This window comes from Ensifer sp. GW101-20A05, from assembly GCF_059424735.1.
On the sequence record NZ_JBWKZT010000006.1, the window covers coordinates 224,904 to 282,574 of the forward strand.

General features: G+C 63.1%; 48 protein-coding genes (1 of these 48 only partly in view). 27 read left to right on the top strand and 21 right to left on the bottom strand.

From position 1 onward, the window contains the following. Positions 1–126 precede the first annotated feature (126 nt). The 4 genes from AC070A_RS17550 to AC070A_RS17565 form a co-directional block, all read right to left on the bottom strand. Positions 127–387 (bottom strand): hypothetical protein, encoded by a 261-nt coding sequence (locus AC070A_RS17550; RefSeq protein ID WP_112996746.1) that lies wholly within the window; start codon positions 385–387, stop codon positions 127–129. Between the two features lie 32 nt (positions 388–419). Beyond that, positions 420–611 carry a hypothetical protein gene (locus AC070A_RS17555; protein ID WP_058325233.1) on the bottom strand — a complete coding sequence of 64 codons (192 nt, stop codon included), beginning with the start codon at positions 609–611 and terminating at the stop codon, positions 420–422. Between the two features lie 86 nt (positions 612–697). Beyond that, positions 698–1,636, bottom strand: coding sequence for a 4-hydroxy-tetrahydrodipicolinate synthase (dapA, locus tag AC070A_RS17560; RefSeq protein WP_113132257.1), 939 nt, complete (start codon positions 1,634–1,636; stop codon positions 698–700). Between the two features lie 11 nt (positions 1,637–1,647). Continuing rightward, complete coding sequence (locus tag AC070A_RS17565; protein WP_058325235.1) at positions 1,648–2,142, bottom strand: hypothetical protein; 495 nt, start codon at positions 2,140–2,142, stop codon at positions 1,648–1,650. 301 nt (positions 2,143–2,443) lie between these two features. On the opposite strand from AC070A_RS17565, the gene ilvD reads away from it, so the two are divergent. After that, positions 2,444–4,282, top strand: a complete 1,839-nt coding sequence (gene ilvD, locus AC070A_RS17570) for a dihydroxy-acid dehydratase (protein ID WP_057254615.1) — start codon at positions 2,444–2,446, stop codon at positions 4,280–4,282. Between the two features lie 160 nt (positions 4,283–4,442). After that, a complete protein-coding gene (locus AC070A_RS17575) occupies positions 4,443–4,871 on the top strand; it encodes a lipocalin-like domain-containing protein (RefSeq protein WP_057254614.1) in 429 nt (142 codons plus the stop codon). A gap of 20 nt (positions 4,872–4,891) precedes the next feature. Here AC070A_RS17575 and AC070A_RS17580 read toward each other — a convergent pair whose 3' ends face one another. Further along, the gene (locus AC070A_RS17580) at positions 4,892–5,296 is read right to left on the bottom strand and encodes a GFA family protein (RefSeq protein WP_057254613.1); all 405 of its coding nucleotides are present in this window, start codon (positions 5,294–5,296) and stop codon (positions 4,892–4,894) included. A 438-nt stretch (positions 5,297–5,734) separates the two neighbouring features. Here AC070A_RS17580 and AC070A_RS17585 point away from each other — a divergent pair, with 438 nt between their 5' ends. Further along, positions 5,735–6,208: a MarR family winged helix-turn-helix transcriptional regulator gene (locus tag AC070A_RS17585; protein WP_112996748.1), complete on the top strand. Its 474-nt coding sequence runs from the start codon at positions 5,735–5,737 to the stop codon at positions 6,206–6,208. Positions 6,209–6,321: 113 nt separating this feature from the next. Here AC070A_RS17585 and AC070A_RS17590 read toward each other — a convergent pair whose 3' ends face one another. Beyond that, positions 6,322–6,768 carry a MarR family winged helix-turn-helix transcriptional regulator gene (locus AC070A_RS17590; RefSeq protein ID WP_093233523.1) on the bottom strand — a complete coding sequence of 149 codons (447 nt, stop codon included), beginning with the start codon at positions 6,766–6,768 and terminating at the stop codon, positions 6,322–6,324. A 61-nt stretch (positions 6,769–6,829) separates the two neighbouring features. Here AC070A_RS17590 and AC070A_RS17595 point away from each other — a divergent pair, with 61 nt between their 5' ends. The 4 genes from AC070A_RS17595 to AC070A_RS17610 all read left to right on the top strand — a co-directional run bounded on the left by AC070A_RS17595 (position 6,830) and on the right by AC070A_RS17610 (position 11,155). Then, complete coding sequence (locus AC070A_RS17595) at positions 6,830–7,558, top strand: DUF899 domain-containing protein (protein WP_113737102.1); 729 nt, start codon at positions 6,830–6,832, stop codon at positions 7,556–7,558. A 102-nt stretch (positions 7,559–7,660) separates the two neighbouring features. Then, positions 7,661–8,137 carry a DUF1579 domain-containing protein gene (locus AC070A_RS17600; RefSeq protein WP_057254608.1) on the top strand — a complete coding sequence of 159 codons (477 nt, stop codon included), beginning with the start codon at positions 7,661–7,663 and terminating at the stop codon, positions 8,135–8,137. A 127-nt stretch (positions 8,138–8,264) separates the two neighbouring features. Beyond that, positions 8,265–9,032 carry a VOC family protein gene (locus AC070A_RS17605; RefSeq protein ID WP_110880153.1) on the top strand — a complete coding sequence of 256 codons (768 nt, stop codon included), beginning with the start codon at positions 8,265–8,267 and terminating at the stop codon, positions 9,030–9,032. A 305-nt stretch (positions 9,033–9,337) separates the two neighbouring features. Further along, positions 9,338–11,155, top strand: a complete 1,818-nt coding sequence (locus tag AC070A_RS17610) for a GGDEF domain-containing protein (protein ID WP_113737101.1) — start codon at positions 9,338–9,340, stop codon at positions 11,153–11,155. Here the strand turns inward: AC070A_RS17610 and AC070A_RS17615 are convergent. Next, positions 11,127–12,038, bottom strand: a complete 912-nt coding sequence (locus AC070A_RS17615) for a LysR family transcriptional regulator (protein WP_113737100.1) — start codon at positions 12,036–12,038, stop codon at positions 11,127–11,129. The genes AC070A_RS17610 and AC070A_RS17615 overlap by 29 nt on opposite strands. 132 nt (positions 12,039–12,170) lie before the next feature. Here AC070A_RS17615 and AC070A_RS17620 point away from each other — a divergent pair, with 132 nt between their 5' ends. From AC070A_RS17620 to AC070A_RS17675, 12 genes are all read left to right on the top strand, one after another. Further along, positions 12,171–13,205, top strand: coding sequence for an aldo/keto reductase (locus tag AC070A_RS17620; RefSeq protein ID WP_113737099.1), 1,035 nt, complete (start codon positions 12,171–12,173; stop codon positions 13,203–13,205). A 162-nt stretch (positions 13,206–13,367) separates the two neighbouring features. Beyond that, positions 13,368–16,694: a transglutaminase family protein gene (locus AC070A_RS17625; RefSeq protein ID WP_112996752.1), complete on the top strand. Its 3,327-nt coding sequence runs from the start codon at positions 13,368–13,370 to the stop codon at positions 16,692–16,694. Further along, positions 16,695–19,103: a circularly permuted type 2 ATP-grasp protein gene (locus AC070A_RS17630; protein WP_112996753.1), complete on the top strand. Its 2,409-nt coding sequence runs from the start codon at positions 16,695–16,697 to the stop codon at positions 19,101–19,103. Positions 19,104–19,120: 17 nt separating this feature from the next. Further along, entirely contained in the window at positions 19,121–19,999 is an 879-nt protein-coding gene (locus AC070A_RS17635) for a transglutaminase family protein (protein WP_093233532.1), read from the top strand. A gap of 178 nt (positions 20,000–20,177) precedes the next feature. Next, positions 20,178–21,419 carry a vWA domain-containing protein gene (locus AC070A_RS17640; RefSeq protein WP_058326677.1) on the top strand — a complete coding sequence of 414 codons (1,242 nt, stop codon included), beginning with the start codon at positions 20,178–20,180 and terminating at the stop codon, positions 21,417–21,419. 219 nt (positions 21,420–21,638) lie between these two features. Next, positions 21,639–24,104: a glycogen/starch/alpha-glucan phosphorylase gene (locus AC070A_RS17645; protein ID WP_112996754.1), complete on the top strand. Its 2,466-nt coding sequence runs from the start codon at positions 21,639–21,641 to the stop codon at positions 24,102–24,104. Beyond that, positions 24,101–26,311: a 1,4-alpha-glucan branching protein GlgB gene (gene glgB / locus AC070A_RS17650; protein WP_058325246.1), complete on the top strand. Its 2,211-nt coding sequence runs from the start codon at positions 24,101–24,103 to the stop codon at positions 26,309–26,311. The genes AC070A_RS17645 and glgB overlap by 4 nt, the downstream gene beginning before the upstream one ends. 120 nt (positions 26,312–26,431) lie before the next feature. Then, positions 26,432–27,694: a glucose-1-phosphate adenylyltransferase gene (gene glgC, locus AC070A_RS17655; RefSeq protein WP_057254598.1), complete on the top strand. Its 1,263-nt coding sequence runs from the start codon at positions 26,432–26,434 to the stop codon at positions 27,692–27,694. Positions 27,695–27,701: 7 nt separating this feature from the next. Further along, entirely contained in the window at positions 27,702–29,144 is a 1,443-nt protein-coding gene (gene glgA / locus AC070A_RS17660) for a glycogen synthase GlgA (protein ID WP_112996755.1), read from the top strand. Between the two features lie 6 nt (positions 29,145–29,150). Beyond that, positions 29,151–30,779, top strand: coding sequence for an alpha-D-glucose phosphate-specific phosphoglucomutase (locus AC070A_RS17665; protein WP_057254596.1), 1,629 nt, complete (start codon positions 29,151–29,153; stop codon positions 30,777–30,779). Between the two features lie 107 nt (positions 30,780–30,886). Then, positions 30,887–32,851, top strand: coding sequence for a glycogen debranching protein GlgX (gene glgX / locus AC070A_RS17670; protein WP_112996778.1), 1,965 nt, complete (start codon positions 30,887–30,889; stop codon positions 32,849–32,851). A gap of 74 nt (positions 32,852–32,925) precedes the next feature. Beyond that, on the top strand, positions 32,926–33,414 hold the full coding sequence (locus tag AC070A_RS17675) for a MaoC family dehydratase (RefSeq protein ID WP_057254595.1): 489 nt from the start codon (positions 32,926–32,928) through the stop codon (positions 33,412–33,414). A gap of 103 nt (positions 33,415–33,517) precedes the next feature. Here AC070A_RS17675 and soxG read toward each other — a convergent pair whose 3' ends face one another. Genes soxG through AC070A_RS17695 form a run of 4 tightly spaced genes read right to left on the bottom strand, consistent with a single transcriptional unit; the run spans position 33,518 to position 38,636 of the window. Further along, entirely contained in the window at positions 33,518–34,069 is a 552-nt protein-coding gene (gene soxG / locus AC070A_RS17680) for a sarcosine oxidase subunit gamma family protein (protein ID WP_112996756.1), read from the bottom strand. Then, positions 34,062–37,055 (bottom strand): sarcosine oxidase subunit alpha, encoded by a 2,994-nt coding sequence (locus AC070A_RS17685; RefSeq protein ID WP_112996757.1) that lies wholly within the window; start codon positions 37,053–37,055, stop codon positions 34,062–34,064. Before AC070A_RS17685 ends, soxG begins: the two co-directional genes overlap by 8 nt. Next, a complete protein-coding gene (locus tag AC070A_RS17690) occupies positions 37,052–37,372 on the bottom strand; it encodes a sarcosine oxidase subunit delta (protein ID WP_057254592.1) in 321 nt (106 codons plus the stop codon). Before AC070A_RS17690 ends, AC070A_RS17685 begins: the two co-directional genes overlap by 4 nt. Before the next feature lie 10 nt (positions 37,373–37,382). Further along, positions 37,383–38,636, bottom strand: coding sequence for a sarcosine oxidase subunit beta family protein (locus AC070A_RS17695; RefSeq protein WP_058326848.1), 1,254 nt, complete (start codon positions 38,634–38,636; stop codon positions 37,383–37,385). 324 nt (positions 38,637–38,960) lie between these two features. Here AC070A_RS17695 and rpsU point away from each other — a divergent pair, with 324 nt between their 5' ends. The 3 genes from rpsU to AC070A_RS17710 all read left to right on the top strand — a co-directional run bounded on the left by rpsU (position 38,961) and on the right by AC070A_RS17710 (position 41,149). Next, positions 38,961–39,173: a 30S ribosomal protein S21 gene (gene rpsU, locus AC070A_RS17700; RefSeq protein WP_012709405.1), complete on the top strand. Its 213-nt coding sequence runs from the start codon at positions 38,961–38,963 to the stop codon at positions 39,171–39,173. Between the two features lie 364 nt (positions 39,174–39,537). Continuing rightward, positions 39,538–40,425 carry a tetratricopeptide repeat protein gene (locus AC070A_RS17705; protein WP_057254590.1) on the top strand — a complete coding sequence of 296 codons (888 nt, stop codon included), beginning with the start codon at positions 39,538–39,540 and terminating at the stop codon, positions 40,423–40,425. A gap of 247 nt (positions 40,426–40,672) precedes the next feature. Next, positions 40,673–41,149, top strand: coding sequence for a DUF992 domain-containing protein (locus tag AC070A_RS17710; protein ID WP_112996758.1), 477 nt, complete (start codon positions 40,673–40,675; stop codon positions 41,147–41,149). Positions 41,150–41,268: 119 nt separating this feature from the next. Here the strand turns inward: AC070A_RS17710 and AC070A_RS17715 are convergent, their stop codons facing one another. The 6 genes from AC070A_RS17715 to AC070A_RS17740 all read right to left on the bottom strand — a co-directional run bounded on the left by AC070A_RS17715 (position 41,269) and on the right by AC070A_RS17740 (position 48,459). Then, positions 41,269–42,669 (bottom strand): NAD(P)(+) transhydrogenase (Re/Si-specific) subunit beta, encoded by a 1,401-nt coding sequence (locus AC070A_RS17715; protein ID WP_058326850.1) that lies wholly within the window; start codon positions 42,667–42,669, stop codon positions 41,269–41,271. A gap of 10 nt (positions 42,670–42,679) precedes the next feature. After that, complete coding sequence (locus tag AC070A_RS17720) at positions 42,680–43,090, bottom strand: NAD(P) transhydrogenase subunit alpha part 2 (protein ID WP_057254587.1); 411 nt, start codon at positions 43,088–43,090, stop codon at positions 42,680–42,682. Next, positions 43,090–44,235: a Re/Si-specific NAD(P)(+) transhydrogenase subunit alpha gene (locus AC070A_RS17725; protein ID WP_058325253.1), complete on the bottom strand. Its 1,146-nt coding sequence runs from the start codon at positions 44,233–44,235 to the stop codon at positions 43,090–43,092. Before AC070A_RS17725 ends, AC070A_RS17720 begins: the two co-directional genes overlap by 1 nt. Positions 44,236–44,685: 450 nt before the next feature. After that, positions 44,686–44,910: an aa3-type cytochrome c oxidase subunit IV gene (locus AC070A_RS17730; RefSeq protein ID WP_057254585.1), complete on the bottom strand. Its 225-nt coding sequence runs from the start codon at positions 44,908–44,910 to the stop codon at positions 44,686–44,688. 236 nt (positions 44,911–45,146) lie between these two features. After that, on the bottom strand, positions 45,147–45,920 hold the full coding sequence (locus AC070A_RS17735; protein WP_058325254.1) for an N-acyl amino acid synthase FeeM domain-containing protein: 774 nt from the start codon (positions 45,918–45,920) through the stop codon (positions 45,147–45,149). Positions 45,921–46,149: 229 nt separating this feature from the next. Beyond that, a complete protein-coding gene (locus AC070A_RS17740; RefSeq protein WP_112996759.1) occupies positions 46,150–48,459 on the bottom strand; it encodes a putative bifunctional diguanylate cyclase/phosphodiesterase in 2,310 nt (769 codons plus the stop codon). 429 nt (positions 48,460–48,888) lie between these two features. Here AC070A_RS17740 and AC070A_RS17745 point away from each other — a divergent pair, with 429 nt between their 5' ends. Then, positions 48,889–49,647: a gamma-glutamyl-gamma-aminobutyrate hydrolase family protein gene (locus tag AC070A_RS17745; protein WP_057254824.1), complete on the top strand. Its 759-nt coding sequence runs from the start codon at positions 48,889–48,891 to the stop codon at positions 49,645–49,647. Positions 49,648–49,691: 44 nt separating this feature from the next. Here AC070A_RS17745 and AC070A_RS17750 read toward each other — a convergent pair whose 3' ends face one another. From AC070A_RS17750 to AC070A_RS17760, 3 genes are all read right to left on the bottom strand, one after another. Continuing rightward, positions 49,692–50,654: a 2-hydroxyacid dehydrogenase gene (locus AC070A_RS17750; protein WP_112996779.1), complete on the bottom strand. Its 963-nt coding sequence runs from the start codon at positions 50,652–50,654 to the stop codon at positions 49,692–49,694. A 32-nt stretch (positions 50,655–50,686) separates the two neighbouring features. Beyond that, entirely contained in the window at positions 50,687–51,709 is a 1,023-nt protein-coding gene (locus AC070A_RS17755; protein WP_057254582.1) for a LacI family DNA-binding transcriptional regulator, read from the bottom strand. Between the two features lie 177 nt (positions 51,710–51,886). Further along, positions 51,887–52,384, bottom strand: coding sequence for a MarR family winged helix-turn-helix transcriptional regulator (locus AC070A_RS17760; protein WP_057254581.1), 498 nt, complete (start codon positions 52,382–52,384; stop codon positions 51,887–51,889). A 114-nt stretch (positions 52,385–52,498) separates the two neighbouring features. Here AC070A_RS17760 and AC070A_RS17765 point away from each other — a divergent pair, with 114 nt between their 5' ends. From AC070A_RS17765 to AC070A_RS17775, 3 genes are all read left to right on the top strand, one after another. Beyond that, positions 52,499–53,290 (top strand): creatininase family protein, encoded by a 792-nt coding sequence (locus AC070A_RS17765; RefSeq protein ID WP_112996760.1) that lies wholly within the window; start codon positions 52,499–52,501, stop codon positions 53,288–53,290. 78 nt (positions 53,291–53,368) lie between these two features. Next, positions 53,369–54,772 carry a polysaccharide biosynthesis protein gene (locus AC070A_RS17770; protein ID WP_113737097.1) on the top strand — a complete coding sequence of 468 codons (1,404 nt, stop codon included), beginning with the start codon at positions 53,369–53,371 and terminating at the stop codon, positions 54,770–54,772. 61 nt (positions 54,773–54,833) lie between these two features. Further along, positions 54,834–55,712, top strand: a complete 879-nt coding sequence (locus AC070A_RS17775; protein ID WP_112996761.1) for a glycosyltransferase family 2 protein — start codon at positions 54,834–54,836, stop codon at positions 55,710–55,712. Between the two features lie 24 nt (positions 55,713–55,736). Here the strand turns inward: AC070A_RS17775 and AC070A_RS17780 are convergent, their stop codons facing one another. Beyond that, positions 55,737–56,828: a glycosyltransferase family 4 protein gene (locus tag AC070A_RS17780; protein ID WP_112996780.1), complete on the bottom strand. Its 1,092-nt coding sequence runs from the start codon at positions 56,826–56,828 to the stop codon at positions 55,737–55,739. A gap of 189 nt (positions 56,829–57,017) precedes the next feature. Between AC070A_RS17780 and AC070A_RS17785 the strand changes: the two genes are divergently transcribed. Further along, positions 57,018–57,671, top strand: partial view of a CobW family GTP-binding protein gene (locus AC070A_RS17785; protein WP_112996762.1) — the 5' portion only. Its footprint extends 456 nt past the window's final position; 654 of the gene's 1,110 nt are visible here — the first part of the coding sequence; the start codon lies at positions 57,018–57,020; its stop codon lies off the right edge, out of view.

The window sequence follows — 57,671 nt, forward strand, 5'->3', positions numbered from 1 at the left end:
GCTTTGCAAGCAACAGCAACAATCTCGATGGGAGACCGCGAATGCGGCCTTCTCCAGGGCCTCCCGACGGTTTCCCGATCGAACAGTCCGGCAATGGTTCGTCGGCAATGTCGGCCTCAAGCGCTGTCAGGAGTGGGCACGGCGCGGCTTCGGTGGACGGGAAAACGTATCGAGATCGATGGCTGCACCTTCCGGCGCGCGGCACACCTCCTCCGGATGCCGATCGCTGGCCTCGACGGCGAAGTGGATCGCCGCCGTCTCGTTGGTGAAGAGGCCGCCAACGACGCCCTTGCGGTCGGAAACGACCCACCAGCCGTGCCTATCGCGGCCAACGACGAAACGTGCGCGCGCGCGAAAACCACGCCGAATCTGCTGCGTACTGTCCATGATGGAATGATCCTCGTTGATCGGAAAAAGGCTTAACCGGCAATCCACGGAATGGCGGCCTGGATGCCATAGGCAAGGCCGAGAACGATACCGAGGCGGACGCCGATGCCGAGAAAGGCGTCGCGAACCGCGCTGTCGTTATCCTGGCGGTTCTCGATGTTTTCGTTGCCCTGGGCGCGTCGGCGCTGTTCGGCCTGAGCGGCAAGATGCGGCAAGCGTGACATGATCTGTCTCCTTTTTGACATAAGGTCCCGCGCACCGAGCTCAACGAATGAGGGGATGCTGGCAGGACGGGAATTGTTGAGGGAACTCAGCTCGCGAGCGCGATGCGGACGCCGCGGCCGATATGGGTGGAGGACGGAAGTTCGGTGAGCGGCTCGAGTGCCGCACGAATCTCGGCCGCCGTTTCCGCCGCAACCGGCGTCAATGGCAAGCGCAGTTCGGGGCTGAGGGCCCGCGCCAGGTGCAGCGCATATTTGATCGGTCCCGGATTGGTCTCGCGCTCGAGCGCCACCAGCAACGGCCTTATCCGTTCATGGATGGCAAGCGCCGCCCCTGTATTGCCGGTCGTGATTGCCTGATGCATCGCCACCACCAGCCGCGGAACGACATTGGACGCCACCGATATGGTGCCGTGTCCGCCGCAAAGATTGAACGGCAGCGCCGTCTGGTCATGGCCGGAAAGCGGACGAAGGCAGTTTTTCAGCTCAGCCGACATCGAAAGAAGCCAGCCGATGTCGCCGGTCGCATCCTTGATGCCGACGATGCCGGGAAGCTCCGCCAGCCGCTCGAGCGTTCGCGGTGTCAGATCGACGCCGGTGCGGGCGGGCACGTTGTAGAGGATGACCGGCAAATCGACCGCCCTGGTGACCGCCTCGAAGTGCCGATAGAGCCCCTCCTGCGACGGCTTGCTGTAATAGGGCGCGACAATGAGCACCGCATCGGCGCCGAGCGCCTTGGCTTCCGCCGTCAGGTCGATCGTCGTCTCGGTACTGTTGGTGCCGGTTCCGGCGATAACGGGGATCTTCCGCTCGGCGACCTCGACGCAGCGCTCGATCACCATTGTCCGCTCGGTACGCGACAGCGTCGGCGCCTCGCCGGTGGTACCGCAAGCGACGATGCCGGAGATGCCGTGGCGTATCTGCCATTCGACCAGCGACATCAGACCGGCGACATCGACCTTGCCGTCGCGAAACGGTGTGACGAGCGCCGTGATCGCCCCGTCGAGGCGCAACGAGTGCATGTTCATGGAAATATCCTTCAGGTGGGAAACTGGCCGCGGTCGGTAGCCGCGATGGCAAGCTGATAGCCGCGGCAGGAACGCAGGAAGGCGCCGAGGATCGCGGCGGCCAGATCGGCATGCCGCGCCTTGAACGTGAGCCGGCCCGCGCCTGGCGGCTGATAACGCAGCGCACAGGTCCAAAGCCCGAGTTCGTTGCTGAGTGTTCTGAGACAGAGCTTTGCCTCAGTCGTAGACGACAGGTGGATGACCGCATCGACCAGGGCATCGGCCGCCATCAGATCGCGGAACCGACGCGACGGCCACTCGTCCACGGCGAGACCGGGCAGTTCCCGGATGACGCGGACAGCCTCCCAGACATGGTGCTCACGCAGGCGGCGAACCGCGCTCAGCCGCAGCAGCAGCACATCCAGGGGATCTGCATTCGCCTCGACAGTAACGGGCCGCTGGCGCAACCCCGTATCGGGCAGAAGGCTCCGGACATGATGACGCAAGCTGAAATCGTGAAGAGACATGGAACTCATCCGTATTCGATGAGGGGAACCTAGCTCCATCAGGCGCCCGGATTCGATTCCGACTTCGGGCACCCGGCATAAGATTTCCGTAAAGCCTTCCGATTGGTGCTGTCCAAGGCATTCACGCGCGGCTAGATTGACGTTCGAAGGGACTGAAAACACCGCGAAATGCAGGCGCGCGGCGTCGAAATAATCTGACGTAAAAGATGACGAGCACGCAATTTTGCGCTAGGTAGCCCCTTCTGTGGCGATAAGGATCGCCATATTTCGCGCAATGCCCTGTCCGTGAAGGAACATGCCCATGCCTGCCTATCGCTCACGTACCACCACCCATGGCCGTAACATGGCCGGTGCCCGCGGCCTCTGGCGCGCGACGGGCATGAAGGACAGCGATTTTGGCAAGCCGATTATTGCAGTGGTGAATTCGTTCACCCAGTTCGTGCCGGGCCACGTGCATCTCAAGGATCTCGGCCAGCTCGTCGCCCGCGAGATCGAGGCGGCCGGCGGCGTCGCCAAGGAATTCAACACCATCGCCGTCGACGACGGCATCGCCATGGGCCATGACGGCATGCTCTATTCGCTGCCGTCGCGCGAGATCATCGCCGACTCGGTCGAGTACATGGTCAATGCCCACTGCGCCGACGCCATGGTCTGCATCTCGAACTGCGACAAGATCACGCCCGGCATGCTGATGGCGGCGCTCCGCCTCAATATCCCCGCCGTCTTCGTCTCCGGCGGCCCGATGGAAGCCGGCAAGGTCGTGCTGCACGGCAAGACGCATGCGCTCGATCTGGTCGACGCCATGGTCGCCGCCGCCGACGACAATGTTTCCGACGAGGACGTCAAGGTCATCGAGCGCTCCGCCTGCCCGACCTGCGGTTCCTGCTCCGGCATGTTCACCGCCAATTCGATGAACTGTCTGACCGAGGCCCTCGGCCTGTCGCTGCCCGGCAACGGCTCGACGCTCGCGACCCACGCCGACCGCAAGCGCCTGTTCGTCGAGGCCGGCCATCTGGTCGTCGATATTGCCCGCCGCTACTACGAGCAGGAGGACGAAAGCGTCCTGCCGCGCAACGTCGCCTCCAAGCAGGCTTTCGAAAACGCCATGGCGCTCGACATCGCCATGGGCGGTTCGACCAACACCGTGCTGCACATTCTCGCCGCCGCCCATGAGGGTGAAGTCGATTTCACCATGGCCGACATCGACCGGCTGTCGCGCAAGGTTCCGTGCCTGTCAAAGGTGGCGCCTGCGAAAAGCGACGTGCACATGGAAGACGTGCACCGCGCCGGCGGTATCATGTCGATCCTCGGCGAACTCGAGAAAGGCGGCCTCATCAACCGCGATTGCCCGACCGTCCACAGCGCCACGATCGGCGACGCCATCGACCGATGGGACATCACTCGCACATCGAGCGAAACGGTGCGCAACTTCTTCCGCGCGGCGCCGGGCGGCATCCCGACGCAAGTTGCCTTCAGCCAGGAGTCGCGCTGGGACGAGCTCGACACCGACCGCGAAAAGGGCGTCATCCGCTCGGTCGAACACCCCTTCTCCAAGGACGGCGGCCTCGCTGTGCTTAAGGGCAACATCGCCATCGACGGCTGCATCGTGAAGACCGCCGGCGTCGACGAGAGCATCCTGAAGTTCTCCGGCCCGGCCCGCGTGTTCGAAAGCCAGGATGCATCGGTCAAGGCGATCCTCGGCAACGAGATCAAGGCCGGCGACGTGGTCGTCATCCGCTATGAAGGCCCGAAGGGCGGCCCGGGCATGCAGGAAATGCTCTATCCGACGAGCTACCTGAAGTCGAAGGGACTCGGCAAAGCTTGCGCGCTGATCACCGACGGCCGCTTCTCCGGCGGCACCTCCGGCCTCTCGATCGGCCACGTTTCTCCAGAAGCGGCCAATGGCGGCACGATCGGTCTCGTGCGCGAAGGCGACATGATCGACATCGACATCCCGAACCGCACGATCAGCCTGCGCGTCGACGAGGCGGAGCTTGCGAGCCGCCGCGCCGAGCAGGACGCCAAGGGCTGGAAGCCGGCCGAGCAGCGCAAGCGCAAGGTGACGACGGCGCTCAAGGCCTATGCCGCATTCGCCACCTCGGCCGACCGCGGAGCAGTGCGCGACCTCGGCGACCGCTGAGACGAAAAAAAACAGAGATAGTCCGAAGGCTCCCGATGTTCGGGGGCCTTTTTTTCTTTGGCCGGATGTCAGGCTCTGGCCCGTTCCGCACCGCTGCCTTCTTTGCCCGGCCGCGTGCATCTGTTATTTTAGGCTACCCTAAGATTAAAACAGGTGGGTCATGGCGAACGCTTCCGAACTGCTCGGCACCTGGAAGATGCTCTCCTGGAAACGCAAGGTTGTCGCCACCGGCGAAACCAGCGATGCCATGGGGGCCGATCCTATCGGCTACCTCTCCTACTATCCCGATGGCCGCGTCAGCGCCGTCGTGGTGAGGCGTGATCGCCCCGCATTGAAAGGCGCCGTACCGACGAGCGACGAAAAGGCGGCGCTCTTCGATTCGATGCTCGCCTATGCCGGATCCTACAGGCTTGAGGATGGCCGGGTAATCCACCAGCTGGATGCGAGCTGGAACCCGGCCTGGGGCATGTCCGATCTGATCCGCCCGTTCTACGTGGAAGGCGACAGGCTGGTGATCTACGGCGCACCAGCCATCGACCCCCGGACTGGAGAAGAGGTCACATACAATCTCGAGTTTCGTCGGATGTGACCAGCCGCCATTTCCAGACGTCAGAGATGACGCGTCTCGGCCGGCGCGTGGAACCAGTTGTTGTTGCGTCCGTCCATATATTGCACCGGCGCGTCGGCGAGCACCGCCGGATCGAGATCGTCGAGGCAGGCGACGTTGACCGAATAATAGGCACCGCCGATCTCCTCGATGTAGCCGTGGCCGAAGGCCGCGACGCCACAGATCTTGCAGAAACGGTGATGCACGCTGTTGCTGCTAAACTGGTAGTCGGCGATGTTGGCTTCGTCACACTGCAAGCGGAAACCGTCGGGCTTTACGATTGCCCCCCAATAGCGCCGCTTCCAGCAGATCGAGCAATTGCACTTGCCGGTGCCGGCATCGAGGTCGACATCGGCCTCATAGCGGATATTTCCGCAATGGCAGCTTCCCTTATAGGTCAGTTTCATAACCGTCACTCCTGCTTTCCGGGCCCAGGCAGACCCCACTTTGCCGCCCACCAATTTGACAACACGCTGTCAGATGACAGCTTATGCAATTCGTTTGCCACATTGACAATATGTTGTCAACTGAAAGCAATTGTTCGGTGCGCCCGTCAGAGAGGTCTTTCATCCCATCGGTCGTTTCGGCCATCCAGATAATCCACCGACACGATCGACATCATCCAGGGTGGCGACATTGATACAGAAGGAGCAATTGCACTTGGTCGTCCCGGCATCGAGATCGAAAGCCGCCTCCTATCGCACCTTGCCGCAATGGTAGTTGCCCTTGTAAGTCCTCTTCGCCATGCTCTCTTCTCCCTTGCTGAAAGGACTTGCTGAAACCAACTCAGCATGACAACATAATGTCATGCAAAAAAATTTCACACAACGGGTGGCACTGTCAACATGAAAGACCCTGAACGCACGCACGCCGGCGACGCCTTTGCGGAATTTGCGATAACCGCGTTGCGGCTTGCCGGTCCGCTGACGCAGGCCGGCGACGCACTTGCCAAACCTTCCGGACAGACGAGCGCCCGCTGGCAGGTACTGGCAGCAGCAAACCACGCCCCCATGTCGGTCGCCGATGCCGCGCGCGCCCTCGGCCTCGCGCGCCAGGGCGTGCAGCGCATCGCCGACCTGTTGGAAGCCGAAGGCCTGATCGCCTACAGAGACAATCCGACCCACCAAAGGGCAAAACTCATGGTCCTGACGGCGGCCGGCGAAACGGCGCTGCGCGAAATCAAAGTGCGGCAGGCGGCCTGGGCCGACAGGCTCGGTGCCGAATTGGGTGAAAGACGCCTGCGACAGGCCTCGGCCTTGATGGCGGAGATCATCGAAGTCCTCAAGGAACGATTCTCACCGGAAGATCCCGCGCCCTAGAGCATCCCGCTCTCAAGTGGAATCACTGGAGGCGGAAAGATGCTCTAGATTCAAAGTGCTAGAGCGTCCTTTGTGCGTTCACTTGAACGCACGGCGCTCTAAGCAACCGCCGTTCAAGCCAGTGTCAGGAGATCCGCGCGCAGGCGGTCCGGTCCACCTTCGCCAAGCACCGGATCGAGCGCCTCATGCAATGCCTTCCAGATGGGTATGGCACGCGCCAACAGCGCTGCGCCCTCCTGCGTCAGTCGCAGCCGCCGCGACCTTCGGTCCTCCGGATCTGGAAAGATCTCGATCAGGCCCCGCCGTTCCAAGGGCTTCAGCGCCGCAGTCAGCGTCGTTCGGTCCATGGCGAGCAGCGACGCAACCGATCCCATGTTCGGAGGCGCCGGACGATTGAGCGACATCAGCAGGGAGAACTGCCCGTTGGTGATATCGAGGGACCGCAGCGCCTCATCGAACCGGCGGGCTATGGCACGCGCGGCACGCTGCACATGCAGGCAGAGGCAGGTATCCTTCACATGCAGGGTGGTCTCGAATGGAATTAAAGGCATCTTTGACATGGCTGATTAATGTTGATATCAACGTAATTAGTCAAGTGCAACGTTGGAAGGAGGAACGGGCATGAGACAGGACCACGCAGTCGTATCGCCTCAGGAGTGGTTGGAAGCGCGCAAAGCACTGCTCGCGCTGGAAAAGGAACACACCCACGCACGCGACAAGGTCAATGCCGCCCGGCTGGCTCTGCCCTGGGTGAAAATGGAAAAGACCTACGTTTTCAACACGGTGATCGGGCGCAAGTCGCTGTCCGAACTGTTCGACGGTCGCAGTCAGCTCATTGTCTACCATTTCATGTTCGGCCCCACCTGGGAGGCCGGCTGCCCCGGCTGCTCCTTCCTGGTCGACCACTTCGCCGGCATGCTGCCACACCTCAACCACCACGACGTGACGCTGATCGCCGCATCGAATGCGCCGCTGGCGAAGATCGAAGCCTACAGGAAGCGCATGGATTGGCACTTCCCCTGGGTCTCTGCGGAGGGCAACGGCTTCAACCATGATTACCACGTCGCCTTTTCTCCTGACGAACTGGCAAGCGGCAAGGTCGCCTACAATTTCACCGAGATCGAAAGCGCCAACGCGCATGAGGAACTGCCAGGACTGAGCGCCTTCCAGAAAGGCGAGGACGGCGCGATCTATCACACCTATTCGTCCTATGCCCGCGGTCTTGAGGAACTGGTCGGCACGCTGATGCTGCTCGACCGCGCGCCGAAGGGCCGCAACGAAGACCACACCATGAGCTTCGTCCGCCGCCACGACGAGTACGAAAAGGAGCGCGGGCGCAAGGCAGGCTGACCTCCTCGTCCTTCGCGGGCGGAACCTTTCGCCTGCGAAATCGTTTCCAGAACGCTCGCGTGCCGGGTCGATAACCTGCGCCCGGACCAAGAAGGAAATCCCGTGAAAGCAGAACCGGAAGAAGCGCACCGCTGGCTCGAACAAATGCTGGGCGACTGGCACGTTCGCACGACCGGATCCGATGGCGAGGCCGACGGGAGCGGCCCCTGGACCGAACACGTTCGCTCGCTCCAGGGCCTTTGGATCGTCTGCGAAGGTCAGGGAACGATGCCGGGCGGCAGCTTCGGCGAAACGCTCATGACGCTCGGCTACAATCCCGAGACGAAACGCTACATCGGTACCTGGGTCGGCTCCATGCTGACCCATATGTGGGTCTATGACGGCGAACTGGATGCGGAAGGCAGATCCCTATCTCTCTACTGCGATGGACCGGATTTCGAAAACCCCGGCAGAACCGCGCGGTACCGGGACGTCATAACGCTCCTCGATCACTCCCGGCGCTTGCTGACGGCGCAAGTGCAGGCGCCGGACGGAAGCTGGAAAGACATGATGACGGCGGAATACCGGCGCCGGGATTGACCGCGGGATCGGCGATGATGCCCGGTTCCCGGCCGCGTCCCGCTTCAACCCGCTCCGACGTCGGCCCATTCGAACATGCAACCAAGCGGCACGAAATGCGCCGCGCCAAGCAAACTGGAGGAAGGCAATGGCAGATCACGGCAAATTTGTTTGGTATGAACTGATGACGACGGACATGGCCGCGGCGGAGACCTTCTATAAGGACGTCGTCGGCTGGAATGCCCGCGATTCCGGCATGCCCGGCATGAGCTACACGCTGTTCAATATCGGCGAGCTGCCGGTTGCCGGATTGATGACGATGCCGGAAGGTGCGCTCGAAATGAAGGTACCCCCGGCCTGGCTCGGTTATGTCGGCGTCGACGATGTCGATGCGACCGCCGCCAAGATCGCCGCCAAGGGCGGCAAGGTTCATCGGGCGCCGGATGATATCCCGGGCATTGGGCGCTTTGCCGTCGTCACCGACCCGCACGGCGCCGTGTTCGCGATCTTCAAGGGTACGGGCGATCCGCCGCCGGTCACCGATCCGATGTCGCCCGGTCTCGTCGGCTGGCACGAACTCGCGTCCGGCGACCTCGACACCGCCTTCCCCTTCTACGCCGAGCTCTTCGGCTGGACGAAGGACCAGGGCATGGACATGGGCGAGATGGGCACCTACCAGATCTTTGCCCATGGCGGCGCTCCGATCGGCGGGATGATGACCAAGCCGAAGGAAGTGCCCGCGCCCTACTGGCTCTACTACATCAACGTGCCTGCGCTCGACGCATCGATCGAGCGTATCAAGGCCGGTGGCGGCAAGGTCGTGCTCGAGCCGATGGAGGTGCCCGGCGGCGCCTGGATCGTCCAGGCGCTCGACCCGCAAGGTGCCCTTTTCGCGCTGGTCGCGCCGAAGCGCTGAACGGTCGCGTCAACCGACAAGCACGCGCATGAGACAGGGCCCGCCTCCCATCAGGAGGCGGGCCTCTTTTCTATCCGATGGGCGCTGTGCGGTGACGGAATGCAAGCCGCTGCCCTGCACCACGCGCATCCCTCGGTTGCGGCGCGACCCCTAGTATTTCAGGGTATTTCAAGGTTATTTAACACCTTATACGATAACAGGGGCAACGAGCACACTGATTTCGGATGGGTTTCTTGTCACACGACAAGAATTGTCGCGACAGCCCAAGCGATGAGCGGCGACATGAGTGGAGCAACTTCGCGTAAATGAAGAACAAAGGCGGCAGCTATACGCCCCCGGAAACGGGCGTTGCAGAAGCGCGCACGGCGAAGGCGCTGCGCCGCAAGCTCCAATGGCTGCTCGCCATCGTCGTTGCCTGCACCGGCGTGCTCGCCACCGAGATCATCGCTGCCTCCTATAGCGATTTCGTCATCGCTCGCCGCAACCTGACCGAAGTCATGGCCTTCTGCCGCGTGCTCGACGCTGCAAACTACCTCTCGGCCGAGCGCGGCCCGTCCAATGGCGTGCTCGGCATCGGCGTGGCACCCGGTTCGCCGGTCCAGGCCCGGCTTGCCGAGTTTCGTACCCGCAGCGACGCGGCGCTCGCCAAGCTCACCGAGGACATCGACGGTGCCAGCCGCACCGAACCTGCCGGCGCCCTCTCGCCCATTCTGGTCGAAGTTCGCCGCCGCCTGATGCTGGCGCGCGCCGAGATCGACCGCATTGCCGCGCTTCCGCCCGAACAGCGGGACCTGACGGAGATCCAGGCGACGATCGAGGCAATGTTCGGCGTCATCGACGCGCTTCGCCCGGCGATCGACTGGAACATCCAACGCCTGACCAACACCGACGCGAACCTTGCCGGCATCGCACTTGCGGCACAGATGCTCGCCAATCTGCGCGAGGACGGCGGTCGCCTCGGCTCGCAGGTCATGGCCCCGGTTGCTGTCGGCCAGCCGCTCGAAGCAAAGAACATCGCCGATAGCGAGCGCACACGCGGCAGGCTGCAGGAAATCTGGTCCATCGTCGGCAAGCCCGGCGCCCTTCCCGGTCTGAAACCGGCCAATATCGCAGATCTCGCCAGGATCGACCGCGAATTCTTCGGCGAAGGATTTGCGATCATCGACAGCATCGTCGCCATCGGCAGACAATCGGGCGCCTATCCAATGACCGCCGAGCAATTGACCGACCGCTTCGTCCCGAAGATGAAGCCGCTCGAGGATCTTCGCCGTGCCTTCATGGATGCGACCATCGCGCGGCTTGCGGCAAACAAGACGAGGGCCTCGGTCAAGCTGGCGGTCGCCAGCCTTGCGACCTTCGCCCTGTTCCTGGTCTTGCTGGTTTTGATGCGCCGCGCCCGCTCGCTGGTCTTCGAACCGCTGCTCATCGCACGCCACAGCATCATCGAGCTCGCCAACGACCGGCCGATCGCCCGCCTTCAGGGCAAGGGCGGTGAAGGCGAGATGGGGCGCCTGTTCGACGCGATCGACGTGCTGCGCAAACGCCTCGACGAACGCGCGCTGTTGATGCAGCACCTTGAACATCAGGCTGAAACCGATGAGCTGACCGGCCTGCTCAACCGCCGGGCGCTGGAGCTCATCGGCGGCGCGGAAGACACGGCCGACAGCAGCCAGGACGCCTGCCTGATCCTGATGGACATCGACCATTTCAAGCAGATCAACGATACCCACGGCCATCTGGTCGGCGACATCGTGATCAAGGAAATCGCCCGCGTCATCCGCAACTCCGTGCGCAACTCCGATCTCGTCGCCCGTTTCGGCGGCGAGGAGTTCGCGGTCATCACGCCCGGCGACAACATCGAGTCGGCCCTTGCGCTGGCGGAGCGGATCCGGGCCAACCTTGCGCGCGAGCCGATCGTCGTTGCGGATGGACAGCAACTGAAGGTCACCGCCAGCTTCGGCGTGGCGGAGGGCCGAACCGCAAACGGCGGCTGGAAGCACCTGATCGAGTGCGCCGACACGGAGCTCTATCGCGCCAAATCCGAAGGCCGCAACCGCGTCTGCGGCCACCCGGCAGAGGCGACCCTTTCCCACTTCACAAAGACGAAATCCGCGCGCGCGTAGCCAGAAAATCGAGCACGACCCGCACACGCGACGGCAAGGCTCCGCCTTGGCCGAGAAACACGGCATGAAAAGTCTCGATATCACCGGGATTGAGATGCTCGACCAGCGGCAGCAGCCGGCCGGCCTGGATATCTTCCCTGACCGTGAAGGTCGGAAGCCGGGCAAGGCCCACACCCGCAAGCGCAAGCTGGCGCAAGCCCTCGCCATCGCTGACCCGCACCCGTTCCGTCGGCGGCAGAACGATCTGCTCTTCATTCGACAGCAACGGCCAGCCATCGAACGCCCGTGTGTAGCTATGGCTCAGCCGGTTGTGCACCTCGATATCCTCGATGGTCTGAGGCACGCCAAAACGATCGAGATAGGATGGGGCACCGACGATCGTCATCGATGTGGTGCCGAGCTTGCGTGCGATCAGGCTCGATGTCTTGAGCGGTCCGGCGCGCACGGCGATATCGACCCGCTCCGCCATCAGGTCGACCACGGCATCCGTCTGCAGGATATCGAGGGAGACCGACGGAAACGCCGCCAGGAATTCGGGCAGCACCGGCATCAACGCATGCGTCGCATAGGACGCGCTGACATTGAGGCGCACCCGGCCCTCCGGCGTTTCGCCGGCGCCCGCCGAGCGCTCCGCTTCATCAATGTCGGCGAGGATGCGTACGACCCGCTCATAGAAGACGCAGCCTTCCGCCGTCAGTTGCAGCCGCCGCGTCGACCGGTTGACGAGCCGGACACCAAGCCTTTCCTCCAGTCGCTGGACGAGTTTGCTGACAGCCGAGGGCGTCATGCAGCAGACTTTTGCCGCAGCCGAGAAGCCGCCAAGCTCCACCACCTTGGCAAAAACCGCCATCTCCCCAGAACGATTGATCGTCAAGCGCGACATGTGACTTCAACTCACAAATGATGTTCCTTCATGAGGTCTACATCGCAAATGACCCCAACACCACCTTCTCCTTGAAGCGAGCATCGACGGCCGGTGTCTCGCGCGAACAAAGCCAACGAGGAGATTGAAGACATGGAATACAGACGGCTTGGATCATCGGGACTGAAGGTGCCGGCCCTGAGCTTCGGCGCTGGGACCTTCGGCGGCAAGGGGCCGCTTTTCAGCGCCTGGGGCAACAGCGACGCAGCCGAAGCGCGACGACTGATCGACATTTCGCTCGAAGCCGGCGTCAACCTCTTCGACACGGCCGACGTCTACTCGGACGGCGCCTCCGAGAGCGTGCTCGGCGCCGCGATCAAGGGACGGCGCGATGCCGTGCTGATTTCGACCAAGATCGCGCTGCCGATGGGCGACGGGCCGAATGATGCCGGCACGTCGCGAGCGCGCCTGATCAAAGGCGTCGACGACGCCCTCAAGCGGCTCGGCACCGATTACATCGACCTCCTGCAACTGCACGCCTTCGACGCCGGCACGCCGGTCGATGAGGTGCTATCGACTCTCGATAACGTCGTTACCGCCGGCAAGCTACGCTACATCGGCGCCTCCAACTTCGCCGGCTGGCAGTTGATGAAATCTCTGGCCGTCTCGGAGAAGCACGGCCTCGTGCGCCATGTCGCCCACCAGGTCTACTATTCGCTCGTCGGCCGCGACTACGAATGGGAACTGATGCCGCTCGGCGCCGACCAGGGCGTCGGCGCGCTCGTCTGGAGCCCGCTCGGCTGGGGCCGCCTCACCGGCAAGATCCGCCGCGGCCAGCCCTGGCCGGAAGGAAGCCGTTTGCACGATACGGCCGCTTACGGCCCGCCCGTCGACGACGACAAGCTCTACGATGTCATCGACGTGCTCGACCAGTTGACCGAGGAGACCGGCAAGACGGTTCCGCAGATCGCCATCAACTGGCTCCTGCGGCGCCCGACCGTTTCGAGCGTCATCATCGGCGCCCGCAACGAGGAGCAGCTCCGCCAGAACCTTGGTGCCGTCGGCTGGTCGCTGTCGCCGGAACAGATCGCCCGACTCGATGAAGCGAGCAAGACGACGCCGGCCTATCCCTACTTCCCCTATTACCGCCAGGAAGGGTTTGCACGCATCAACCCGCCGCTCGTCTAACCGCAATGGAGCCAGTCTTTCGCACGCCTGAACGGGCGTGCGAAAGCGCTGCAGCGCCTTGATTTTCCTCAGCCACTTTCGCGCTTGCTTTCTTACTTTGCATTGCACAAACTTCCCGGAGATGGGGGCGCAAGACCTACCACGAAGGGGATCAAATTCGGCATGTCGATCAAGGCCAGTATCTATCACCTGACCCACTACACCTATGACCGTCCCGTAAGGCTGTCGCCGCAGATCATCCGGCTGAAGCCTGCGGCTCATTCCAAGACGAAGGTCATCAGCCACTCGCTGAAGGTTTCGCCCGCCAATCATTTCGTCAACCTGCAGCAGGATCCCTACGGCAACTACCTTGCCCGCTTCGTCTTTCCCGATCCGGTCAGCGAGTTGAAGATCGAGGTCGATCTCGTCGCCGACATGACCGTCTACAATCCTTTCGACTTTTTCGTCGAAGAAGAGGCGGAACACTGGCCCTTCCCCTATCCTGCAGATCTCAGCGATGATCTTGAGATCTATATGACGCCGGAACCGGTCGGGCCGGCGCTTGGCGCTTTCCTCGCGACAGTCGACCGCGCGCGGCAACGCACGATCGATATGGTGGTCGGGCTCAATGCGCGCCTGCAGCAGGAGATCGGCTACGTCATCCGCATGGAGCCCGGGGTCCAGACGCCGGAGGACACCTTGACGTCGGCCCGCGGTTCCTGTCGCGATTCGAGCTGGCTGCTGGTCCAGATCCTGCGCAATCTCGGCTTCGCCGCCCGTTTCGTCTCTGGCTATCTCATCCAGCTCACGCCCGATCTCAAGGCGCTCGACGGCCCCTCGGGCACCGACCACGACTTTACCGACCTGCATGCCTGGGCCGAGGTCTACCTGCCCGGCGCCGGCTGGGTCGGGCTCGACCCCACCTCGGGCCTCTTGACCGGCGAAAGCCACATTCCGCTTGCCGCAACGCCCCATTATCGCAACGCCGCGCCGATCTCCGGCGGCTTCTTCGGCGATCCCGACACCCGAACCGATTTCGCCTTCGACATGAAGGTGACACGTGTCGCGGAACATCCGCGCATCACCAAGCCGTTCTCCGACGAAAGCTGGGAAGCCTTGAACGCGCTCGGTGAACAGGTCGATCGCGTGCTCCAGGAAAACGACATACGGCTGACGATGGGCGGCGAGCCGACCTTCGTTTCGATCGACGACTTCGAGTCCGAGGAGTGGAACACTGACGCGGTCGGCCCGACCAAGCGCGAGAAGGCGGACGCGTTGATCCGCCGCCTGCGCGAACGCTTCGCGCCCGGCGGTTTCCTGCACTATGGCCAGGGCAAGTGGTATCCCGGCGAAAGCCTGCCGCGCTGGACCTTCTCGCTCTACTGGCGCAAGGACGGCGTGCCGATCTGGCGCCGCCCCGACCTCATCGCCGAGGAGGCAGGCCACCACGACGTCACCGCGAAGGACGCCGAACGTCTGTTGCATCTGATGGCAGGCGAATTGAGCGTGCCGACCGAGATGGTCCAACCGGCCTTCGAAGATCCCGCCGACTGGCTGCTGAAGGAGGCAAACCTCCCCGAGAACGTCGATCCCTCCAATTCCAAGCTGAAGGACCCCGAAGAGCGCAGCCGCATGGCCCGCGTCTTCGAACGCGGCCTGACGGCACCGACCGGCTACGTGCTGCCTGTGCAGGCCTGGAATGCGCGTGCCACTGGCGTGCGGTGGATGAGCGAGAAATGGCAGACGCGCCGCGGCCGCATCTTCCTCGTTCCCGGCGACAGCCCCGTCGGTTATCGCCTGCCGCTCGGCGCCTTGCCCTATGTCGCGCCCTCCGCCTATCCCTATATCCATCCGGTCGACCCGACCGTTCCCCGGAACGATCTGCCTGATTTCGCCGAAAGCAGCGCCCGCCCGCAGCATTCCCGCTTTCAAGCCGCGGAAGTACCGGAAAGCCCGCAGGCACAGCCACGCGACGAAATAGCCGGGCTGGTGCGCACCGCCATCAGCGTCGAGCCGCGCGACGGCAGGCTCTGCGTCTTCATGCCGCCGATGGCCAGCGTCGAGGAATATCTCGACCTCATCGCGTCCGCGGAACGCGCTGCAGCCGCGATCGGACTGCCCGTGCACATCGAGGGCTATGCGCCGCCTCAGGACGAGCGCATCAACGTCATCCGCGTTGCGCCGGATCCGGGCGTGATCGAGGTCAACATCCATCCGGCTGCCAGCTGGCAGGATTGCGTCGACATCACCACGGCGGTCTACGAAGAGGCGCGGCGGAGCCGGCTTGGCGCCGACAAGTTCATGATCGACGGGCGCCACACCGGTACCGGCGGCGGCAACCATGTGGTCGTGGGCGGCGCCAATCCCAATGACAGCCCGTTCCTGCGTCGTCCGGATCTTCTGAAGAGCGTCGTCCTGCACTGGCAGCGCCACCCGTCGCTTTCCTATCTGTTCTCCGGCCTGTTCATCGGCCCGACGTCGCAGGCGCCGCGCATCGACGAGGCCCGGCACGATCAGCTCTATGAGCTTGAAATCGCGCTTGCCCAGGTGCCGATGCCGGGTTCGGCGACCCCACCACCCCTGCCCTGGCTGATCGATCGGCTGTTCCGCAATCTGCTCGTCGATGTCACCGGCAACACCCACCGTGCCGAGATCTGCATCGACAAGCTGTTCTCGCCGGATGGTCCGACCGGGCGTCTCGGCCTCGTCGAGTTCCGCGGCTTCGAGATGCCGCCGAACGCCCGCATGTCGCTTGCTCAGCAACTGCTGGTGCGCGCGCTCATCGCCCGCTTCTGGAAACACCCTGTTGATGGCCGCTTCGTGCGCTGGGGGACGACGCTGCATGATCGCTTCATGCTGCCGCACCATGTCTGGCAGGATTTTCTCGAAGTGCTCGCCGATCTTCGCGCCCACGGCTTCGACTTGAAGCCCGAATGGTTCGAGGCCCAGCTCGAGTTCCGTTTCCCCTTCTGCGGCGAGGTCGAATACCAGGACGCCAGGCTCGAAATCCGTCAGGCGCTCGAACCCTGGCACGTGATGGGCGAACAGGGCGCGATCGGCGGCACAGTGCGCTATGTCGATAGCTCGGTCGAGCGCCTCCAGGTCAAGCTCGATACCGCCAACCCCGAGCGCTACGCGGTCGCCTGCAACGGCCGGCCCGTGCCGCTGACGCGCACCGGCTCCAACGGCTCGGCTGTTGCCGGCGTCCGCTACAAGGCCTGGCAGCCGGCCTCGGGCCTGCACCCGGTCCTGCCGGTCAACACTCCCCTTACATTCGATATCTATGATACATGGTCGAATCGGGCGATTGGCGGATGCATCTACCACGTCGCCCATCCGGGTGGGCGCAGCTACGACACGTTTCCGGTCAACGGCAACGAGGCGGAGGCTCGGCGCCTGTCGCGGTTCGAGCCCTGGGGTCATACGCCAGGAGGATATCCGCTTCACCCGGAAAGCCCGTCGATGGAATTCCCGATGACGCTTGATCTCAGGCGTCCGCCAGGAGCGTAAATGGCGAAAAAGCAAACAGCCGCCGAGAGCCATCGGGGCACCGAGGACGATCCGGTGTTCGGTTACCGCGCCCTTCCTGATATCGCCGACGAGATGCTCGACCGGGAGGGCAATGTCCGCCCCGTCTGGCAGCGGCTACTCGCGACCCTGGGGCGGCTCGACGAAACGGAACTTGCCAACCGCTTCGCCCGCGCCGACCGCTACCTGCGCGATGCTGGCGTCTTCTACCGTGTCTACGGTGCCAAGGAGGCCTCTGACCGGAACTGGCCGCTGTCGCATATCCCCGTCCTGATAGACGAGAAGGAATGGGCAACGGTTTCACAAGGGCTCGTGCAGCGTGCCGAACTCCTGGAGAAGGTGGTCGCCGATGTCTACGGCGAGAACCGGCTGGTGCGCGAGGGTCTCCTGCCGCCGGCACTGGTCGCCTCAAACCCGGAGTTCCTGCGGCCGCTCGTCGGCGTGAAGCCGGCCGATGGTCATTTCCTGCATTTCGTATCCTTCGAGATCGGCCGCGGCCCCGACGGCAATTGGTGGGTGCTTTCGGACCGCACGGAAGCGCCCTCCGGCGCCGGCTTCGCATTGGAGAACCGGGTCGCGACCACGCGCGCCTTTTCCAATCTCTACGCGGAATCTCATGTCCACCGACTGGCGGGCTTCTTCGGTGAGTTCCGAGACGCGCTTCAGAGCCGCAAGCTGCATCCGGATGACCGCATCGCCGTGCTTTCGCCCGGCATCGCCAACGAGACCTATTTCGAACACGCCTATATCGCCCGCTACCTGGGCTTCATGCTGCTTGAAGGTGAAGACCTGACGGTCCTGGGCGGCCGGGTGATGGTGCGAACCGTCGCCGGCCTCAAGCCGGTGGGCGTGCTCTGGCGCCGCCTTGACGCGGCCTTTGCAGATCCCCTCGAGCTCAACCAGTCCTCGCATATCGGCACACCCGGCATCGTCGAGGCGCTTCGCGCCGGCTCCGTCTCGATCGTCAACGCGCTCGGCACCGGCATCGTCGAGACACGCGCCTTCCTCGCCTTCCTGCCGGCGATCTGCCACCATTTGCTCGGCGAGGAGCAGAAGCTGCCCTCGATCGCCACCTGGTGGTGCGGACAGCCGGCCGAGCGCGAACAGGTCGCTGCCAACCTCGATCGCATGGTCATCGGCCCGGCCTATGCGACGCGCCCCTTTTTCGATGACAACGGCCAGTCGGTGCTCGGCGCCACGCTCGACGAGAAAGCCCGCGCCTCGATCGCCGATTGGCTCGGCGCCGAGGGCGGCAATCTCGTCGGCCAGGAGGTCGTCACGCTCTCGACCACCCCCGCCTGGGTTCGCGGCCGGCTGACGCCACGGCCCATGAGCCTGCGCGTCTTTGCAGCACGCACCCGTGACGGCTGGCAGATCATGCCCGGCGGTTTCGCCCGCATCGGCTCCGGCGACGATGTCGCGGCAATCGCCATGCAGGCAGGCGGCACTGCCGCCGACGTCTGGATCGTCAGCGACCGGCCGGTGGAACGCACGACACTGCTTCCGGCTGAGGAAAGCTTTACCCGCAACATGCCGGGAAGCCTGCCGAGCCGCGCAGCCGACAATCTCTTCTGGCTCGGCCGCTACATCGAGCGTTCGGAAGGGGCGCTGCGCATCCTGCGCGCCTGGCACGGCCGCTTCGCCGAAACCGCCGATCCGGACCTGCCGCTCCTGAGGGATGTCAGCGACTATCTCGGCGCGCTGGACATCGACACGCGCCAGGCGGTGCCCGACAGTCTGCTTGCCAACATCTCCAGCGCCCTTTTCAGCGCCGGCAACATCCGCGACCGGTTCTCCCCGGACGGATGGTTGGCGCTCAACGACCTGTCGCAGACGGCGCGCAAGTTTCACGCGACGGTGCAGGCCGGCGACGATGCGACCCGCGCGATGACGGTGCTGCTCCGCAAGCTCGCCGGCTTTGCCGGTCTCGTGCATGAAAACATGTACCGTTTCACCGGGTGGCGCTTTCTGTCGATCGGCCGATACCTGGAGCGCGGCCTTCACATGACGCGGCTGCTCGGCCATATGTCGGGCCCGGATGCGCCCGACGGCGCCTATGACATGCTGCTCGAGATCGGCGACAGCGTCATGACCCACCGCCGGCGCTACAATGTCAGCACCGCCGCCTTGACCGTGACCGATCTTTTGGCGCTCGACCCGCTCAACCCGCGCTCGGTGCTCTACCAGTTGAACGAGATCAAGACCGAGGTGGAACTGCTGCCGAACGCCTTCGTCAACGGGCAGATGTCACCCTTCTACCGCGAGGCGATGCGCCTGCATTCGGGCCTCGCGGTGATGACGCCGGAAGCGATGAACCTGGGTGTCTACAATCGCCTGGAGCGGGATCTCGAAAGCCTGTCCGATCTGCTCGCGCGAACCTATCTCGGCTAGCGGGCGAAGGGACGGACATGCTCTACGATATCAGCCTGAAGATCACCTATGACTATGAAGTACCGGTTTCCGGCGGGCGCCATCTCGTGCGCGTGATGCCGGCGACGCTCCCCGGTCGCCAACGGCTCATCGTCGGTTCGCTGAGCTGCCAGCCAATGCCGGCCGAGCGCGCCGAAAGCATCGACTTCTTCGCCAACCCGTTCACCTCGATCCTGTTTCGGTCCTCTCACGACGACCTGACGATCCGCATGCAAGCGCGGGTACAAGTAGAGTCGCAGCTTTTGACCGCGGATTTTTCGCCTGACCTCGCCGGCCTGCCGGCCGAGCTCTCCGCTTGCTGGTCCGTCGACGCCGACGCACCGCATCACTTCACGGGACCAAGCCCGCTCCTGCCGGAAGCACCTGACATTGCCGCCTATGCGCGGGCAATCGTCACGGACACCATGACGGTCCGACAGATCGCCGCGGCAGTTTGCGAGCGCATCCACCACGATTTCACCTATGACGGCGAGGCCACGACGGTGAACACGACGCCGGGCGAGGCGTTCAAACTGAAGCGCGGCGTCTGCCAGGATTTCGCCCATGTAATGATCGTGGCGCTGCGAAGCCTCGGCATCCCCGCCGGCTATGTCAGCGGCTTCCTGCGGACAATCCCTCCACCCGGCAAGGAACGCCTCGAGGGTGCCGACGCCATGCACGCCTGGGTGCGGATCTGGTGCGGTACCACAGGCGGCTGGCTCGAACTCGACCCGACCAACAATATTCCGGCAGGAACCGACCATATCGTCGTCGGTCACGGGCGCGACTATGGCGACGTTGCGCCCGTCATCGGGGTCCTGAAGAGCTATGGCAGCCAGACGACGAAACAGGCCGTCGACGTCATTCCCGTGCCCTGACCCGAATTGACACACCACAATTCTCATTTTCATACACGGCATATGCCGCGGAACCCGCTGTAAGCACTGGTTTTCCTGCATTCCGTTAAAATTGCAGCGATCGCCGGAACGAAATCGTAAGCCATCGACGCTATTGATGCCCGCAAGCTTGCAACGTGTTCCTTTGGGGTGTGCAAAGATGGGAAGACGATACACTGTAGGCCGGTCCTTCGTAGCGATGCTCAAGGACCGGGGTGGCAATTTCGGCATTATGGCCGCACTCGCAGCGCCATTGATATTGGCAGCCGGCGGCGTCGCCATAGATATGGCCGGCATGATGACGGCCAAGAACCAAATGCAGGATGCAGCGGATGCCGCAGCGCTTGCGGCGGCCTCTTCTCTGGTTGCGAAGGATCCACCGACGATTGCGAAGGCAAAGGAAATAGCCGCGGCCTTCCTCAAGAACCAGTCGGGCGGCACCGCCGTCGACGTTCCTGGCGGGCAGGATCCAGGCGGCACGGGATCGCTGGCCAAAACCGCTTCGGCGGAAGCGTCGACGGCCGGCCAGCCGGTCATCGACATCATTGAAAGCAGCAATGGCCCTACCGGTAGGGCCTACAACGTCACGGTCCTGAACAAGCAGACGTTCCAGTTCAACGCGATGACACGCCTGCTCGGAAAGACATCAATCAACATCGAAACCCGTGCCACCGCCGAAAGCGCGACAGAGAGCAAGAATGCGCTCTCGATGTATCTGGTGCTCGACCGCTCCGGCTCCATGGCCTGGAAGACCAATACCAAGGACACGACCAAGACGTCGTGCCCGAACTACACGGAATCGAACTGGAGCAAGTATCCGAACCTGAAGGCAAGCAACCCCTGCTACGTGACGAAGATCGACGCGCTGAAAAGCGCTGTCGGCGATTTGGTCAAGCAGCTGAACACCGCCGACCCGAACACTCTGTATGTCCGCACGGCGGCCGTCTCCTACAATTCCGCGCAGGACACGGCAGGGAACCTCGCATGGGGTACAACCGGCACCTCGACTTATGTGAACGCCCTTGTCGCAACAGGTGGCACGGCATCGGGCAACGCGTTCAAGACAGCCTACAACCGCGTTGCCGCGACGACCGAGGATGACGCCCACAAGGCTAAGAACGGCCAGGTTCCCACAAAGTACATCGTCTTCATGACCGACGGCGACAACAACAACACGAGCGACGACACGACAACCCTGACGTGGTGCGACACCGCACGAAAGAACAAAGTTCAGGTCTATACCGTCGCATTCATGGCGCCGGATCGCGGCAAGGCGTTGCTCAAGGCCTGCGCTACGACCGAAGCGAATTACTTCCAGGCGGAAGAAGCCGCCGATCTGATCGCAGCCTTCAAGGCGATCGGTGAAAAAGCCTCGGCCATGGCTACGCGCCTGACGAAATAAAACACCAAACCCGTGCCCTTCTTGCCGCCCGGTCCTGCCGGGCGGCATTTGCTTTCGGTATCGCCGGCCTGCTCCACCAACGACTTCCCACCGTTTGAGACAGTTCTAATCCATTTAAAAACATCTGTTGCAAGCGCTTCGGATCGATGCATAAATTGCCTTTATCCCCGGTCGGGTCCGGCCTGCGACCTCCCAACGCAAAAGGGTAAAGACAGTTTCATGATGAACAGGCTCTCCACCAACGACGTGCCGCAGCCCGCCCTGAGGTCGTCCGAACCCGGCCAGCTCGCCGTCGAAATCCTCGAACGCCTGAAGTATCGCATCGGCAAGGATCCGAAGGTTGCCAAGCCGCACGACTGGCTGACGGCCGCGATCCTGGTCGCCCGCGACCGCATCACCGACAAGTGGATGGATTCCACCCGCAAGACCTATGCGACCGGTGCCAAGCGCGTTTACTACCTCTCGCTCGAATTCCTCATCGGCCGCCTGATGCGCGACGCCATGACCAATATCGGCCTGATGGACGAGATGCGTGATGCGCTCGCTTCGCTCGGTGTCGATATCGATGTCGTTGCCGAACTCGAGCCGGATGCGGCGCTCGGCAATGGCGGTCTCGGCCGTCTCGCCGCCTGTTTCATGGAATCGATGGCGACCGTCGACGTGCCCGCCTATGGCTACGGCATCCGCTACATGCACGGCCTCTTCCGCCAGCAGATGGCCGATGGCTGGCAGGTGGAACTGCCGGAAACCTGGCTTGCCCACGGCAATCCCTGGGAGTTCGAGCGGCGCGAAAGCTCCTACGAAATCGGCTTCGGCGGCATCGTCGAAACCGCCAATGTCGATGAGGAAATCCAGCGTTTCGTCTGGAAGCCGGCCGAACGCGTCATCGCCACGGCCTTCGATACGCCCGCCGTCGGCTGGCGGGCAAAGCGTGTCAACACGCTTCGCCTCTGGACGGCGCAGCCGATCGACCCGATCCTGCTTGCCGCCTTCAACGCCGGCGACCACATCGGCGCGCTGCGGGAGAGCAACAAGGCGGAAAGCCTGACCCGCGTTCTCTACCCCGCCGACGCGACGCCTGCCGGCCAGGAACTGCGGCTGCGCCAGGAATATTTCTTCTCCTCCGCCTCTCTGCAGGACATCCTGCGCCGGCATCTGCAGCAATATCCGGACTTCACCTCGCTGCCGGACGCCGTCGCCATTCAGTTGAACGACACCCACCCGGCCATCTCCGTTGCCGAACTGGTGCGCCTCCTGACGGATCTGCACGGCCTCGATTTCGAGCAGGCCTGGGACATCACCCGCCGCACGATCTCCTACACCAACCACACGCTTCTGCCGGAGGCGCTCGAAAGCTGGCCGGTGCCGCTCATCGAGCGGCTGCTGCCGCGCCACATGCAGATCGTCTACGCGATCAACGCCAAGATCCTGATCGAGGCTCGCCGGCAGAAGGGCGCAACGGACGACGAGATCCGCAACATCTCGCTAATCGACGAGAGCGGCGAACGTCGCGTGCGCATGGGCAACCTTGCCTTCGTCGGTTCGCATTCGATCAATGGCGTTTCGGCACTGCATACGGAGCTGATGAAGGAAACGGTCTTTGCCAACCTGCACGGGCTTTATCCCGATCGCATCAACAACAAGACCAACGGCATCACCCCGCGCCGCTGGCTGATGCAGTGCAATCCCGGTCTTTTCGGCCTGATCCGCGACGCGATCGGCGACGAGTTCATGGACAATACCGAGGCGCTGCAGGCACTCGATGCCTTTGCGGACAAGGCGGATTTCCAGGAGCATTTCGCCGCCGTCAAGCGCGCCAACAAGGTCCGCCTCGCCCAGCTCGTTCAGAGCCGGCTCGGCATCAGGCTCGATCCGTCGGCGATGTTCGACATCCAGATCAAGCGCATCCACGAATACAAGCGCCAGCTTCTGAATATCATCGAGGCGGTGGCGCTCTACGACCAGATCCGCTCGCATCCGGAGCTCGATTGGGTCCCGCGCGTCAAGCTCTTCGCCGGCAAGGCGGCGCCCAGCTATCACAATGCCAAGCTGATCATCAAACTCGCCAACGACGTCGCTCGCGTCGTCAACAACGACCCGGCGGTGCGCGGCCTCCTGAAGATCGTCTTCGTGCCAAACTACAACGTCTCGCTCGCCGAGATCATGGTTCCGGCCGCCGACCTCTCCGAGCAGATCTCGACCGCCGGCATGGAAGCGTCCGGCACTGGCAACATGAAGTTCGCGCTGAACGGCGCGCTGACGATCGGCACGCTTGACGGCGCCAATGTCGAGATGCGCGACTGGATCGGCGAGGAAAACATCAAGATCTTCGGCATGACCGCCGAAGAGGTGACGAAGGCCCGCGCCGAGGGCCACAATCCGCGCGCCATCATCGAAGGATCGCGCGAGCTGTCGCAGGCACTGCAGGCGATCGCCTCCGGCGTCTTCTCGCCGGACGACCGCAACCGCTTCTCCGGTCTTATCGACGGCATCTACAATCACGACTGGTTCATGGTTGCGGCCGATTTCGAGGCCTATGCCAAGGCGCAGCGCGAGATCGACCAGCTCTGGACGACACCGTCCGACTGGTATGCGCAAGCGATCCGCAACACCGCACGGATGGGCTGGTTCTCATCCGATCGCACCATCCGGCAATATGCCGGGGAAATCTGGAGAGCTGGATGACGCCTTCGGCCGGCAAGGACCCGGAACCCGCAGCTTCAGGTCTGCTGTCAGCGCCGGATATCGCGGCCATTCTTTCGGGCACGCACGAAGACCCCTTCGCAGTCCTCGGCGTGCACCCCGCCGGCAAGGCCGTCCTTGCCCGCTGCTTCATCCCCGATGCCGAGACCGTGACGGTGGAAACGCTCGCCGGCAAGGAACTCGGCACGCTCGAGCGACGTGACGACGCCGGTTTCTTCGAAGGGTCCGTGTCGCTGAAGAAACCCCAGCCGGTGCGCTACCGCGCCCGCAATGAGGGCGGCGAATGGATCGTCGTCGATCCCTATAGCTTCGGTCCGGTGCTCGGCCCGATGGACGACTACTACATCCGCGAAGGTTCGCACCTCCGGCTCTTTGACAAGATGGGCGCGCACCCGATCCACCATGACGGCGCCGACGGCTACCACTTCGCCGTCTGGGCACCCAATGCCAAGCGCGTTTCCGTCGTCGGCCAGTTCAACGACTGGGACGGCCGGCGACACGTCATGCGGCTGCGCACCGACACCGGCATCTGGGAAATCTTCATTCCCGGCGTCGAAGGCGGCCTCGCCTATAAATACGAGATCCTCGATCGCAACGGTACGCGGCTGCCGTTGAAAGCCGATCCTTTTGCCCGGCGCTCCGAGCTTCGCCCCAACACCGCTTCCGTGACGACGCCGGAGATTGCGCAAACCTGGGACGACGAGGCACATCGCAAGCATTGGGCAACGGTCGATGCCCGTCGCCAGCCGATCTCGATCTACGAGGTCCATGCCGGATCCTGGCAGCGCCGCGACAATGGCGAGATGCTCTCCTGGGACGAACTGGCGGACCGGCTGATTCCCTATTGCGTCGACATGGGCTTCACCCATATCGAGTTCCTGCCGATCTCCGAATTTCCCTTCGATCCGTCCTGGGGCTACCAGACGACCGGGCTCTATGCGCCCACCGCCCGCTTCGGCGAGCCGGAAGGTTTTGCCCGTTTCGTCAACGGCTGCCACAAGGTGGGCATCGGCGTCATCCTCGATTGGGTGCCGGCACATTTCCCGACCGACGAGCACGGGCTGCGCTGGTTCGACGGCACGGCACTTTACGAGCACGAGGACCCGCGCCAGGGCTTTCACCCGGACTGGAACACAGCAATCTACAATTTCGGCCGCCAGGAAGTCCTGTCGTTCCTCGTCAACAACGCGCTCTATTGGGCGGAGAAGTTCCACGTCGACGGGTTGCGCGTCGATGCGGTCGCCTCGATGCTCTACCTCGACTACTCGCGCAAGCACGGCGAGTGGGTGCCGAACGAGTATGGCGGCAACGAGAACCTCGAGGCTGTTCGCTTCCTGCAGACGCTGAACACGGAAATCTACGGATCCCATAAGGGCATCCTGACGATCGCCGAGGAATCGACCTCCTGGCCGAATGTATCGCATCCGGTCCATGCCGGGGGTCTCGGCTTCGGCTTCAAGTGGAACATGGGCTTCATGCACGACACGCTGCAATATCTGTCGCGCGAGCCGGTGCACCGCAAGTTCCACCACAATGACCTGACCTTCGGCCTGCTCTACGCCTTCAGCGAAAACTTCGTTTTGCCGCTGTCCCATGACGAAGTCGTGCACGGCAAGGGATCGCTGATCGCCAAGATGGCCGGCGACGACTGGCAGAAGTTCGCCAATCTCAGGGCCTATTACGCCTTCATGTGGGGCTATCCCGGCAAGAAGCTCCTGTTCATGGGACAGGAATTCGCGCAATGGCGCGAATGGTCCGAGGAGCGCGCGCTCGACTGGAACCTGCTCGAATATCACCTGCACGAGGGCATGCGGCGCCTCGTGCGTGACCTCAACGGCACCTACCGCGCCAAGCCCGCCCTTCATGCCCGCGATTGCGAAGGCGACGGCTTTGAGTGGCTGCTTGCCGACGACCGCGACAATTCGGTCTTTGCCTGGCTGCGCAAGGCGCCCGGTGAAAAACTCGTCGCCGTCATCACCAATTTCACGCCCGTGTACCGGGAGAGCTACGCCATCCCGCTGCCGGTTGAAGGTCGCTGGAAGGAGATCCTCAACTCTGACGCGGAAATCTACGGAGGAAGCGGCAAGGGCAACGGCGGCGCCGTCTATGCCGGGAAGAGCACCACGGGAGCGATCATGGCCAACATCACGCTGCCGCCGCTGGCGACACTGATGCTGGAGCAGGAGTAAACTTCATCCGGTCCGCCCCCCGAAATCGGCAGGCGGAACGAGACTGTAAAATTCGAGGGCCGCAAGGCGTCGCCAAAAGCCGCCGTGACGACCCCGGAAGTCAATGATTGGGGAGGACAAATGGTGGAAAAGCGTTCGCAACCTCTGGCACGTGATGCCATGGCCTATGTTCTCGCTGGCGGTCGCGGCAGTCGTCTGAAAGAACTGACGGACCGACGGGCGAAGCCGGCGGTCTATTTCGGCGGCAAGGCCCGCATCATCGACTTCGCGCTATCGAATGCGCTGAACTCCGGTATCCGCCGCATCGGCGTCGCCACCCAGTACAAGGCGCATTCCCTGATCCGACACCTGCAGCGCGGCTGGAACTTCTTCCGCCCCGAGCGAAACGAAAGCTTCGACATCCTGCCCGCCAGCCAACGCGTTTCCGAAACGCAGTGGTACGAGGGCACCGCCGATGCCGTCTATCAGAACATTGACATCATCGAGGACCACGGCGTCGAGTACATGGTGATCCTTGCCGGCGACCATATTTACAAGATGGACTACGAATTGATGCTGCAGCAGCACGTCGATTCCGGCGCCGACGTCACCATCGGCTGCCTCGAAGTGCCACGCATGGAAGCGACCGGCTTCGGCGTCATGCATGTCGACGACAAGGACCGCATCATCGCCTTCGTCGAGAAGCCGGCCGATCCGCCGGGAATCCCCGGCAATCCGGACATGGCGCTTGCCTCGATGGGCATCTATGTTTTCCACACGAAGTTCCTGATGGATCTCCTGCGCCGCGACGCCGCCGATCCGAAATCGAGCCGCGACTTCGGCAAGGACATCATTCCCTACATCGTCGACAACGGCAAAGCCGTCGCCCACCGCTTTGCTCAGTCCTGCGTGCGGTCCGATTTCGAGCGCGAGGCCTATTGGCGCGACGTCGGCACGATCGATGCCTACTGGCAGGCCAATATCGACCTGACCCATGTGACGCCCGAGCTCGACATCTACGACAGCACCTGGCCGATCTGGACTTTTGCCGAGATCAAGCCGCCGGCGAAATTCGTGCATGACGACGAGAACCGGCGCGGCTCGGCGACGTCGTCGCTTATATCAGGCGACTGCATCATCTCCGGTGCTGCGCTCAACCGCAGCCTGTTATTCACAGGCGTCAGAGTTAATTCATATTCCCGTCTGGAGAATGCCGTAGTTCTTCCCGATGTGAAGATCGGTCGCCATGCGCTCTTGAGCAACGTGGTCATCGACAGCCGTGTCGTGATCCCGGAGGGGCTCGTTGTCGGTGACGATCCGGAGCTCGATGCCAAGCGTTTCCGGCGTTCGGAGAACGGCGTCTGCCTGATCACGCAAACGATGATCGACAAGCTGGGAATGTAGGCACTCCATGAACGTCCTGTCCGTTGCGTCCGAAGTCTATCCGCTGATCAAGACCGGGGGGCTCGCCGATGTCGTCGGCGCGCTCCCGGCAGCGCTTGTGCCGCACGGCGTCAAGACCCGCACCCTGGTGCCCGGCTATCCTGCCGTGCTGCAGAAGCTGAAGAAGAAAAAGAAGGTCGGCAGTTTCGCCAACCTGTTCGGCAATCCGGCAACAATTCTGGCCGCCGAGGTCGACGGGCTCGACCTGCTGGTCCTTGATCAGGCCGCACTCTACGCGCGCGACGGCGGGCCTTACGTCGATGCGACCGGCCGCGACTATGTCGATAATTTCCGCCGCTTCGCAGCACTCTCGCTTGCGGCGGCCGAGATCGCCGGCGGCGATGTCGTTTCCGGCTGGAAGCCCGATATCGTCCACGCTCATGACTGGCAGACGGCGTTGACGCCGGTTTACATGCATTTCGGCTCCGCTGCCGCGACCCCGACGGTCATGACGATCCACAACATCGCCTTCCAGGGCCAGTTCGGCGCCTCGGTCTTCCCCGAGCTTGCGCTTCCCCCGGAAGCCTTCTCGATGCAGTTCGTCGAATACTACGGCGATGTCGGCTTCCTGAAGGGCGGTCTGCAGACCGCAAACGCGGTCACCACGGTCAGCCCGTCCTATGCACAGGAGATCCTGACGCCGGAATTCGGCATGGGCCTCGAAGGCCTGTTGAAGAGCCGCGTCGCCGATCTCTCGGGCATCGTCAACGGCATCGACGCCGATATCTGGGATCCGCAGACCGACCCGCACATCGCCCAGCATTTCAGCGCGACGACCTTGAAGCAGCGCGCCGGCAACCGCCGAGCGCTCGAAGAACGCTTCGGCCTCGAAAAGGGCAACGGTCCGATCTTCTGCGTCGTCAGCCGGCTCACCTGGCAGAAAGGCATGGACCTCGTCGCGGAAGTCGCGGACGAAATCGTCGCCATGGGTGGAAAGCTCATCGTGCTCGGTTCCGGCGATGCGGCGCTCGAAGGCGCGCTGCTGGCCGCCGCCTCCCGCCATCGTGGCCATATCGGCATGGTCACCGGCTACAACGAGCCGCTGTCGCATCTGATGCAGGCGGGGTCCGACGCGATCCTCATCCCGTCGCGATTTGAGCCCTGCGGGCTGACCCAACTCTATGGCCTGCGCTACGGTTGCGTGCCGGTTGTCGCCCGGACCGGCGGGCTTGCCGATACCATCATCGACGCGAACGAAGCCGGGCTTGCGGCCAAGGTCGCCACAGGCTTCCAGTTCACGCCAGTGAACGCCGACGGGCTGCGTCTTGCGATCCGGCGCGTACTGCGTGCATACAGCGAACCCAAGGTCTGGGCGAAAATTCAGACCCAGGGCATGAAATCGGACGTTTCCTGGGCCACAAGTGCCGATCGTTACGTCTCTCTATATTCCGGTCTTCTCGGGAAAGGTTAAGTCCGCATGATAAGAACGGTTACCACAACCCCCTATGGCGACCAGAAACCTGGCACGTCGGGGCTGCGCAAGAAGGTCCCGGTCTTCCAGCAGAAGAACTATGCCGAGAACTTCATCCAGTCGATCTTCGATTCGCTCGAGGGCTTTCAGGGCGAAACACTGGTGATCGGCGGCGACGGCCGCTACTACAACCGCGAAGTCATCCAGATCGCCATCAAGATGGCGGCGGCGAACGGCTTCGGCCGCGTACTCGTCGGCCGTGGCGGCATTCTGTCGACGCCGGCCGCCTCCAACGTCATCCGCAAATACAAGGCCTTTGGCGGTATTGTGCTCTCGGCCAGCCACAATCCCGGCGGCCCAACGGAAGATTTCGGCATCAAATACAATATCGGCAATGGCGGCCCGGCACCGGAAAAGGTCACCGACGCGATCTATGCCCGCAGCAAGGTGATCGACAGCTACAAGACGTCTGACGTCGCCGACATCAACCTCGATGCCGAAGGTACGCAAGAGATCGACGGCATGACGGTGACCGTCATCGATCCGGTGGCCGACTACGCCGAGCTGATGGAAAGCCTGTTCGACTTCGCAGCCATCCGCAAGCTGATCTCGGGCGGCTTCCGCGTCGTCTTCGACGCCATGAGCGCCGTCACCGGGCCTTACGCCAAGGAGATCATCGAGAAACGCTTGGGCGCACCCAAGGGCTCGGTGATGAACTTCATTCCGCTGCCGGACTTCGGCGGCCACCACCCGGACCCGAACCTGGTGCACGCCCGCGCGCTCTACGAGACGATGATGGCGCCCGACGCGCCGGATTTCGGCGCCGCCTCCGACGGTGACGGCGACCGCAACCTCGTCATCGGCCGCGGCATCTTTATCACGCCCTCCGACAGCCTCGCGATGCTTGCCGCCAACGCGCATCTGGCGCCCGGCTACGCCAAGGGCCTTGCCGGCATTGCCCGTTCGATGCCGACCAGCGGCGCGGCCGACCGCGTCGCCGAGAAGCTCGGCATCGGCATCTACGAGACGCCGACCGGCTGGAAGTTCTTCGGCAACCTGCTCGACGAGGGCATGGCGACGATCTGCGGCGAGGAAAGCGCCGGCACCGGCTCAAACCATGTGCGCGAAAAGGACGGCCTCTGGGCCGTCTTGCTCTGGCTCAACATTCTCGCCGTGCGCAAGGAAAGTGCCCTCGACATCGCTCAGAAGCACTGGGCGACCTACGGCCGCAACTACTACTCGCGCCACGACTACGAGGAAGTGGATAGCGACGCCGCCAACGGCCTGATCGCCAACCTGCGCGACCAGCTTGCCACGCTTCCCGGCATGTCCTTCGGCGCGCTCAAGGTGGCGACATCAGACGACTTCGCCTACAACGACCCAGTCGATCATTCCATCAGCAAGAACCAGGGCATCCGCATCCTGTTCGAGGGCGGCTCGCGCGTCGTCTTCCGCCTGTCAGGCACCGGCACCTCGGGCGCGACTTTGCGCGTCTACATCGAGCGCTTCGAGCCCGATGCGGCGCGCCACGACATCGAAACGCAGACAGCGCTTGCCGATCTCATCGCCGTTGCCGACGAGATCGCCGGCATCAAGACCCGCACCGGCCGCACCGAGCCGAGCGTCATCACCTGAGATCCTGGGCCGCTTTATGCGGCCCTTTTTCTGTCGACCGAACACCCCCTTTGCCCGGAAGGGCAGAGGGGGTGTTCGGGCACATCTGGAACAAGAGGGCCGCCTTCATGCCGACCACCGGAAATCCACCCCTCGGCGCCACCGTCACGCCTGAGGGCACAGTGTTTTCCGTCTGGTCGCGCAACGCCGCGCGCATCGATCTCTGCCTGTTCGACAAGACCGGCTCCAGGCAATTGCGGCAGCTACCGATGGTCCGCAACGGCGACCTGCACAGCCTGACGGTTGTCGATGCGCCGAAGGGCACGCGCTACGGCCTTCGTGCCGACGGCGTCTACTCACCCGACCACGGCCTCTGGTTCGACCCTTCCAAGCTCCTTGTCGATCCCTACGCCATCGAACTCGACCGGCCTTTCCAGCATGATCCGCGCCTGACGATCTTTGGCGAAGACACAGCTGATCTGGTGCCAAAAGCCATTGTCACCGAGGCGAAGATCGTCAAGCCGAAGGCGCCACTCTTCCGTGCTGGCGGCCTTATCTACGAGATCGCCGTCAAGCCCTTCACCATCCTCCATCCGGATATCCCGGAAGCCAAGCGTGGCACCGTGGCGGCACTGGCCGAGCCCGTCATCATCGAGCATCTCAAGCGCTTGGACGTCTCGGCCGTCGAACTGATGCCGATCGTCGCCTGGATCGACGAACGCCACCTGCCGCCCCTCGGTCTCAGGAACGGCTGGGGCTACAATCCGATCGCGCCGATGGCGCTCGACCCGCGGCTGGTGCCGGGCGGCATCAAGGAACTGCGCAAGACGGTCGAGGCGCTGCGCAAGGCCGGCATCGGTGTCATCCTCGATCTCGTCTTCAACCATTCCGGCGAAAGCGACCGCTTCGGCACCACGTTGTCGATGCGCGGCCTCGACAACCTGACCTATTATCGTCATGTCACCGATCGCCCAGGCGAACTCATCAACGACACCGGCTGCGGCAATACCATTGCCTGCGACCACCCGGTGGTCGAAGCGCTGATCCTCGACAGCCTGCGCCATTTCGTGCATGCCGCCGGTGTCGACGGCTTCCGCTTCGACCTCGCCTCGATCCTCGGCCGCGACATGGGTGGTTTCCATCGCGAGGCGCGGCTCTTCCAGGCGATCTCGGCCGATCCGCTGCTTGCCGACCGCGTGCTGATCGCCGAACCCTGGGACATCGGCCCGGGCGGCTACCAACTCGGCAACTTCCCCTCCCCCTTCCTTGAATGGAACGACCGCGCGCGCGACGACATCCGCATCTACTGGCGCGGCGACCGCCACGCGATCGGCGCTCTGGCGACGGCGCTCGCCGGCTCGTCGGGCAGTTTTGCCCGCTGGGGCGAGAGCGGGACACGCACCGTCAACTTCATCGCCGCCCATGACGGCTTCACGCTCGCCGACATCGTCTCCTACGCCGGCAAACACAACGAGGCGAACGGCGAAGAGAACCGCGACGGCCACAACGAGAACCACTCCTGGAACAACGGCGCGGAAGGCGCCACCGGAGATCCGGAAATCCTGACGGCCCGACGTCATGACGTGATGGCGCTGCTCGGCACGCTGTTTTCCTCCCGCGGGACGATCATGCTGACCGCCGGCGACGAAGGCGGGCGCAGCCAGCACGGCAACAACAACGCCTATTGTCAGGACAACGCCATCACCTGGCTCGACTGGACCGCGATGGACGACGATATCGTCGCCCACACAGCGGCCTTGTCGGCGATGCGCCGACGCTTCGACGTATTTGACCAAACGGCGTTCCTGACCGGAAACGGCGATGTCGATTGGCGGCGGCTGGACGGACAGCCCATGGCCGTCGGCGACTGGGAGCATCCGGCGACGGACAATCTGATGATGGTGCTCGCCACCCGTGACCGCACGCAGAAGCGGGCGACGCGCCTTGCCGTCGTCATCAACCGCAGCCACGCGCCCCACCCCGTCAGGCTCCCCGACAGCATCGACGGAAAGTGGCAGAACGTGCTGGCAAGACCTGCCATTCCAGACCATGTCGCGCCGCGGTCCGTCACCTTCCTTGTCGAAGTTTTCTAAAGCTTTTCCACCGCTTGCAGGTTGCACCGGGCGGGCCTATAGATCGTTCGGGGGGCTTGTTTCGGGGCGTTTACATGCTGCAGGACATATCACTTTCTGAGATCAAGGTACTGGTCGGCAAGGAGGTCGGCGTTTCCGACTGGATCACGGTCACTCAGGAAACGATCGACAAGTTCGCCGAAGCGACCAGCGACTACCAGTATATCCACGTCGATCCGGTCCGCGCCGCCGCCGAAACACCCTTTGGCGGCACGATTGCACACGGCTTCCTGTCGCTCTCGCTGCTTTCGGCCATGAACTACAATTGCCTGCCGAAGATCCGCGAACAGACCATGGGCATCAATTACGGCTTCGAAAAAGTGCGCTTCATCGCTCCGGTGAAGAGCGGCGCCAAGGTGCGCGGCCACTTCGTGATGGCCGATGCGCGCTTCCGCGGCGCCAGCATGCTGATGATCACCTACGACGTCAGCGTCGAAATCGAGGGCGAGCGCAAGCCGGCGTTGACGGCCACCTGGCAGACGATCATCCAGTTCGATCCGAAGGACCGGCCAGCGGATGCGTGAGGCGGCATGGCCCACGCGTCCTGCCAGCACAATGAGAGCGGACAATTTTCAGACGGTCTGAGAAAGCCGGGAAGCGCTTGCAGGCACTTCCCGGCTCTTCTATTCAATGCCCCGCGTCGGCAGCACCTTCGGACAGCAGACCGAAGACGAAGGGCGAGAACGACCGCCAGCACTCGACCCGGAACTGGTCCTCACCGGTGCGGAGGAGAATGATCTCCGCCTTGCCGAAGATGGTGCGCGAGCAGGCGCCGACAGGGAAGACCGGCAGCGACAGATCCTGCGGGCAGCCGCTGTTAACAGCCACGTCCGCGCCCGCACCGCTGACGATGACGGCAACGTTGCGATGCGAAATGTCGACCGCCGAATGTAGTGTCCCGCTCGAAGCAGCCGCCGCCATCAGGTCGGCTTCGCCTTCATCGAACACCAGCCACTCGTCCGGCCCGATCCACAGGGCATGACGCTGGCCTGATGAGGCCGAGGTCTTCGGCCGCGTCGGCAGGGTGACGCCGAGCGCTGCCGAGAGCGCCGGCAGTGCATCGGCACCGGCCCGCAACGAGATGCGTGTCGCCGCCGGTGCCGGCGTCAGGATCGCTTCGGCCGAGCCGCCGCGCGAGGTGAGCGCCGCCTTGCGGCTTGCAATTGCCTGATCAACCATGGAGGCGACCCCCTTCCTTGTCAAAGAACACCATGTCGCTCACCTCGACGGCGATCGTGCGATCGGCCATCGGCACGTAGAGTGTCTGGCCGAGGCGCTCGCGCCCGCCGGCAACCATCGCCAGCGCGATCGAACGACCGCAGTTTTCCGACCAGTAGGACGACGTCACATGGCCAAGCATGGTCATCGGCTTCGGCTGGTTCGGATCGGCCACGATCTGCGCGCCCTCCTCCAGCACCACCTTCGGATCCTTGGTGAGCAGGCCGACGAGCTGTTTGCGGCCATCCTTGACGAGATCCGGGCGCTTGAGGCCGCGGATACCGACGAAGTCGGGCTTCTTCTTCGACACCGCCCAGGAGAGGCCGGCATCGTCGGGCGTCAGCGTACCGTCGGTATCCTGGCCGACGATGATGTAACCCTTCTCGGCGCGCAGCACGTGCATGGTTTCCGTGCCGTAGGCGCAGGCGCCCATTGGCTCGGCCCGCGCCCAGATCGCTTCCCAGACCGCCTGGCCATAGTCAGCCGGAACGTTGACTTCGAAGCCGAGCTCGCCAGTGAACGACATGCGGAAGAGCCGGGTCGGGACGCCGCAGATCTTGCCTTCGGCAACGCTCATATGCGGGAAGGCCTCGTTGGAAAGGTCGATGCCTTCAACCAGCGGCGCGATGATCTCGCGTGCCTTCGGCCCCTGGGCGGCGATGACGGCCCACTGTTCCGTCGTCGAGGTCAGCCACACCTTCAGATGCGGGAACTCGGTCTGCAGATAGTCTTCCATGTGGTTCATGACGCGCGGCGCACCGCCGGTCGTCGTCGTCACGTGGAAGCGGTCCTCTGCCAGGCGGCCGACCACGCCGTCGTCATAGACGAAGCCGTCGTCGCGCAGCATGATCCCGTAGCGGCAGCGGCCCGGCTTCAGGTTGTCCCAGGCATTGGTGTACATGAGATTGAGGAACTGCGCGGCATCCGGGCCGACGACCTCGATCTTGCCGAGCGTCGAGGCGTCGAAGACACCGGCGACGTCACGCACGGTCTTGCATTCGCGCCCGACCGCCTCGTGCATGTCTTCGCCGGCGCGCGGATAGAACCAGGCGCGCTTCCAGTTGCCAACGTCCTCGAACTCGGCGCCATGCGCCTCCTCCCAGGCATGCATGGGCGTCTTGCGCGCCGGATCGAAGAGGGCGCCGCGCGAATGGTTGACGATCGCGCCGAAGGTTATCGGCGTATAGGGCTGGCGGAAGGTGGTGAGGCCCACCTGAGGGATGTCCTTGCCAAGCGCTTCGGCGGCGATCGCCAGACCGTGCATGTTGGACAGCTTGCCCTGGTCGGACGCCATGCCGTTGGTGGTGAAGCGCTTGATATGCTCGATCGAGTGCATGCCTTCGCGCACCGCCAGACGGATGTCCTTGGCGCAGACGTCGTGCTGGAAGTCGATGAAGGCCTTGACCGTCGTGTCCGGCCCGGCGCCTTCTGCAGCGCCGATCATGCCGCCGGTCCAGCCGAAGCGATTTTCACCCGAAAGCGCCACCTGCGCCCCGCCTTCGGCACCGGCCGCACGGGCGGTCAGTTCGCCGGCGGCAAGCGCCTCGTCGATCGTTGCCTGAAGATCGTCGGTGCCGTTGCAGGCGCCGATCGACAGGCAATCCTGCAGATAGGTGCCGGGCAGGAAGCGCTGCGTTGCCGCATCGAACTTCACCTTGCCGCGCGACTGCGAGAAGAGGTGCACCGACGGCGTCCAGCCGGCCGAGACCAGCAGCGCGTCGACGGCGATCTTGCGCGCCGAACCGCCGCCGTTGCGGGCAACGCTGATCGAGTTCACGCGCAGCTTGCCGCCGGCCTTGATCACCGAATGCCCCGTCAGCACTTCGATGCCGAGACGGCGCGCCTCGGCGAGCACCGTCTCGCCGGGATTCTCGCGGCAATCGACGATCGCCGCCACGGTAACGCCGGCGCGCTTCAGGTCGAAGGCGGCTTCATAGGCGGAGTCATGGGCGGTGTAGACGCCAACCTTCGAGCCGACGGCGACGCCGAAATGGTTGAGATAGGTGCGGCCGGCCGAAGCGAGCATGATGCCCGGCCGGTCATTGTTGGCAAACACCATGTGCCGTTCGATCTGGCCGTTGGCAAGGATCACCTTCTTGGCACGCACCTGCCACAGCCGCTCGCGCGGCAGCGACTTGTCGAGCGCCGCCAGGTGATCGGTCACCCGTTCGACCAGGCCGACGAAGTTGTGGTTGTAGTAGCCGAACCCGGTGGTGCGGGTCAAAAGCGTGACGTTGTCCATGGCGGCAAGCGCCTTGGCAGTCTCCTGCGCCCAGTCCCAGCCGTCCTTGCCGTCGATCGTCGTGCCGCTTTCATAGCGCAGCGCACCGCCCACTTCCGGCTGTTCGTCGCAGATGATTACCTTGGCGCCCGCCTTGGCGGCGGCAAGTGCTGCCGACAGTCCGGCAACCCCGGCACCGATGACGAGCACGTCGCAATGGGCGTAGCGGCTCGCATAGTGATCCGGATCGGCTTCCGTCGGGGCGACGCCGAGACCGGCCGCGCGGCGGATGAAGGGTTCGTAGATCGCGTGCCAGGCGGCCTTCGGCCACATGAAGGTCTTGTAGTAGAAGCCGGCGGCGAAGAACGGCGACATCAGATCGTTGAGACCGCCGACGTCGAAGGCGAGCGACGGCCAGCGGTTCTGCGATTCCACCTTCATGCCGTCGAAGACTTCCTGCACCGTGGCGCGCACGTTCGGCTGCCGTCGGGCGGCATCACGCGAGACATCGAGCAGCGCGTTCGGCTCTTCCGCACCGGCCGACAGAATGCCGCGCGGGCGGTGATACTTGAACGAACGGCCGACAAGGTGAATGCCGTTGGCAAGCAACGCCGAGGCGACCGTATCGCCCTCGAGCGCCGTCAGCGTGCGGCCGTCGAAGGTGAAGCGTGCGGTGCGCGCCGGTGTCAGGCGGCCCACGCCTGGAATGCGATTGGCCCCCATCATTTCGCAGCTCCCTTATCCTGCTCGCTCTGAAGAATGGCGGCGATGTCAGGCTTCGGCTCGCCAGCCTTGTAAGTGGTGTAGAAGCGGTCGCTGACCGTGTCGCGCGCGGCGTTGAAGAAACGGCCGCAGCCATGGATATGGCGCCAACGCTCGAAGATCAGACCCTTCGGGTTCTGACGCAGGAAGAAATATTCCTCGAATTCCTCGTCGGTGATGTCGGCGATGTTGGTCGGACGGGCGATATGGGCGTCGCCGGCGCCGCGGAATTCGAGCTCGGAGCGCTCTTCTTCGCAATAGGGGCAGTAGATCAGAAGCATCTCGAAATCCTCAGTGCGCAACGGCAGCGGCAGCCGCCTCGTCGATGAGCCGGCCGGTGCGGAAGCGCTCCAGCGTCAGGCCCGCGGCGAGACGATGCGGCTCGCCCTTGGCGATCAGATGGGCGAAGAGATTGGCCGAGCCCGGCGTCGCCTTGAAGCCGCCCGTACCCCAGCCGGCATTCAGGAACAGGCCCGGAACCGGCGTGACCCCCTGGATCGGCGAGCGGTCCTGGGTGACGTCGACGATGCCGCCCCACTGCCGCATCATCTTGACGCGGCGGAACATCGGAAAGAGCTCGCAGATCGCATCCAGCGTATGGGTGATGATCTGCAGGCCGCCGGTCTGCGAATAGGAATTGTACTGGTCGGTGCCGGCGCCGATGACGAACTCGCCCTTGTCGGACTGCGAGATGTAGGCATGAACCGAGTTCGACATGACGACGCAGGGGAAGATCGGCTTCAGCGGCTCGGAGACCAATGCCTGCAGCGGCTGGCTCTGCAGCGGCACACGCACGTCGGCCATCTGCATCAGCACCGAGGAATGGCCGGCGGCGGAGACGCCGACCTTCTTGGCGCCGATGTAACCGCGGTTGGTGTCGACGCCGACGACCCGGCCGGTCTCGTCACGGCGGATGCCGGTCACTTCGCAGTTCTGGATGATGTGCACGCCGCGGTCAGAGGCGGCGCGTGCGTAACCCCACGCAACGGCGTCGTGGCGGGCCGTGCCGCCGCGGCGCTGAAGGGCCGCACCGTTGATCGGGTAACGCGCCGTCTTGGCGATATCGAGCGGCGGACAATAGGCCTTGGCCTGTTCCGGCGTCAGCCATTCGTTGTCGATGCCGTAGAGGCGGTTGGCATTGATATGGCGCTTGAACGACTGCTGGTCGTGGATGTTGTGCGACAGCATCATGACGCCGCGCGGCGAATACATGACGTTGTAGTTCAGATCCTGCGACAGGTTTTCCCAGAGCTTCAGCGAATGCTCGTAGATGTCCATGCTCTCTTCATAGAGATAGTTGGACCGGATGATCGTGGTGTTGCGACCGGTATTGCCGCCGCCGATCCAACCCTTTTCGAGCACCGCGACATTGGTGATGCCGTGCTCCTTGGCGAGGTAATAGGCCGCACCCAGGCCATGGCCACCGCCGCCGATGATGATCGCATCATACTCTTTGCGCGGCTCCGGCGACGCCCATTGCGGGGCCCACCCCTTGTGGCCGCGCAACGCCTCGCGCGCCACGGCGAAAACTGAATATTTGCGCATCGGCCTCACTCCATGAACCCCGTTCTCATTGGCGTTAGAGATCGCAAATCCGACGCCCGCGCAACGTTTCTTTTGCGACGCAATTGCGTGGACTTGCGCGCAGTTGCGACATGGTCGCCGATCAGCTACTTCCGGGGCGGGAACAGGTGCCGCCCCGCATCCCAGGATTTTTCAGCGCTTCCTCATGTCGTCGCTGGACTTTCGCCTGATGATCTGGTATCCGCTCCTCTAATCGTAAAGCTTCCAGCTTAGCGAATGTTATTCTTTTGCCTCCGGCACCTGACGGAGTCACAAACAACTCGAACCAAAGGAACGGGATTTCACGTGCAGGTACTTGTCCGCGATAACAATGTCGATCAGGCGCTCCGCGCTCTCAAGAAGAAGATGCAGCGCGAAGGCATTTTCCGCGAAATGAAGATGCGCGATTTCTATGAAAAGCCGTCCCAGAAGCGCGCCCGCGAAAAGGCTGAAGCCGTTCGCCGCGTCCGCAAGCTGGCACGCAAGCGTGCACAGCGCGAAGGCCTCCTGGCCCGCTGATTTGTCGTTTTTTCGACGCTTTCCGATGTAAGTCGTGGCGGGGGCGAAATATCGCCACCGCCTTTTTTTGGTATGGACATCTTTTCCGCCGACAGGCTAGCGTGATCGACGCTGCCGGTGACGGATGGCCGGCCGGAGCGTTTAACCGGACGGCTTGCCGAGGCACGATGAAGCCCGGCTGCGGAGCCCGCGGGGAGTTTCAGCGGCTCTACTGCATAGTTCCTTAAATCGGGTTCGATTTAAGGGCAGAATTATGCAGAAACTCAACGTGTTACAGCGATCTTGGCGCGTCATGACGACACGCGGCGCTGTAGGAACGGAAGCCGATAGCTTTCGAGACCTTGTCGATTTGAGGGATCAACCTTTGACACTTGCTGCCATGACTGCGGACGTCTCCGGTTTTACTGTCCATGAGGCGTCTCGCCGCCACCAGCGCAAGCCGAGGCTTGCCGCGATGCTGCTCCTTGGTTCGGCCCTTCTTCTCGCAGGCTGCACGACCGACGGCCCGGACTCGATGACCAACAAGGTCGAGCGCGAACAGGGCTCGCAGGAAAACATCGCCTCGCTCTCGAGCGTCATCGCCTCCAACCCGAGCGATCCCGAAGGCTACAATGTCCGCGGCTCGTCCTATGGCCGCGCCGGCGAATACCGCCGCGCCATTGCCGATTTCGACCAGGCGATCCAGCTGAACCCACGCTTCTACCAGGCCTATGCCAACCGGGCGCTGGTTCACCGCAACATGGGCAACACCCAGGCCGCACTTGCCGACTACAACATGGCTTTGCAGCTCAACGCCAACTACGACGTCGCCTATATCGGCCGCGGCAACCTCTATCGCCAGGCCGGCCAGCTCGATTCCGCCTTCAACGATTTCAACAAGGCGATCCAGCTCGACACGACCGATCCCCGCGCCTATCACAATCGCGGCCTGATCTACCAGGCACGCAACCAGCACGGCCAGGCGATTGAAGACTTCTCGACCGCGATCTCTCTGTCGCCGAGCTCGCCGGAGCCCTATAACGGCCGCGGCATTTCCTATGTCGCCCAGGGCGACGATGACAACGCCTTCTCGGATTTCAACACTGCGATCAACCTCAATGGCAAGGTCGCCGAATCCTGGGCCAACCAGGCGCTGATCTACGAGCGCAAGGGCGACAAGGCCAAGGCGTCGAAGTCCTATTCGCACGCCTTGCAGCTCGACCCAAAATACGAGCCGGCGCGCGCCGGCCTTGCCCGCGTCAAGGCATCGTAAGTCCTTCCCCGAGCATGTTCCTCGAAACGCCCGCGACACTTCGCGGGCGTTTTCGTTTGTGCCGCTTGCCACCCTGCCCTTTCCGCCAAAGCGGAACCTTCCCGGCCATAATCCGTTTGCCAGAGGCGTCACTGCCTGTTTCCTCGGATCGGCTCCGATCCAAGGGCAAGACATGCAGCTATTCGAAGTACTACCGCGACCAAGCGCCCTAAGGGACGCGCGGCGCAGTAAGAACGGAGACCAAGCCATGATCAAACGAACCCTCGTCACTGCGCTGGCACTGGCCGCGCTTGCCAGCGGTCCGGCCGCCGCGCAGAACTATGTCGCACTCGGCCGCCTCGTCTGCGGTTCGGAAGGCGGCACCGGCATGATCGTGACCTCGACGAAGAACCTGATGTGCACGTTCACGCCCACCAATGGCGGACCGAAGGCCGTCTATGCCGGCACGATCCGCAAGATCGGCATCGACATCGGCAAGACGGGCAAGAGCACGATGGTCTGGGACGTCTTTGCAAAGACCGGAACGCCGGTCAGCAAATTCGCGCTTGCCGGCGAATATTACGGCGTCGGCGCCGACGCGAGCATCGCGGTCGGCGGCGGCGCCAAGGTGATCGGCGGCGGCACCAACAAGGCCTTCATGCTGCAGCCGGTCAACGTTCAGGTCCAGGAAGGACTGAACGTCGCGGTCGGCATCGACGAACTGACGTTGGCACCAGCCGGTTAGATCGGCCTCGAAGACGCACGGCGCCTTGTTGCGGAATGCGTCGCATGCACCACAATGCCTTCCAACGCAAAACGCCCGCCGAAAGGCGGGCGTTTCATTATCGATCGATGTGAGCAGCGTTAAGCGTGCAGCGCCTTGACGATATCTTCCGTCACCTTCTTGGCGTCGCCGAGCAGCATCATCGTGCCGTCCTTGTAGAACAGCGTGTTGTCGATGCCGGCATAGCCGGAGCCGAGCGAACGCTTGACGAAAAGGCAGGTCTTGGCCTTGTCGACGTCGAGGATCGGCATGCCGTAGATCGGCGAGGACTTGTCGTCGCGCGCGGCCGGGTTGGTGACGTCGTTGGCGCCGATAACATAGGCGACATCGGCCTGCGCGAACTCGGAGTTGATGTCCTCGAGTTCGAACACTTCGTCATAGGGCACGTTCGCTTCCGCGAGCAGCACGTTCATGTGGCCGGGCATGCGGCCCGCGACCGGATGGATCGCGTACTTGACCTCGACGCCCGCAGCCTTGAGCTGGTCGCCCATTTCGCGCAGCGCATGCTGTGCCTGGGCAACGGCCATGCCGTAGCCCGGCACGATGATCACCTTGGAGGCGTTCGCCATCAGGAAGGCCGCATCGTCGGCAGAGCCCTGCTTGACCGTGCGCTGAATGCCATCGTCGCTGGCGGCCGCCGCGGTCTCGCCGCCGAAGCCGCCGAGGATGACCGAGATGAACGAGCGGTTCATGCCCTTGCACATGATGTAGGAGAGGATCGCACCGGAGGAGCCGACGAGCGCCCCGGTGATGATCAGCGCCAGGTTGCCGAGCGTGAAGCCGATGCCGGCTGCGGCCCAACCCGAATAGGAGTTGAGCATCGACACGACCACCGGCATGTCGGCGCCGCCGATCGGGATGATGATCAGCACGCCGAGTATGAGCGACAGCGCGACGATCAGCCAGAACACCGTGGTGCTCTGCGTCAGCACGAGCATGACCACCAGCACGACCAGCGCGATTGCCAGACCCGCATTGATGGCGTGGCGCCCCGCAAGCATGATCGGCTTGCCGGACATGCGGCCGTCGAGCTTCAGGAAGGCGATGACCGAACCGGTAAAAGTGATGGCGCCGATGGCGACGCCAAGCGACATTTCGACCAGCGCCTGGGCGTGGATGTCGCCGAGGGTGCCGATGCCGAAGCTTTCCGGCGCGTACATGGCGGCAGCCGCCACCATGACGGCGGCAAGACCGACCAGCGAGTGGAAAGCGGCAACGAGCTGCGGCATCGAGGTCATGGCGATGCGACGGGCAATGACAGCACCGGCGCCGCCGCCGATGGCAAGGCCGAGCACGATCAGCATCAGGCCGCCGAAGCTCGGCTTTGCCAAAAGCAACGTCGTGACGATGGCAATGCCCATGCCGACCATGCCGTAGGTATTGCCCTTGCGGCTGGTGGTCGGATGCGAAAGGCCGCGTAGCGCCATGACGAACAGGACGCCGGAGACGAGGTAGAGGAAGGCTGCGAAGTTAGCGTTCATCGGGCCGGCCTCACTTGTCTTTTTTCTTGTACATGGCGAGCATGCGCTGGGTGACGAGGAAGCCGCCGAAGATGTTGACGGCGGCCAGCACCAGCGCCACGAAGCCGAAGCCGGTGGCAAGCCCAGAGGCGGAGATGCCGACGGCAAGCAGAGCACCGACGACGATGACCGAGGAAATCGCGTTGGTGACCGCCATCAGCGGCGTGTGCAGCGCCGGGGTCACCGACCAGACGACGTAATAGCCGACGAAGATCGCTAGCACGAAGATCGCCAGGCGGAAGACGAAAGGATCGATCGCGCCGCCGGTCGCGCCATGGGCGACAGCACCAGCCGCGTCCGGCACGTATTCGGCAGCGGTGCGGACCGCTTCCACCGCCCGGTCGAGATCGGCGAGCGCCTTGTCGAGAAGTTCATTCGCCATCACTTGTCCCCCTTGCTGGCGCCGAAGTTCGGATGCACGACCTCACCACCATGGGTGAGCGCCGTCGCCTTGACGAGTTCGTCCTCCATGTTGAGCGCGAGCGCCTTGGTTTCCTTGGACACCATCGTTTCCAGGAAGGTGACGAGGTTCTTGGCGTAGAGACCGGACGCGGAGGCCGCGATGCGGCCCGGCACGTTGAGATGGCCGATGACCTTGACGCCTTCGACCTCGGCGACCTTGCCGGGCTCAGCACCCTCGACGTTGCCGCCGCGTTCGACCGCAAGATCGACCGCGATCGAGCCGGGTTTCATGCTTTTCAGCATGTCACGGGTGACGAGCCGCGGCGCCGGACGGCCGGGGATGAGTGCAGTGGTGATGACGATGTCCTGCTTGGCGATATGCTCGGCAACGAGTGCGGCCTGCTTGGCCTGATACTCCTTGGACATCTCTTTGGCGTAGCCGCCGGCCGTTTCGGCCGCCTTGAATTCCTCGTCCTCGACGGCGATGAACTTGGCGCCGAGCGAGGCGACCTGCTCCTTGGCTGCCGGACGCACGTCCGTCGCCGAGACCACGGCACCGAGACGGCGGGCCGTCGCGATTGCCTGCAGGCCGGCAACGCCCGCGCCCATGACGAAGACCTTGGCGGCAGGAACCGTCCCGGCCGCCGTCATCATCATCGGCAACGCCCGATCATATTCGCAGGCGGCGTCGATCACGGCCTGATAACCGGCGAGGTTCGCCTGGCTCGACAGCACGTCCATCGACTGCGCACGGGTGATGCGCGGCATCAGTTCCATCGCAAAGGCAGTAAGCCCGGCCTTGGCCATCTCGGCGATCGCCGCCTCGTTGCCATAGGGATCCATGATGGCGAGCACGATAGCGCCCGACTTGTAGCCGCCGATTTCGGCGGTCGTCGGCCGGCGCACTTTCAGCACGACATCGGCCGTCTTGGCGTCGGCGATCGTCCCGATCCGGGCCCCGACCTTTTCGAACTCAGCGTCCGGAATGCGCGACAAAAACCCGGCGTCCGCCTCGATGACGACGTCGAAGCCGAGGCTTTTCAGTTTCTTCACTGTGTCCGGTGATGCGGCAACGCGACCCTCGTTCGGGTCCGTTTCCTTGGCGACAAAGACAATCTCGCTCACAAATCCCCCTCCTTGGCCGCAATCGAGCCAAGGCCGGAATGCGGGCATTCTCTCCGACTGCAAAGCGTGCGGCCAATCGAGCCTGCACGCCCCCATATGCCAGGCACTGGGGTGCCAGGCACATATATTCTGGAAACAGACACCCCAGGTGTTCGAACCGCAGGCAGTCCGGCGCCGATCGACGCCGAACCGTGCTCGGCATCGCGGGTCTGCATTCCACTCCCCCTCACGCAGTGAGGAAACACGTCCCATTGCAGTGAATGCCCGGGCGTGGAGATCTCTAGGCTCTACAGCACCGCACATCCTATTGGCTGCACAAAGGTCGCTGTAGCATTTTGAAGTGCTGCGCAGCGTCGACGCCTCCAGTCGACGGCATGCACCTTCGTCCGGGCTCGCGCCCGGTTGCCGAGGAAACGTCAAGCCCCTCGGCAATCGGTCCAATGACGCTGATTAGCGCAGGAAGAAGAAACCTGCGACGTTGAGCAGAATGAAGAGCACGAGCGAGGAGAAGAAGCCCATAGTCGTGAAGAATGCGGCAGCCATGGCAATCAACAGGGCCACGCAAAACAGCGTGCCGTACTTCGATGCGCTCAGGAACATGAGATAGGTCTTCTCGTGCTCCGGATAATCCATCGAAGCGCCCACATCGACCGGTCCAGAATGATGCTCAGCCATCGTTCAAATTCTCCCTGAATGCCACGGCGCGACCCTTGATCGCCGCCGCTCCTAATCGAAGCATGGCTCCCGCGAAAAGTCGCGAAAACCCTTATAGCTGCCCTTACACAATGCTTAGGCCGGGTGCAACGAAAACCCGTCCTTTAGCAGTACCTGATGGGGCGATATGTCGCGGCCGGCGGCAAGGGTGGCGCGCACGGGCGCGCCTCACCATCCGATGTCGACATCGAAGACTGCTAGCGGAAGACGGAGGTTCGATAAGAGCGTCCATAACCGGTTTGCGCCATGCGCGCGGTCGGCAGGATCGTCAGCGGCGCGAACGGCACCTCGCTGCGATCGGCAAACATCATGCGGCGTTCGAAAGGCTCCGAATCGAAAATCGGGTAGCGGTCGAGGATCGAGGGCCGCTGCCCCCTCACCTGCGCCACGAGCAGGGCGCCATCGGCATTGTAGACCCCCAGGTTCTCGCGCTTGGCGACCACGGTCTCGGAGGCGAAAATGCGCTTGTAGAAGGCGGTGTGGCGCGGCCGGCAGGCCGTCAGGCAACGGTCGGCGGAAAAGTATTCGCAGGCCATGGCGACCGGGCGGAGCGTCAGGTAGGGAAGCGCCCGCATATCGTCACCGATGACATCAGGGTCGACCGCCAATCGGCCCGGATCGACCAAAACCATGCCGGCATCGAGGAACGCGTCGATCTCGGAGCCGAAGATCAGGCCCGATGTGCTGGCGCGGTGCTCCGGCGTTACGTGATGTACGCGCACGGTGCTGACGAGGCTCTCATCGAGATAGATGCCGAAGACATACGCGTGGCTGTCGAAGTCGAGATCGTCGATCAGCGTGGAGCCCGTCAATTCCATCAGATTGACGGACTTGTAGGACTTGTAACGCAGCCGCGCGATGTCCTCCATGTCCTCGCCGGTTTCGACCCGCCGATATTCGACACGATCGAGCAATTGCATCAGCTTTTCAGAAAAACGCCCAGGCTCCGCCTGGTGAATCGTCTCACCCATATTCCAGACCTCATGGTTAACAAATCGTTAACCTATTGACGGAAAATGGGGCGGCAACCGCAAAACGGAACAGTTCACTGTTAACTTTTTGTTAACCCTAAAAATTCGTAAATTAATTCGGTTGATTTGGAGCAAAACGCACCAAATCGAGATGCATTTGCCCCAACTAATCAAGGGCTTGCTGCCGAATGCGCAGCATCAAAACGGAACGGAATTTGGGGTCGCAGCGTCAGGCGATGCGCTTGCTGCTGGGTTTAGCGCCTCGTTTTGGCACACCGTTCTTGCAAAGCGTTGCAATAGCAGAAGCGGGCATGGGGGCGGCGAAGACGAAGCCCTGTATCAAATCGGCACAATTATGCTCGGTGATGAGCTGCAACTGATCCGTCGTCTCGACGCCTTCGACGACGATGCGCAGGCCGAGGGCGCGGGCAAGATTTGCCGTCCCGCGCAGGAGCTTGAAGCGGCGCGAATCCTCACGGATGTTGCGCACGAAGGACCGATCGATCTTGATGATGTCGACCGGCAGGGCATCGAGATAACTGAGGCTGGAGTATCCGGTGCCGAAATCGTCGATGGCAATGGTGATGCCGAGACCCCGCAGCTCGCGCAGGATCGCCTGCACCTTGAGCGGCTCGTCCATCAGGCAGCTTTCGGTGACCTCCAGATGCAGCCGCGAAGCATCGAGGCCGGTTGCCTGAAGCGCATCCGTGACCATCGTGACGATTTCGCTGCTGCGTAGATCGAGCACCGAGAGGTTGACGGAGACGGACACATCGCTCGGCCAGTCCATGCAATCCCGGCATGCATGGTCGAGCACGAAACGCGTGATCTCCGTGACCAGCCCCAGTTCCTCGGCGAGCTGAATGAACACGTTCGGCGGCACCGGCCCGCGCTCCGGATGCGTCCAGCGGGCCAGCGCTTCGCAGCATTCGACCCGGCCGCCGCTCGGCGCGAACATCGGCTGGTAGGAAAGCGTCAGGCTGCGCGCATTGATCGCCTCGCGCAAATCCGCCTTGAGCTTCTGGCGGTCGACATAGCGGGCGTCCATCTCGACTTCGAACGCAGTGCAGCCGCCGCGGTTGCGCAGCTTGGTTTCCGAAAGCGCGAGATCCGCCTTGATCTGCAGGTCTTCGAGTTTCAGATCCACGTTCGACGCGATGACGAAGCCCGCGCTCATGGTCATGTTGAAGGTGAAGCCGCTGGCAACATAGGTGCCGCGCAGTTCCGTGTGCAGCCCCCGCATCCGCTCTTCCAGATCGGCCACGTCAGCCCTGTTCGGAAAGAACACGACAAACTCGTCGCCCATCAGCCGCGCCGCGATCGCATCATCACCGGCGAGCGCCTTCAACCGGCCGGCGATCGCCTGCAGCAGCTTGTCGCCGACGATGTGGCCGCGCATGTCGTTGACATGCTTGAACTCGGTGACGTCGAGGACCATCAGGCCGACGAGCCGGTCCTCCTTCTCGTCGCCGCTTGCGGCGGCCACAACCAGCTCTCCGAAGTAGTCGCGGCTCGGCAGCTCGGTCAGCTTGTCGAAGCGCACCATGTGCAGAATCTGCTTGTCCGCCTGTACGCGTGCCGTCACGTCCTCGAAGATCAGCACGATATCGCCATTGTCGCGGCGGCTGGCGGAAAACTCGAGGTGCAGTTCCTCGCTGACCGGGATCAATACCTGCGGGCGCTTGCCCTTGAGCAGAAGATCGAGCTGGCGCGAGATCGCCTTGGTCTTTTCGGCATCGAGCCGCATGCGCCGCGCACCGCGCCGGATCACGTCATCGAGCAGCCAATCCTTGAGTTCGGTCCTGTCGCCAAGCGCCAGCAACTCGCTGGCACGCTCATTGGCCACCACCACGCGGCCGTCGCCATCCAGCATGAACAAGCCATGCGTCATATTGTTGAGCGCCGCGTCGAACTGGCCGGCAATCGTCGCGATCTCGCGCGCCGCCAAAACATTCTCATAGAGAAAGGCGCGCACATTGTTGGCCATCATCCAGGTGGAAAGGATGAACGGCAGGATGAGCAAGGCAAGCGCCAGCATGAACACGTCCTGCAGCGTCATCAGGCCGATCACGATCGGCAGGCATGCGGACGAGGACAGGAGAAGCACGGCCCGCTCCGAGCCGTAGTTGCGCCCAACGAGCGAGATCATCGAGGCCAGCGTCACCGATATGGTCGCAAGCTCTGAAAAGGAATCCTGACTGACGGCAATGGCATAACCGCAAGCGATGCCGCAGGTGAGCGTGACGCTGACACCGCCGACGATATAGCGGTTCTCCCATTTGCGGACCATCGCCCGGTCGGCATTGGAGAAATCCTGCCGGTCGAACCGCGCCATATCGACATTGCGCAGCGCCCAGAGCACGAAGATCACGCCGGAGCAGGCGAGATAAAGCGGATCACTGGTCTTGAGATAGACGAGCAGAAACGTCACGACATGCGACAACATGCCGATCAGCAACGTCTTGCGATGTTCGTAGAGCGAGCTCACGGATGACAGATACACGTCAGTCGGAAGAGCGCTCTGTCCAAGTCGCATCATGAACCAAGCTCCGGTTTACCGGATTGTTAGGGGTGATGACTTAACGAATGATTTCGTCTAACGCCCCGAAAAAAGTACCGAATCCCAGAATAACCACAGGGCCGTGCCGGCAAGACCCAAGAGTTCAACTCAATAGTGCGAACCGCGCTGAACAGTACTCGGTTTATGCAACCAAACATAGGTATCCACGACACAAAAGGCCCGACTGCAACTTCGACAATTCAGCGATGCGGGCGGACGATCCAGAATTTGCGTGCGCGATGGTTACTCGATCTTAAAGAATTACCTGCGATTTCTTGCCGTTTTTAGTTCGTGTTCGCTACCGATCCGCCTTGGATCAGCGCGGTGATCACGCTCACTACGTTCTCAGTTGACTTTCATCAGCATCTGAAGGCAAGGCTTTTCTTAAGCGTATTACGGAGCCTGATGATGTCGAAACCTGTCGTTGCCATCCCCTGCGATTTCCGCGAATTCGACGGCAATGTCTGGCATGTCGTTGCCCATCAATATGTGCGCGCCGCCGTCGAAGGCGCCGGCGTCATGCCCTTCCTCATCCCGGCGCTCGAAACCGGCAACGACATTGACGAAATCCTCGACCGCGTCGACGGCGTGCTTGCAAGCGGAGCCCGCTCCAATGTTCATCCCTCGCTCTATGGCCGCGAGGCCAAGGACAGTGACGGACCTTTCGATCCCGGCCGCGATGCGACCAGCCTGCCCCTGATCCGGCGCGCGATCGAGCGCGGTGTGCCGTTGTTTGCCATCTGCCGCGGCATCCAGGAACTGAACGTCGCACTCGGCGGCACGCTGGCGAGCGAAATCCAGGATCAGCCGGGGATCTGGGATCACCGCAAGCCTGACGTGAAGGAACTCGACGTTGCCTATGGCATCCGCCAGGACGTCATCGTCAAGGAAGGGAGCTGCCTCGCGCCCGTGCTTGGCGCCGGCCGCATCCGCGTCAACTCGTTGCACCGACAGGCGATCGGCGCCGCTGCTCCGCGCCTGGCTGTCGAAGCGGTGGCTGACGACGGCACGATCGAAGCGGTTTCGGTGATCGGCGCCAAGGCCTTTGCCGTCGGCGTACAATGGCATCCGGAATACTGGGTGCGCACCGACACCCCCTCCGCCAGCCTGTTCAGGGCCTTCGGCGACGCGGTGCGGACTTACGCCGCCGGCCGTTTGGCCGCCTGACATCACGGCTTCCGCATCGCCGCCTGAGGCAACGACGCCGGGTGTCAAATCACGCGTCGGCTGAACGGCGTTTCCGGCACCGGCGTCAAAGCCCTTCCGGTCGCAAACCAGGCTGCGATATTGTCGACGACGAGATCGGCCATGGCGTTGCGTGTGACCACCGAGGCCGAGGCCACATGCGGCAGGAGCGACACGTTCGGCAAAGCCATCAGCGCGTCCGGCACCTGCGGCTCGTTCTCGAAAACATCGAGCCCGGCGCCGGCGATCACGCCCTTCTGAAGCGCCGCGATCAGCGCCGCCTCATCGACCGTCGAACCACGCCCGACATTGATCAGCACGCCGTTTCCGCCGAGCGCCACGAGAACCTCCGCATTCACCGTATGCCGCGTCGCCTCGGTGCCGGGCACGATGACAATGAGCGTATCGACCGCCGCCGCGAGGCCGACGAGCGTCGGATGGTAGGCATAGGGCAGGCCTTCGCGCGGGCTACGCGTGTGATAGGCGATCGACACCCCGAAGGCTTCCAGCCGCCTGGCGATCGAAAGCCCGATGCGACCGAGGCCGTAAAGACCGACGCTTCGGCCGCGCAGGGACAGCGGCGACAGAGAAAACGCGCCCTCGCGGCTCCAGCGTCCCTGGCGCAGCCATTGTTCTGCCTGAGGCAATTGCCGGAGTGTATTCAGCAGAAGACCAACCGCCGTGTCGGCCACCTCTTCGGTCAGAACATCCGGTGTATTGCTGACGGCAATGCCCTTGGCGGCGGCATGTGCGACCTCGACGCCGTCATAGCCGACGCCGAAATTGGCGATGATCTCGAGCTGCGGCAGGACATCCATCAGGGCACCGGGCAGCCGGCCGGCTACTGCAACCGCTTTCACGTCCTGCATATCCGGCGTCACCAATGCTGGATCGGCACTCTCGATCCTGACGACTTCGAATTGCCCGACCAGTCGATCGATGACCCGTTGATTGATCTTTCCGGGCACGAGAACGCGCGTGCGGTTCACAGACATGGGCAGCTCCTGTCGGGAGGGAGATCTCAGGCGATGACGCGCAACGGGCCCGTTGATTGGCGGATGCGCATTTCCGGCTTGATCAGATGGATACCGTCGGGTTCGTGGCTGCCGGAAAGCTTGTCGAGGAGCGCGCGGGCAGCACTGCGGCCGACATCGGCCTGGCCATTCCAGACGGTGGTCAATGCCGGCGTGGCGATCGACGCCTCTTCGAGGTCGTCGTAGCCGGTGACAGAGATATCGACGCCGGGCACCAGACCGGCGCGGGCGATGCCGTTCATCATGCCGATCGCCACCAGGTCGTTCCAGCAGACGACTGCCGTCGGCTTCTGCGGCAGGGAGAGCAGATGCACCGCCGCCTCGAAGCCACCCTGCTTCGTGCGGGGACCGGGGATGCGCAGCTCCGGATCGACCTCGATATTGGCCTTGCGCAGCGCGTTGACATAGCCCTGATAGCGGTCGCGCCCGGTCGACGTCTGGTCGGTACCGCCGACCATGGCGATGCAGCGATGGCCAAGGCCGATAAGGTGGTTGGTGGCAAGCGAGATGCCGTAGGCGTCGTCGCCGCGGAAGATCGGCACGTCCACGCCCTCGATCGAACGGGCGATCAGGATCGCCGGCATGCCGTTGTCCTCGGCAAGCTGGATGTCCTCCAACGGCGTACCGATCGCCGGCGACATGATCACGCCATCACCGCCGAGCTGCAGCAGCGTCTCGATGAAATCGCGCTGCTTGTCGACCGAATCGTAGTGGTTGGAGAGAATGAAGGTCTGCTTGTCGCGGTCGAGCTCCGCTTCGATGGCTTTGAGGATTTCCCCGTAGAACGGGTTCATGATGTCGTGCACGACGACGCCGATGATGCCGGAGCGGGATGTTCTGAGACTGGCGGCGCGGCGGTTGTAGATATAGCCGAGCGCGCGGGCCTGCTCCTTGATCTTATCGCGGGTGACGGTCGCCACCAAAGGACTGTCGCGTAGAGCCAGGGATACCGTTGCCGTCGAAAGACCGAGTGTTTCCGCGATCGTCGAAAGCTTGACCTTTTGCGCCACGATGCCCCCTGTAGCCTTGTTCCGCCCCCGGCCGCAGCCCCACAATCCAATCCGAGTGAGGTTCTTGCAGCATGCCTCACGGCACTTTTCGTACATCCCAGCGGACGTACGCGTGCCATAAATTTAAATCCCTTTTAAACTGTTTAAATCGCCACGGCAATATGCGGCGAACAAGGCTCAGTCGGCGGCCCGTGCGGCCTGGAGATTACTGTCGACGGCGCGCAGCAGTTTCATCAGCGTGCGCACCTGCTTGTCGGTCAGGCCGCGTGTCGCGAGCTTTTCCGAATGCTGCCCCGCCTCGGCGATGATCTGCAGCCGGTTGCGGCCGGGCTCAGTAAGATAGACCTTGGTGAGCCGCGCATCGTCCTCGTCGGGACGGCGCTCGAGGAAGCCCTGCGCTTCCATCCGCCCGATCGTGCGGGTCATGGTCGGCGCCTTGACCCCAAGCCTGGCGGCAAGCCCACCCGCGGTCATGCCGTCGGCTTCGGCCAGCGCCAGCATTACGCCGTCTTGCCCGGCGTAAAGACCACTTTCAAGAAGATTGCGGGAGAGTACGGTGCGCATGGAACGCGCTGCCTGGACAAGGATAGCGGCAAGATCGTGCGGCTCATTCAGGAACTCGTCCTTCTTCTTGCCGTTCTTGCCTTTCTTTTCGGCCTTGTTCTTCTTGCCCATTGGACCTCCTGCCGAATCCCCGAGTCGAACACTTATAACAATACAGCTTGCGATTACGAACTGTATGACTCAAATAACAATTTTACGACAATTGACGTGGAGGATCGAAGAGAAATGTCGATGCCTGAGCCGCGATGGCAGGACAATCGGACCGACCTTCCGGCCGACGCTCGCCGTGACTGGATCGCCGTGCTGCCGCTCGGCGCCCATGAACAGCACGGTCCGCATCTGCCCTTCGAAACCGACACGCTGATCGCCGAGGGCATCGTCTCCCGCACGATCGCCGCCATGCCCGCCGGCCTGCCGGTAACCTTCCTGCCGGCCGAGCCGGTCGGTTACTCCATCGAGCACATGGATGTCGCCGGCAGCCGAACCCTTGCCTATGGCGAGGCGGTCGAGCGCTGGCTCGGCATTGCCGGCGATCTCCATCACCTCGGCGTCCGCAAATTCGTGATGCTGAACGCCCATGGCGGCAACTCGCCGTTGATGACGATCGTCGCGACCGAAGCGCGCATACGCTTCAACATGCTGGCCGTCGCGACGAGTTGGACCCGCTTCGGCCAACCGGACGGCTGGATCAAGCCGGAGGATAAAGCCTTGGACATCCACGGCGGCGACATCGAGACATCGGTGATGCTGGCGCTCCATCCGGACAGGGTCGACATGGCCAAGGCCGAAAATTTCACCTCCCGCCAAGGCGAATTTTCTGAACGCTTCAAGCATCTGCGCGCTTACGGTCCCCACGCCTTCGGCTGGAAGATGCACGACCTGAATGGCGAAGGTGTCGCCGGCAATGCCTCGGTTGCCACGGCGGCACGGGGTGAGATTTTGATCGCCCATGCCGTCCGAGGGTTTATCGAACTCCTTGACGATGTCAGGGATTTCGACCCCGACGAACTGGCTTGAGGCCGCGCCGGCAAACACTTTCTTTGTGCTTTTGCGCTATCAGATGCCCAAATGCGCGCGGCGTAGGGCAGAAAAACCATGGCGAAGATCATTGCGCTCGGCGCCTATTTCTACCAGGCCGTCATCGCCTTTGGCCTGCTGATCGTCGTCGCCCACTGGCTGGCGCCGGCCGACTATGCCAGCTATTCACTGTTCATCTCCATCTGCCAGTTCGCTGCGATCGCCGCCTTCGAATGGGTGCGTTTCGCCTGCATGCGTTTCTACCCTGGGGCGGATGCGGACAGTGAAGCGGCGGAGCGGCGGGCGATCCTGACCGAAGCCCTCGCCTGCGCCATGCTGTGCCTGATCGCGGCGGGCGTGTCCTTGATCTTCGGCGTGCCGCCGGTCGTGGCGCTTGTCGGCGGCCTGGTCTCGATCGCACAAGGCGGCAGCGATCTGCATCTGACCATGCTGCGTTTTCGCCAGGATTTCCGCGCCTTCTCGGTGCTGCAGGGCTCCCGCGCCACCATTCTCGCCGCGGGTACGCTCCTCGGCGCACTCATCTCGCCAAGCTTCCTGTCGACCGTCACGGGCCTGCTCGCCGGTTACATTGCCTATGGCCTGCTTGCATTCCTTCTTTCCCGCCGCGCCGACACGCGCCCAGCCGCCGCGCTCGACAATGTCCGTATCCGCAAGCATCTCATCTATGGCAGCGTGTCGGCCGGGGCCGCCACTGCCGCCATGTTCGCGCCCTTGGCACTGAAGGCGATCTTCACCTCGGCGCTCGGCGCGACGGGTGCTGCCGGCGCCCTGCTTGCGCTCGACCTGCTGCAACGCCCGTTCGTGCTCATCGTTTCGGCCCTTCAGGCGATCCAATATCCGGAGATCGTTGCCGCGCATGACCGGACCGGCGATCGCGCCGCTCTTCCCCGCCAACTCGGGCAATACTACGCGCTGCTGACGAGCTTTGCGCTGATGATGGCCGCCGGTATCTTCGCTGCACTTCTCCCGGCCACCTGGCTCGTCATCAGCCCGGACCTGCAGCAAGGTTTCCTCGCAACCGCGCCTGCCATCATCGTCCTCTCGCTCGTTCGCACGCTGACACAGATCATGCTGCCGACGCCGCTGCACCTGAGGCAACGCCTTGCGTTGATCCTGCTGCTCGCCGTGGCCGACTGCGTGCTTCTAAGCCTTGGAGCATTGGCAGTCCTGGCTTTGGCTGGGGCGAACGATGCGGCGTTAGCCTGGGGCAGCGCCATCGGCGCGATCCTCGCCGCCCTCATCGGCCTTCGCCTGATGTCCTCGCTCGCCTTCGATTTCTCCTGGCCGCCCGTGCTCTTCGCCGCCGCCGGACTTGGCGCGGCCGTGCTGGCCTTCTCCCTCTCCGGTGAAACCAGCTACGTTACGATCGGTACCGGTATTGTTGTCGGTGGTCTGTTCTGCCTGCTCTCGCTCAACCAGTTGCGGCTGATAATGCGGTCGCCGAGACCCAGCACGGCCTAGGCGCTAAGAAAAACTGCACGAATTTCCGGTTAGATCGCGCCGAAAGAGCGGAGAGCGCCCCATGAACATCGTCGTCGGCATAGCGACCGCGGGCCGCCGCGAGGTCCTCTCCGAAACCCTGCTGCATCTGACGCGGCAGACGCGACTACCGGACGCCGTCGTCATCTGCCCAAGCACGCCGGAGGACGTCGACGAAGCCAGAATCGGCTCGCTTCCCTTGAAGGCCCGTATCGTCGCGGGCAACAAGGGTTCCAGCGCACAGCGCAACGCCATCCTCGACCAGGCGACAACCGCCGATCTGATCGTCTTTTTCGACGACGATTTCCTGCCGCGCAGCGATTTTCTTACCGAGGCTGAAAGGCTGTTCGATCGCGAGGCTGATCTCGTCGTGGCAACCGGCCTGGTTCTGGCCGACGGCATTCATGGCCCGGGCATATCGATTGCCGATGCCAAGGCGATCCTCGAGACGGATCCCGGCGCTCAGCCGCACGATGTCACACAGCCGGCCTTCAACGCCTATGGCTGCAACATGGCCTTCCGCGTATCGGCGATTGCCGCCGAACGCACCCGTTTCGACGAGCGGCTGCCGCTCTATGGCTGGCAGGAGGATGTCGATTTCTGCCGGCGTCTGGCCGCGCACGGGCGCATCGTGAAATCGCCGGCGCTGCGCGGCGTCCACCTCGGCAACAAGCGCGGCCGCACCTCGGGCCTGCGCTTCGGTTACTCGCAGGTCGCCAATCCGCTCTATCTGCGCAACAAGGGCACGGTCGGACTGAAATGGGCACTTCGCCTCATGGGTGGCAACATCGCCGCCAACATCCTCGGCAGCCTCAAACCGCAAGGCCTCGTCGATAGACGCGGTCGGCTCAAGGGCAATCTGATTGCATTTGGTGATTTTGTCCGGGGTCGACTGGACCCGATGCGGGTTCTCGACCTTTGACGCTCCAAAATCGCGCAGAATGGATCAGGTGTGCTGCGCCGCCAGCATGTTGAGCAGCACGACCGCACTCCCGTCCCAGGAAAAGCGCTTCGCATTGTCAAAGCCGGAACGCCGCAAATCTCGGCGAACGGCCTCGTCGGCGGAGATCGTCCGCATCGCGTCGACCAAAGCCTCCGTCTTCAACGGATCGAAGTAGCAAACGGCATCGCCGCAGGCCTCGCGAACCGGCGGAATATCGGCGGCCAGCACCGGGCACCCCTGCGTCATTGCTTCCAGCGGCGGGATGCCGAAGCCTTCATAGAGGCTGGGAAAGACGAAGGCGACAGCGCGGCGCTGCAGCCCGGCGATCTCCTCGTCGGTCAGGCGACCCGGAAAGACCAGGTTGCCCTTCGATGTGGGCGCGATATCGCGGAACACGGTCGGATCGGTGCCACCCACGACCACGAGCTTGTGGTCGCCGGCACCGAGTGCCTCGAAAGCGCGCACAGCAAACTCGACATTCTTGTTGGGCTTCAGCGTGCCGACCAGCAGGAAGAAGGGCGTATCGGCAAGCCCGAGCCGCTGGATGACGCCCTCGTCCGGCAGAAGTCGCGCGAAGTGATCCGTCGCGTTGTAGATGACGTCGATGCCAGCAGCCGACACGCGGAAGACATCGGCAAGCTCCTGGCGCGAAAAGTTGGAGACGGTGCCGAGCTTTGCTCGCCTTGCAAGGATGAAACCGAGCGCCCCATGAAACAGCCGGTAGCCGCGCCCGAACGAGGCCGGATGGCGAAACAGGGTGACGTCGTGGATCACCACCACCTGGTCGCCGTGCAGCACCGGGCCGCTGCCGCCGAAGCCGATCAGCATATCGCGGCGCGCGCGCCAGTAGAGCGCACCCTGCTCCCAGACATGGCCCGGTCCGGAGCCGAACCGCTCGACCGAAATCGCCTTGAGCCCGAGATCGTCGACAGCCTTGCCCGGAGTAAGCAGCCGCCAGCGCGCGTCCTTCAGCGCATGCGGCACCTGCCCGGAAGCGATGCGCGCATCCAGCGCTCGGGTCATCTCACGGGCAAAGCGCTGCACGCCGGTAAGCGGCTGGGTCAGGAACCGGCCGTTGATGGAAATCGTCTTCACCTGCACACCCCTAGGATCTGCCGCGCACTCTCTCCGATTTTGATGAAAGGAGGGTTATCGCAGACCGCTGAGGCGATCCGCCCGCGCCCGCCAAAATCGCCCGCGCCATTTGCGCATCGCCGCCGCATCTCCTATATGAAACCCGACTTGGATGCCTGCCCGCCGCATCCGGAAATCCTAGAGGTTCCCATGACCGAAACATCCCCGCAGAAGCCGATCCCCGTCACTGTGCTCACCGGCTATCTCGGCGCCGGCAAGACGACGCTTTTGAACCGCATCCTCAGCGAGAACCATGGTCGCAAATACGCGGTCATCGTCAACGAGTTCGGCGAGATCGGCATCGACAACGACCTGATCGTGGAATCCGACGAGGAAATCTACGAGATGAACAACGGCTGCGTCTGCTGCACCGTGCGCGGCGACCTGATCCGCGTGGTCGAGGGCCTGATGCGCCGCCCCGGCCGCTTCGACGCGATCATCGTCGAGACGACCGGCCTTGCCGATCCGGTGCCGGTCGCCCAGACCTTCTTCATGGACGATGACGTGCGCGCCAAGACCGAGCTCGACGCGGTCGTCGCACTTGTCGATGCCAAGCACCTGCCGCTGCGGCTGAAGGACAGCCGCGAGGCCGAAGACCAGATCGCCTTTGCCGACGTCGTGCTGCTCAACAAGACCGACCTGGTCACACCTGAGGAACTGGAGCGCATCGAAGCGACCGTGCGCGTCATCAATCCGTCGGCCCGCATCTACCGCACCCAGCGCTCCGACATCGATCTTGCCAAGGTCCTCGATCAGGGCGCCTTCAACCTGGAAAGGGCGCTAGAAAACGATCCGCACTTCCTC

Bases quoted from the DNA above. Each gene is read 5' to 3' on its own strand.
- AC070A_RS17550 (WP_112996746.1), bottom strand. From the start codon at position 387: ATGGACAGTACGCAGCAGATTCGGCGTGGTTTTCGCGCGCGCGCACGT.
- AC070A_RS17555 (WP_058325233.1), bottom strand. From the start codon at position 611: ATGTCACGCTTGCCGCATCTTGCCGCTCAGGCCGAACAGCGCCGACGC.
- dapA (WP_113132257.1), bottom strand. From the start codon at position 1,636: ATGAACATGCACTCGTTGCGCCTCGACGGGGCGATCACGGCGCTCGTC.
- AC070A_RS17565 (WP_058325235.1), bottom strand. From the start codon at position 2,142: ATGTCTCTTCACGATTTCAGCTTGCGTCATCATGTCCGGAGCCTTCTG.
- ilvD (WP_057254615.1), top strand. From the start codon at position 2,444: ATGCCTGCCTATCGCTCACGTACCACCACCCATGGCCGTAACATGGCC.
- AC070A_RS17575 (WP_057254614.1), top strand. From the start codon at position 4,443: ATGGCGAACGCTTCCGAACTGCTCGGCACCTGGAAGATGCTCTCCTGG.
- AC070A_RS17580 (WP_057254613.1), bottom strand. From the start codon at position 5,296: ATGAAACTGACCTATAAGGGAAGCTGCCATTGCGGAAATATCCGCTAT.
- AC070A_RS17585 (WP_112996748.1), top strand. From the start codon at position 5,735: ATGAAAGACCCTGAACGCACGCACGCCGGCGACGCCTTTGCGGAATTT.
- AC070A_RS17590 (WP_093233523.1), bottom strand. From the start codon at position 6,768: ATGTCAAAGATGCCTTTAATTCCATTCGAGACCACCCTGCATGTGAAG.
- AC070A_RS17595 (WP_113737102.1), top strand. From the start codon at position 6,830: ATGAGACAGGACCACGCAGTCGTATCGCCTCAGGAGTGGTTGGAAGCG.
- AC070A_RS17605 (WP_110880153.1), top strand. From the start codon at position 8,265: ATGGCAGATCACGGCAAATTTGTTTGGTATGAACTGATGACGACGGAC.
- AC070A_RS17610 (WP_113737101.1), top strand. From the start codon at position 9,338: ATGAAGAACAAAGGCGGCAGCTATACGCCCCCGGAAACGGGCGTTGCA.
- AC070A_RS17615 (WP_113737100.1), bottom strand. From the start codon at position 12,038: ATGTCGCGCTTGACGATCAATCGTTCTGGGGAGATGGCGGTTTTTGCC.
- AC070A_RS17620 (WP_113737099.1), top strand. From the start codon at position 12,171: ATGGAATACAGACGGCTTGGATCATCGGGACTGAAGGTGCCGGCCCTG.
- AC070A_RS17625 (WP_112996752.1), top strand. From the start codon at position 13,368: ATGTCGATCAAGGCCAGTATCTATCACCTGACCCACTACACCTATGAC.
- AC070A_RS17630 (WP_112996753.1), top strand. From the start codon at position 16,695: ATGGCGAAAAAGCAAACAGCCGCCGAGAGCCATCGGGGCACCGAGGAC.
- AC070A_RS17635 (WP_093233532.1), top strand. From the start codon at position 19,121: ATGCTCTACGATATCAGCCTGAAGATCACCTATGACTATGAAGTACCG.
- AC070A_RS17640 (WP_058326677.1), top strand. From the start codon at position 20,178: ATGGGAAGACGATACACTGTAGGCCGGTCCTTCGTAGCGATGCTCAAG.
- AC070A_RS17645 (WP_112996754.1), top strand. From the start codon at position 21,639: ATGATGAACAGGCTCTCCACCAACGACGTGCCGCAGCCCGCCCTGAGG.
- glgB (WP_058325246.1), top strand. From the start codon at position 24,101: ATGACGCCTTCGGCCGGCAAGGACCCGGAACCCGCAGCTTCAGGTCTG.
- glgC (WP_057254598.1), top strand. From the start codon at position 26,432: ATGGTGGAAAAGCGTTCGCAACCTCTGGCACGTGATGCCATGGCCTAT.
- glgA (WP_112996755.1), top strand. From the start codon at position 27,702: ATGAACGTCCTGTCCGTTGCGTCCGAAGTCTATCCGCTGATCAAGACC.
- AC070A_RS17665 (WP_057254596.1), top strand. From the start codon at position 29,151: ATGATAAGAACGGTTACCACAACCCCCTATGGCGACCAGAAACCTGGC.
- glgX (WP_112996778.1), top strand. From the start codon at position 30,887: ATGCCGACCACCGGAAATCCACCCCTCGGCGCCACCGTCACGCCTGAG.
- AC070A_RS17675 (WP_057254595.1), top strand. From the start codon at position 32,926: ATGCTGCAGGACATATCACTTTCTGAGATCAAGGTACTGGTCGGCAAG.
- soxG (WP_112996756.1), bottom strand. From the start codon at position 34,069: ATGGTTGATCAGGCAATTGCAAGCCGCAAGGCGGCGCTCACCTCGCGC.
- AC070A_RS17685 (WP_112996757.1), bottom strand. From the start codon at position 37,055: ATGATGGGGGCCAATCGCATTCCAGGCGTGGGCCGCCTGACACCGGCG.
- AC070A_RS17690 (WP_057254592.1), bottom strand. From the start codon at position 37,372: ATGCTTCTGATCTACTGCCCCTATTGCGAAGAAGAGCGCTCCGAGCTC.
- AC070A_RS17695 (WP_058326848.1), bottom strand. From the start codon at position 38,636: ATGCGCAAATATTCAGTTTTCGCCGTGGCGCGCGAGGCGTTGCGCGGC.
- AC070A_RS17710 (WP_112996758.1), top strand. From the start codon at position 40,673: ATGATCAAACGAACCCTCGTCACTGCGCTGGCACTGGCCGCGCTTGCC.
- AC070A_RS17715 (WP_058326850.1), bottom strand. From the start codon at position 42,669: ATGAACGCTAACTTCGCAGCCTTCCTCTACCTCGTCTCCGGCGTCCTG.
- AC070A_RS17720 (WP_057254587.1), bottom strand. From the start codon at position 43,090: ATGGCGAATGAACTTCTCGACAAGGCGCTCGCCGATCTCGACCGGGCG.
- AC070A_RS17730 (WP_057254585.1), bottom strand. From the start codon at position 44,910: ATGGCTGAGCATCATTCTGGACCGGTCGATGTGGGCGCTTCGATGGAT.
- AC070A_RS17735 (WP_058325254.1), bottom strand. From the start codon at position 45,920: ATGGGTGAGACGATTCACCAGGCGGAGCCTGGGCGTTTTTCTGAAAAG.
- AC070A_RS17740 (WP_112996759.1), bottom strand. From the start codon at position 48,459: ATGATGCGACTTGGACAGAGCGCTCTTCCGACTGACGTGTATCTGTCA.
- AC070A_RS17745 (WP_057254824.1), top strand. From the start codon at position 48,889: ATGTCGAAACCTGTCGTTGCCATCCCCTGCGATTTCCGCGAATTCGAC.
- AC070A_RS17760 (WP_057254581.1), bottom strand. From the start codon at position 52,384: ATGGGCAAGAAGAACAAGGCCGAAAAGAAAGGCAAGAACGGCAAGAAG.
- AC070A_RS17765 (WP_112996760.1), top strand. From the start codon at position 52,499: ATGTCGATGCCTGAGCCGCGATGGCAGGACAATCGGACCGACCTTCCG.
- AC070A_RS17770 (WP_113737097.1), top strand. From the start codon at position 53,369: ATGGCGAAGATCATTGCGCTCGGCGCCTATTTCTACCAGGCCGTCATC.
- AC070A_RS17775 (WP_112996761.1), top strand. From the start codon at position 54,834: ATGAACATCGTCGTCGGCATAGCGACCGCGGGCCGCCGCGAGGTCCTC.